Here is a 54,643-nt window from a genome sequence, read left to right as displayed (position 1 = left end):
CGGCACCTCCGTGACCGGCTCGGCCCTGCCCGTCGACGGCGGCTTCACGGTCGCCTGACAGCCCTCGGCACACCCGTCGGCCCTCCCCGGACGTTCCGCGGGAGGGCCGATGTCAGTCATGACGGAGGCTGGGTCCTGTCGTCACATTCCCGTCGTCGCCCGGACGGCGGCCTCGCGGCGTCAGGTGCGTGTTCTGGGGGTCCCCAGGCCGGAGGCCGGGGGAGTGCCGGGCCCTCGCCCTCGTACCGGACGGGCCCGGTGCGGCGGCATCCCGGGGCCGACCGGAATGTGACGACAGGGCCTAGGAGCCCGTGGCGCCCCGGTGTTCGGCCGTGATGCCGAAGCGGCCGCGCTCCGGGCGTACGGCGGCGGTCTCGCGGACCGTGGAGACCGCGCTGACCACCTGGTCCTCGGCGGCTTCCGGGAGCTCTTCGAGGCGTTCGAGGTCGGCGGCGGAGACGAGGGCGACCAGAGGCTTGCCGTGCCGCGTCACGACGACGCGCTCACCGCCGTACACCACCCGGTTGATCAGTTCGGCGAGCTCAGCCCTGGCTTGCGTCACCGGAATCTCGTAGGCCATGTCTCCAGCTTACGGGGCACCCCGGACATCACATCTTGTTCGGCGAGAGCGGAATCCCCACGCAATACCCTCGCGAGGCTCTGTACGTCCTGTACATTTTGTAGCGAGAGTCCGGCCGCTGAGACGCCTCAGCCGCGAGGAGGGGTACGCCATGACCCGACCGTCCGCCCGCTACGTCCTGCCCGAGTTCACCGAACGCACCAGCGCCGGGCAGCGCACCCTTGATCCGTACTCGAAGCTGCTGGAGGAGCGGATCGTCTTCCTCGGCACGCCCGTCGACGAGACCTCGGCCAACGATGTGATGGCGCAGTTCATGTACCTGGAGCACGCGGCGCCTGAGCGGGACATCTCGCTGTACATCAACTCTCCGGGCGGTTCGTTCAGCGCTATGGCCGCGATCTACGACACGGTCCAGTACGTCGGCTGTGACGTGGAGACGATCTGCCTGGGGCAGGCCGGCGCGTCGGCCGCGGTGCTGCTCGCGGCGGGCACACCCGGCAAGCGGTCCGTGCTGCCGGGTGCGCGCATCGTGCTCCAGCAGCCGTCGCTGCCGGAACCGGTACAGGGCCAGCCGAGCGATCTGGTCATCCAGGCGGCGGAGTTGGACCGGATCCGCGCGCTGCTCGAAGAGATGCTCGTCCGGCACACCGGCCGCACGCCGGACCAGGTCCACCAGGACCTGGAGCGGGATCTGGTCCTGGACGCGCAAGCGGCGCTGGCGTACGGGCTGGTGGACCGGGTCGTGCCCAGCCGCAGGACCTCCTTCGGTCTGCCGGACGCGGGGTGAGCGGCCGATGCTGCCACCGGAGCTTCCGCCGCTGCCCGCGCTGACCCGCGCCGAGGGCGAGTTGATCGACCGTTACCTGGACGTGGTCGATCTGCTGGGCCGTATCAACCCGGCGCAGAACGAGGACACCTATCGTGGGCTGCGCGCCGCGCAGGCGCTGGTGCGCGCGGCGTCCGAGCTGCGCGACGCACTGGCCCTGATGCACCGACGGGGTGAGACGGAGCTCCACGGGGACACGTTGGCAAGGGCATTGCGGGTACTCGACGGTGAGCGCCGGACCGCTCGCGTCGCACTCCCGCCCGACTGCGTACGGTGACGCCCGCGGAAGTCCGGTGCGACACGTCCACCGGCCGACCGGGCCGGAGTCGAAACGACCCAAAGGGGTTACCGCCGTTCGGCGGAGGTTGGCGTGGTTTTACCTGACCGCCGAGGCCGCTCGACGTGCGCGCCCGGAGGTGCCCGCGGAAGGCTTCGGCGCAGGTCCGGGGCTACGCAGGGCAGTTGACGGATAATCGAACACAACACTGTCCACCCGAACGGGTGGGTGGTGAGTAACCCCACAAATCGCCGATTCCGTTGGGATTTTCGGACAGGCGTGAGTGAAGATCCCTGTCGACGACAAGCCCCCGCCAAAACGGCGGGGCGGTCCGGGCGGACGCCGAGTCCTGCCGCCGCCCGGATGACCGGTCGACGGAAGTGGATCGGCAGGAGTGGAGGACCCAAGCACGACGGGTCGCCGGAACGGTCGCACCATGACCGGGCCGAGCAGCCCTTGGGGTGAAGCCGCGGCAACGCGGCCGGGCAACTTCGCCAGCCCGAATCCGACAGGTCATCTTTCACAGGCGGCTGACGAAGGGTTGCGCATGACTGCGCTCAATCGTGTTCCGTCACTGATGGCACGGGCCGGCACGGCCTCGGCGCTCACCATCGCCGCCGTGGGCGGCTCCATCGTGATCCCGGGTGTCGCCTCCGACGCCTCGGCCGCCACGATAGCGACGAAGGCACTTCAGATCGCTGCCTCGAAAAAGGGCTCGCCCTACAGTTGGGGCGCCACCGGGCCGAACCGGTTCGACTGCTCCGGGCTCACGCTGTACTCGTTCAAGAAGGCGGGCAAGAAGCTCCCGCGTACGGCGGCCCAGCAGTACAACAAGACCCGTCACATCTCGGCCGGCAACCGCAAGGCCGGGGACCTGGTCTTCTTCCACTCGGGTTCCAGCGTGTACCACGTCGGCATCTACGCCGGGAAGGGACGGATCTGGCACGCCCCGAAGTCCGGGGACGTGGTGAAGCTCCAGAAGATCTGGACGCGGAGCGTCTGGTACGGCCGGGTCAGCTGACCCCGCCGAGAGTCGGTCGGCAGGAGCTCAGGGCTACGGTTCCTGCTGGCCGGCCACGGTGACCGTGCCGGCCGGGACTGCCCAGGGCAGCTCGATGAAGACGGTCTTGCCGCCCTCCCGGGTGGGGCGCACCCGGAGCTTGCCGCCGCACTCCGCGGTGAGCCAGCGGATGATGACCATGCCGCGCCCGTTGTCCTGCTGCACCGCGGCGGGGAGTCTCTTGGGGAAGCGCGGGTGGCTGTCCGTGACGCCGATGCGCAGGTGTTCGTCGCGGTGGAGGACGAGGTCCACCGTGAAGGTGGGTGACTGCCCGAAGGTGTGCTGCACCGCGTTGGTGGCGAGCTCGGAGACAATGAGGCGGATGGTGTCCGCGGTCTCCGTCTCCGGTGGCAGCCCCCATTCCGCGAGGGTGCCCAGCACATAGGAGCGGGCCGCGGAGACCGAGGCGGGATCGCTCGGCAGAGTGACGGATGCTTCCAGGTGGTCTGCCATGGCGACGTCGTCCCTTTCCCACGGGACCGGAGCCCGACACGGTGCGGATGGTTCGAGTACGGTCCCGGACTGGTGCTTCTTCGTCAGACTGCCATTACCAGGGCGGTCAGGGGAGCGATCCACCAGGATATGCATATATCTGTCGCTCGATGCGGTGAACTCTGCGACCTCAGAGCGTATTTGGGCGGCTCGGAAGGAGTAAGGAGTAGCCCATGCAGAACGGTCCCGCGGTACGCCGCCGGAAACTGGGCGCCGAACTGCGCACGCTGCGCACCGGCGCCGGCCTCACGAGCGGCGAGGCCGCCCGTCTGGTGGGCTGGCATCAGTCGAAAGTGAGCCGGATCGAGACCGGCGCCAGCGGTGTGAAACCGGCCGATGTGCGGTTACTCCTCGACGCCTACGGCGTGTCCGAGGGGCAACTGCGGGAGTTGCTGCTGGTGTTGGCGGGGTCGGAGGACACCGCCGGGCGGCACCACTGGTGGCATGCCTATCGCGGGGTGCTGCCGCCCACCTACCGGGATTTCATCAGTCTGGAGTCGCAGGCCAGCGTGATGCGCACGCTGGAGACCTCGGTCGTACCGGGGCTGCTGCAGACCCCCGAGTACGCGCGTGCCGTGACCCGGGCAGCCGTGGACGGGCTCGACGACGAGGCGCTGGACGCCCTGGTGAAGGTGCGTCTGGCCAGGCAGGACGTGCTGCGAAACCGTCCGCCGCTGGAACTGAGCGCGGTCCTTGACGAGGCGGTGCTGCGCCGGGAGGTCGGCGGCCCGGGCGTGATGGCCAGACAGCTGGAGCGGCTGGTGGAGGCGGCCCGGTTGCCCCAGGTACGGCTCCAGGTGCTGCCGTTCTCGGCCGGAGCCCATGTCGGCATCACCGGTCCTTTCGTAATCTTCTCATTCCCGAGCACTTCTGATCTGGACGTGGTTGTTCTCGACCAGTTGACGAGTAGCCTCTACCTCGAACGGAAAGAAGACCTCCAGGCGTACTCGGAGGCCTTCAACACCCTTCAGATCCACGCCCTTTCGACCGAGGACTCGTTGGATTACATCGCCGGGATAGGTGACGGCGCGTAAGGAGGCACCATGACTGCATTGCCTCGGAACGTACCTTCAAGTGCTGATCTGCACGGACTGCGGTGGCTGCGCAGCAGCTACAGCACCGGAGCGAACAACTGTGTGGAGACGGCACGGCCGCTCTCCGGTCCGCTGACCGGACTGCTCGCCGTGCGCGACTCCAAGGATCCGGCCGGACCCGCGCTGCTCTTCTCCTCCGGGAGCTGGGCGGGTTTCGTGTCGGCGCTCACCGGCTGATCAGCCCGTAACCGACTCCGTATCCGCATATGGGCAAGGCCCGGCCGTGTCACGCCGACTCATGGTCGTGTCTCGCCGATCACCTGTACAGCGCGTTCGATCTCGGCCCCGGAGAGGTCCGCACGGGCGGTCAGCCTGAGCCGTGAGATGCCGTCCGGCACGGAAGGCGGACGGAAACAGCCCACGGCCAGGCCTGCCGTACGGCAGTCGGCCGCCCACCGCACGGCCCCCTCCGGGGACGGTGCCCGCACGGAGACCACCGCGGCGTCCGGACGTACCGCTTCCAGACCCGCGGCGGTCAGCCGTGCGTGCAGTTCCGCGGCGACCTCGCGGGCCCGCACCGCTCGTTCTGGCTCGCGGCGCAGCAGCCGTAGCGCCGCCAGGGCCGCGCCCGCGGCGGCCGGGGCCAGGCCGGTGTCGAAGATGAAGGTCCGGGCCGCGTTCACCAGATGGTCGATCACCCGGGCCGGGCCGAGCACGGCCCCGCCCTGGCTGCCCAGCGACTTGGACAGGGTCGCCGTGACGACCACGTCGTCGGCGCCGCAGAGCCCGGCCGCGTACGGCGCGCCCCGCCCGCCGTCCCCGAGGACCCCGAGCCCGTGGGCGTCGTCCACGAGCAGCCCGGCGCCGCGCTCCCGGCATGCCTCGGCCAGTGCGGCGAGCGGTGCCGCGTCGCCGTCCACCGAGAACACCGAGTCGGAGACCACGACCGCGGGTCCCTCATGGGTGCCGAGCGCCTTGCGTACGGCGTCCGGGTCGGCGTGTCCGACGACCTGGGTGGCGCCCCGGGCCAGCCGGCAGCCGTCGATCAGGGAGGCGTGGTTGAGGGCGTCGGAGACGATCAGGGAGCCGTGCGGGCCGAGGGTGGTGACGGCGGCGAGGTTGGCGGCATAGCCGGAGGAGAAGACCAGGGCCGCCTCGGACCCGCAGAATTCGGCCAGCTCGCGCTCCAGCTCGGTGTGGAGTTCCGTGGTGCCGGTCACCAGCCGGGAGCCGGTGGAGCCGCCGCCCCAGGTCCGGGCCGCCCCGGCCGCGCCCTCGGCGACCTCCGGGTGGTGCGCGAGGCCCAGGTAGTCGTTGCTCGCCAGGTCCAGCAGCGGGGAGTCGGCGGGGCGGGGGCGCAGGGTCCGTACCAGTCCGGCGCGGCGGCGCAGTTCCGCCTGTTCGTCGATCCAGCCGAACGCCATGGCTCCTCCGGTCATTTTGTAGGCAGTGGACAGACCCTAGCGGCACCGGCAGCCACCCACTGTGTGGCAATACCCACACGTCGAACTGACAGGGTTGTGCAAACTCTCCTTGGCCCGGAGCAGCCTCGTAGTACAGGATCGGCTCTCATGGACCTGCTGAACACGCTGGTGGACAAGGGGCTTCGGCGCGAGCTGCCGACCCGCGAGGAAGCGCTCGCCGTGCTGGCGACCTCCGACGACGACGTGCTCGATGTGGTGGCCGCGGCCGGCAAGGTGCGCCGGCACTGGTTCGGCCGGCGCGTGAAACTCAACTACCTGGTCAACCTCAAGTCGGGCCTGTGCCCGGAGGACTGCTCCTACTGCTCGCAGCGCCTCGGATCCTCGACCGGGATCCTCAAGTACACCTGGCTGAAACCCGACGAGGCCTCGAAGGCGGCCGCCGCCGGTCTGGCCGGGGGCGCCAAGCGGGTCTGCCTGGTGGCGAGCGGACGCGGCCCGACCGACCGGGACGTCGACCGGGTCGCCGGCACCATCAAGGCGATCAAGGAGCAGAACGAGGGCGTCGAGGTGTGCGCCTGCCTCGGCCTGCTCTCGGACGGCCAGGCCGAGCGGCTGCGCGAGGCGGGCGCGGACGCCTACAACCACAACCTCAACACGTCCGAGGGAACGTACGGGGACATCACGACCACGCACACGTACGCCGACCGGGTGGACACCGTCACCAAGGCGCACGCGGCCGGTCTGTCGGCCTGCTCCGGTCTGATCGCCGGTATGGGCGAGACCGACGAGGACCTGGTCGACGTGGTCTTCGCGCTGCGCGAGCTGGACCCGGACTCGGTGCCGGTCAACTTCCTGATCCCGGTCGAGGGCACCCCGCTGGCCAAGGAGTGGAACCTCACCCCGCAGCGCTGTCTGCGCATCCTGGCGATGGTGCGGTTCGTCTGCCCGGACGTCGAGGTCCGTATCGCCGGCGGCCGTGAGGTCCATCTGCGCACCATGCAGCCGTTCGCGCTGCACCTGGCCAACTCCATCTTCCTCGGCGACTACCTCACCACCGAGGGCCAGGCCGGCCAGGCCGACCTGGAGATGATCGCGGACGCCGGGTTCGTGGTCGAGGGCGCCGACGAGGTGACTCTGCCGCAGCACCGGGCGGAGGTCGGGGGCGCCGGCTGCGGGTCGCACGCCGAGGCCGGGTGCGGTGCTCATGAAGGGGGCTGTGGCACCGCCGCCGCCAACGAGCCGCGCACCGACCTGGTCGCCGTCCGCCGCCGGGGCGCCGGAACGGATCTCGCGCCCAATGCCTGATCTGAGCGTCCCCGAGTTGCTGGAGCTGGACCGGCGGCACGTCTGGCATCCGTACGGACCGATGCCGGGCCGGGCCGAGCCGCTCGTCGTGGAGTCGGCGAGCGGGGTCCGGTTGAGGTTGGCTGGTGGCGCGGGCGATCTTGTCGACGGGATGTCGTCCTGGTGGTCGGCGATCCACGGCTACAACCACCCGGTGCTCAACGAGGCCGCGCGCGACCAGCTCGGCCGGATGAGCCATGTGATGTTCGGCGGGCTCACCCACGAGCCCGCCGTACGTCTGGCGAAGCTCCTTGTCGACATGTCGCCGGACGGGCTTGAGCATGTATTCCTCGCCGACTCCGGCTCGGTGTCGGTCGAGGTCGCGGTCAAGATGTGTCTGCAGTACTGGCGTTCCCTGGGCCGCCCCGCGAAACAGCGCCTGCTGACCTGGCGGGGCGGCTACCACGGCGACACCTGGCAGCCGATGTCGGTGTGCGACCCCGAGGGCGGAATGCACGAGCTCTGGTCCGGGGTACTGCCCCGCCAGGTCTTCGCGGACGCGCCGCCGACGGAGTACGACGAGTCGTACGCCGACCGTCTGCGGTCGCTGATCGAGCACCACGCGCCCGAACTGGCCGCGGTGATCGTGGAGCCGGTGGTGCAGGGCGCGGGCGGGATGCGGTTCCACTCCCCCGCCTATCTGCGGGTGCTGCGCGAGGCCTGCGACGCGCATGACGTGCTGCTGGTGTTCGACGAGATCGCGACCGGTTTCGGCCGCACCGGCGCGCTGTTCGCGGCGGACCACGCGGCCGTCACCCCGGACGTGATGTGCGTGGGCAAGGCGCTGACCGGCGGTTATCTGACGATGGCGGCGACCCTGTGCACTCCCCGGGTGGCCGAGGGCATCTCGCGGGGTGAGGTGCCGGTGCTGGCCCACGGCCCGACGTTCATGGGCAACCCCCTCGCCGCTTCCCTGGCGTGCGCCTCGATCGGGCTGCTGCTGGGCCAGGACTGGCAGACGGAGGTCAAGCGGATCGAGACGGGCCTGCGGGACGGACTGGCGCCGGCCCGGGACGTCCCCGGCGTGCGGGACGTCCGCGTCCTCGGTGCCATCGGGGTCGTCCAGCTCGACCACGAGGTGGACATGAAGGCCGCCACGGCGGCCGCGGTGCGCGAGGGTGTGTGGCTGCGGCCGTTCCGCGATCTGGTCTACACGATGCCCCCGTACGTCACGGGCGACGCGGACGTGGCACGGATCGCGCGCGCGGTGTGCGCCGCCGCGCGGGAGGGATGAACATGCCGATCCTGATGATCACGGGGACGGGCACGGAGGTCGGCAAGACGGTCACCACTGCCGCCGTCGCCGCCGCGGCGCTCGCGGCGGGCCGCTCGGTGGCGGTCCTGAAGGCCGCACAGACCGGGGTACGACCGGACGAGCGCGGGGACGCCGACGAGGTCGCGCGGCTCGCGGGCGCGGTGACGGCCGCCGAACTCGCCCGTTTCCCCGAGCCGTTGGCGCCGGGCACGGCAGCTCGCCGGGCCGGGATGGCGCCCGTGCGTCCGTACGAGGTGGCGGAGGCCGCCGCCAAGCTGGCCACCGAGCACGAAGTGGTGCTGGTCGAGGGCGCGGGCGGGCTGCTCGTGCGGTTCGACTCGGAGGGCGGCACGCTGGCGGACGCGGCCCGGCTGTTGGCCGCGCCGGTGCTGGTGGTGGCGTCGGCCGGACTCGGCACCCTCAACACCACCGAGCTGACGGCCCGTGAACTGCGGCGTAGTGAGCTGGAGTTGCTGGGAGTGGTGATCGGAAGCTGGCCCGAGTTGCCTGATCTTGCGTCGCGTTGCAATGTCGCCGATCTTCCTGAGGTGGCCGGAGCCCCGCTGCTCGGTGCACTGCCGGCCGGGGCCGGAGCGCTCGCGCCCGCGGACTTCCGTGCGGCGGCACCGAGTTGGCTGTCCGCACGACTGGACGGCAGCTGGGACGCGGAGGCGTTCCGGGCGCGCGAGGCCGGCTGAGCGCGCTGCCGGGAACGCCGAGACAGGCCGTCGGCCGTCCGCGGCGCCGTTTCGGCTGGTCGCGCCCACGCGGCGGAGCCGCATATCGATACAGCCCCGCGCCCCTTCGGGGCGCTCCATCACCCGCTCAGGAAGCCGTGCCGTCGGCCAGCAGCCGGACCAGTTCGATCCGGGACCGGATGCCCAACCGGGCGAAGACACCGCGCAGATGGTGGTCGATGGTGCGCGGGCTGAGGTTGAGCCGGTCGGCTATCTCACGGTTGGTGGCACCCTCGGCGGCCATCCGGGCGACCATGAGCTGCTGGGCGGTGAGGACGGCGGCCGGGTCGGGCGCACCGGTGGCAGGTGTCAACGCCGTGCCCAGAGCACGGAGTTCGGCGCGGGCCTGGGTGGCGCAGTGCGGGGCGCCGAAGGACTCGAAGGCCGCCAGCGCGCTGTGCAGCCGGTCACGGGCCTCGGCGCGGTGCCGCAGTCGGCGCAGGGCTCCGGCGAACAGCAGCTCGGTACGGGCGCGTTCGAAGTCGCGGGTGCCCCGGGCGTGCAGGTCGAGTGCGGTGCGGTAGTGCTGGACGGCCTCGGCGCCGGGGGCGAGCAGGGCCCGGCAGCGGGCGCTGAGCGCGAGGTCGTCGGTGCTGCGGACGGCGGTGGCCCACCGGTGGTAGTCGGCGTGCGCGGCGCGGGCGACCCGGGTGTCTCCGGTGCGGACGGCGGCCTCGACGTAGTGCGGGGTGGCCAGGTGCCGGATGGCCCGGTGGCCGTGTCCGGGGCCGAACCCGGCGAGGGCGCGGAGCCGGGCGGCGGCAGCGGTGAAGCGGCCGTTGGTCAGGTCGAGGAAGGCGAGCGCCCACTGGGCGAGGGCGGCGGGCAGGCCGAGCCCGTGCGCCAGGGCGTGGGAGCGGACGGCGGCGGAGCGCTCACGGCAGGCCTCCTGGTCGCCTCGGACGGCGGCGAACATGGCGAGTGCGGCCTGGAGATGGCAGGCGCCGTTGTCCTGCCCGGTGGCGTGCGCCTGGCTCAGGGCTTCCTGGACGGCGGCCTCGGCGGCCCGGGTGCGGCCGGTCCAGAAGTCGGCGTAGGCCCGGAACTCCGTGGCCTGCGCGGCCGTCGCCGGGGTGCCGAGGGCGCGGGCCGAGGCGGCGGCCCGGAGGGTGGCGGTGGCGGCGCGGGTGTGGTCGCCGAGCATCAGGGCGGCCATGCCGGAGTGGATCAGCAAACCGGGGTCCCCGCCGGGCCCGCAGCGGCCGGCGGTGCCCTTGAGGAGGATCCGGGCGTCGTCGTAGCGGCCCTCGACGGCGGCGGCGAGTCCGGGGAGGACGCCGGGCGGGGAAAGGCCCAGCCACTGGGCGAGGTCATGGGCCTCGCGGCAGCGTCTCAGGTCGCCGGTGTAGACGGCGGCCTCCGTGGCGAGGGCGAGAAGTTCGGCGGAGTCAGCGGAACGTTCCTGCCGGACGGCGGCGGTGAGCAGGGCGTCGAAGGCCTCGGAGGCGTTGCCGGCTCTGAGGGCGAGGATCCCGTTGAGGGCGGAGTCGTCCGTACGGGCGGCGAGCCGTCTCGCCCGGTCTGGTTCCCCGGAGCGCCAGGCGTCGGCGGCGGCCAGGGCTAGGAGCCGGGCTTCTTCAACCGGGTGCGGGCAGAGGTCGGCGGCGCGTTCGGCGAGGGCGCGGGCGAGCGCGGGTCTGCCCTCGGTACGGGCCCGGTCGGCGGCGACCCGGAGTTCCGCCGCGAGCCGGGCGCTGGGGCCGAGCGCGGCGGCGCCCCGGTGCCAGGAGCGGCAACTCGTCTCGCCTTTGCCGCCCAGTACCCGGGCGAGCAGCTGGTGGGCCTCGCGCCGGTCGGCCGGTGAGGCGGTCCCGTACGCGGCGATCCGGGTCCAGGCATCCCGGAAGAACACCCCGCCGGCACTGGCGTGGGCGACCCCGGCGGTCTCGGCGGCCTCCAGCGGGCGCGTGTCGAGCCGGCCGGCCGTGACCGCGCGCAGGAAGGCGTGGGTGGCGACCGGGTACTGGTCGGCCGCGGCGAGGAGCAGCAGCCGGCGGGTGTCGTCGGGCAGGGCGCGGATCTCCCGGCGCAGGGCATGGAGCAGCCGCGGGGCCAGTTCGGCCGGTTCGACCGGGAGTGGGTCGAGGCCCGCCGTCTGCCGGTCGGTGAGGCGCGGCACGAGTTCGGCCTCGGCGCGCTGATCCTCGTATACGACGCGTCGCACCCGGGCGCGTACGCCCTCGGGGAGCGCCGAAGCCGGGCATGGCCCCGCGTCGGTCGTCTGCGGTGGCGAAGTGCGGTCAAGAGGTGGGGGATTCACCGGTATCACCACACGAAAGACGTTACTGGCGAGTTAGTTGACTCGTAAAGACTGGCGACTTCACCGATGCGGCGCGCGTAGACCCGTCCCGACACTCCTGAACAACCCCACCCGTTTCAGGAGGCATCATGCAACGCGCCAAGCGTCGCATCGCAACCGCTCTGACGGCGATAGCCGGTTCGCTCCTTCTGTCACTCCCCCTGGCCACCACTCCCGCGCAGGCGGCGAGCCACAACCCGGTCGTCTTCGTGCACGGCCTCAGCAGCGACTCCAGCAGCTGGGACGACTGGATCGCGGACTTCGAGGCGGACGGCTACTCGTCCTCCCAGCTGTTCGCGTGGTCGTACGACTGGACGAAGTCGAACGTCACCACGGCTTCGCAGCTGTCGAGCTACATCCAGACCGTCCTCTCGCAGACCGGTGCCTCGAAGGTGGACCTGGTGGTCCACTCCATGGGCGCGCTCAACAGCCGCTACTACCTCAAGAACCTCGGCGGGACCTCGTACGTGGACGACTTCGTGTCGGTCGCCGGGGTGAACCACGGGACGAGCGTCGCCTCGCTGTGCGGGTGGCTGTACACGTCCTGCAAGGAGATGCAGACCGGCAGCTCCTTCCTGACCTCGCTGAACTCCGGCGACGAGACGCCCGGCAGCGTCTCCTACGCGGCGTACTGGTCGAACTGCGACGCGGCGATCGACCCGGACTCCTCGGCCCTGCTGAGCGGGGCGACCAACGTCGGCGTCGGCTGCATCTCGCACACCGACATGAACAACGACTACGGCGTCTACCAGCAGGTGCGCGACTTCATCGCCTGATCGGGCGGCGGGGGGTGCGACGGCCCTTCGCGGGGGACAATCACCGTAGACCTGCTCCCCTCGGGAGGTATCGTCATGCGGCTGATGTCCACCGCTGCCGGGAATCCGGTGCGGGATCCCGTCCACCACCCGCTGTTCGCCCGCTTCTACGCCCGCTGCAGCGTGGCCGCCGAGACCAGGCTCGGTATGGCCGCCGTCCGGGAGCGGTTGCTCTCCGGGCTGTCCGGGCGAGTGATCGAGATCGGCGCGGGCAACGGTCTCAACTTCGCGCGGTATCCCGGGTCGGTGGCGGAGGTCGTCGCGATCGAACCGGAACGCACCCTGCGGCAGTTGGCGACGGAGGCCGCCGTCCGCGCCGATGTCCCGGTGGACGTGGTGCCGGGCGCGGCGGAGGCGCTGCCGGTGAAGAGCGAGGCATACGACGCGGCGGTGCTCTCCTTGGTGCTGTGCAGTGTGCGGGACGTACCACGGGCGCTCGCGGAGGTACGGCGGGTGCTGCGGCCGGGCGGCGAGCTGCGGTTCTTCGAGCACGGGCGGGGCGGCGGCCCGGCGATGCTGTTCACCCAGCGGGCGCTGGACCGGACGGTGTGGCCGCTGCTGAGCGGCGGCTGCCATCTGTCCCGGGAGCCGGTTGCCGAGTTGCGCGCGGCCGGGTTCGAACTCGGCCCGTACCGGCGGGTGTTCCTGCCGGAGAACGGCCTGCGGCTGCCGACCTCCTACTGTGTGCTGGGCGTCGCGCGCAAGGCCCCGGAGACCTGACCACAGCAACCGTGATCACAGGCTCCAGCGGCGCAGCTCCTCCGCGATGTCGGACACGCTCGCCTCGCCCGTCTTCACCAACCGGGCCAGATCTCGGACCTGTTCGGGCGAGGTGGCGATCTTGAGGCCGCTGGCGACCAGGTAGGCGTAGGCGACCGAGGACGCGAAGAGGGCGTTCGAGCGCTCAAGCGCCGGTACGTGGATGAGGAGTTGGAGCAGTGCGGCGGCGCGGGCGTGCGAGGTGTCGTAGACGGGGACGTCGAATATCTCGGCCCGGTGCCGGGCGACGGCGGCGATCAGCGCACCCCAGTCGGTGACCTGGGGGTCCCCCGGGGTCTTCTGTTCGGCGAGCATGAGGAGCCAGGCGAGATCGATGGTCAGGTCGTTCAAGGGATCAGTGACGGCCTTCGGTCTTGTCAGAGGTATCGGGACCCTGGGCTTCGCCGAACTCCTCCGCGAAGACGGACTCGTACTGCTTCATGAAGTCGGCGGCCGCCTCGACGAACGTACGGCCCGCCTCACCTGTGTCCTGCATGACCAGTTCCTCTATGTAGCGGTTGACGCTCATCCCGCGCGCGAGAGCACGCTCGCGGGCCGCCTTGACGGTCCCCTCGTCCACGCGCACGTTCAGCTGGGTCTTCGCCATACCTAGACGCTAGCGCGGTTGTGCTAGCAGCGGCAAGCGCGCATCGGAATCGAAAAGTGATACCGCCTGTGGGGCGCGTCACACTACGCTCGTCCCGGACAAAGCTCGGCCAAGGCTCCGACAAAGAGGATCACGGCTAGATCGCGCGAGCGAGGAGGCAGTGTTGTCCACACCAGCTGCGGAGGGACCGGCCGCGGACGGGACAGCGGCCCGCGCACGCGGGCTGACCAAGGCGTACGGCGCGGGCGAGACGGCCGTGCTCGCACTGGACTCGGTGGACGTGGACATCGCGCGCGGCCGCTTCACCGCGGTCATGGGCCCCTCGGGCTCCGGCAAGTCCACGTTGATGCACTGCCTGGCGGGACTGGACACGGTGTCGGCCGGCCAGGTCTGGCTCGGCGGCACCGAGATAACGGGTCTGCGGGAGCGCGAGCTGACGCGGCTGCGCCGGGACCGGATCGGGTTCATGTTCCAGTCGTTCAACCTGATCCCGACGCTGAACGCGGCCGAGAACATCACCCTGCCCATGGACATCGCGGGCAAGAAGCCCGACGGGAAGTGGCTGGACCAGGTCATCGACACGCTGGGGCTGCGGGACCGGCTCAAGCACCGGCCCGCGCAGCTGTCCGGCGGGCAGCAGCAGCGGGTGGCCTGCGCACGGGCGCTGGCCTCCCGACCGGAGCTGATCTTCGCCGACGAGCCGACCGGCAACCTGGACTCGCGGGCCGGTCTCGAGGTGCTGGGCTTTCTTCGGGACGCGGTCGACCAGCTCGGGCAGACGGTCGTCATGGTGACCCACGACCCGGGCGCCGCCGCCCACTCCGACCTGGTGCTCTTCCTCGCGGACGGCCGAATAGTGGATCGGATGGAAGGGCCGACGGCCGACGCCGTGCTCGAACGGATGAAGCGGTTCGACGTGGGACGCGGGTCCTCCGGGCCCGGGGAGGACTGACCCGGTGCTCAAGGCAACCCTGCGGAGCTTCCTGGCCCACAAGGGACGGCTGCTGCTGTCCGCGCTGGCCATCGTCCTGTCCGTGGCGTTCGTCGCGGGCAGCCTGATCTTCTCAGACACCGTCACCCGTACCTTCGACCGGCTGTTCGCCTCCACCTCCGCCGATGTGACGGTGGAGCCCAAGGAGGACCTCAAGTCGTCGGTGGCGACCGGCGCCGTACAGACCGTGCCGGCCGCGCTGAAGGAGCGGGTCGCCAAGGTCGACGGGGTCGCGGACGCCCACGCGGACGTCTCGGTGCAGAACATCGTGGTGGTCGACAGCCACAACAAGTCGGTCGGCCCGACCACCGGCGCCCCGACCATCGCCACCGACTGGTACCTCACCCACCGCAGCCCTGTGAAGCTCACCTCGGGGCACGTCCCGCGGGGTGCGGGCCAGGCGCTCCTCGACGCGGACACCGCCGGCAAGAAGCACGTGCGCATCGGCGACACACTGACCGTGCAGGCCCAGCCCGGCACCTTCAGGGTCGAGATCGTCGGCATCGCCACCTTCACCACCACCAACCCCGGTGCGGCCCTGGTCTTCCTCGACCCGTCGGTCGCCGCGAAGGAACTGCTGGGCTCCGCCGACCGGGCCACCAGCATCTCGGTGGACGCGGCGCAGGGTGTCACGGACGCCGAGCTGAAGCGCCGGGTCGGCGAGGCGATCGGGACCGGGACGTACGACCTGAAGACCGCCGACGAGCAGGCGAAGACCTCCGCCGCGGACCTGGGCGGATTCCTCGACGTCATCAAGTACGTGATGCTGGGATTCGCGGGCATCGCCACGCTCGTGGGTGTCTTCCTGATCGTCAACACCTTCTCCATGCTGATCGCCCAGCGCACCCGTGAGCTGGGCCTGTTGCGCGCGCTGGGCGCCGACCGGCGTCAGGTGCGGCGGTCCGTGCTCACCGAGGCCGTGCTGCTCGGGCTGGTCGGTTCGACGCTGGGTCTGGGCGCCGGTATCGGGCTGGCGCTCGGGCTGATCAAGCTGATGAGCGCGTTCGGGATGAACCTCAAGACCACCGAGATGGTCGTCGGCTGGGGCACACCCGTGGCGGCCTACGTCGTGGGCGTCGGCGTCACCTTCGTCGCCGCCTATCTGCCCGCACGGCGCGCGGCCACGGTGTCGCCGATGGCGGCGCTCGCGGACGCCGAGATCGCCGGCGTGGGCAAGCCCTTGACGGTGCGGGCGATCGTGGGCGCGGTCGTCGGGGTGCTCGGGGTGGCGGCCCTCGCGGGCTGTGCGGCGGCCACGAAGACCGCCTCGGCCGCCTCGCTGCTGGGCCTCGGGGTGGTGCTGACGCTGCTCGCCACGGTCATCGCGGGCCCGTTGCTGGTGCGCCCGGTGATCCGCGTCCTGGGTGCGGCCTTCCCCGCCCTGTTCGGGTCGGTCGGCCGGATGAGCCAGCGCAACGCCCTGCGCAACCCGCGCCGTACCGGCGCCACCGCCGCCGCGCTCATGGTGGGGCTGGCCCTGGTCGGCGGGATGTCGGTGGCGAGCGCCTCCATGTCCAAGTCATTCGACCAGCAGATCGACAAGACGCTGGGAGCCGACTTCATCGTCCAGAACGGCAACTTCCTTCCGTTCACCCGGGAGGTCACCGACAAGGTGCGCGGCACCGAGGGCGTGGGTCTTGTCGTGCGGCAGCGGTTCGCGCCGGTGGCCCTGCGGCTGCCGGACGGCAAGCGGGTCACCACGACCGCCGCCGGGTACGACGCGCAGGTCGACGACGTCGCCCATGTCGCCTACAAGGGCGGTGACACCGCGGCCGCGCTCGCCGACGGCAGTATCGGCATGGACGCCACCTTCGCCGCGGACCACAAGGTGCGCCTCGGCAGCGTGCTCCCGGTCGAGTTCCAGGGCGGGAAAAGCGCCGAGATGAAGGTGGGCGCCCTCACCGACCAGGACGGCGGCAGCGGCTTCGGCACCCAGGGCGGGCTGTTCCTCGGCATCGCCACCGTGGAGAAGTACGTCCCCGACGGCCAGGACTCGTCCTTGTACGTCAACCACGCCCCGGGTACGAGTGTCGACCGGCTCCGCGCGAACCTGGAGAAGACTCTCGCCCCGTATCCGCAGGTGCAGGTCCGCGACCAGGCCGACTACAAGAAGCTGGTCCACGATCAGATCGCCGTGCTGCTGTATCTCGTCTACGCGCTGCTCGGCCTTGCGATCGTGATCGCGGTGCTCGGGGTCGTCAACACCCTGGCCCTGTCGGTCGTGGAGCGCACCCGGGAAATCGGGCTGCTGCGCGCGATCGGGCTGGGCCGGCGGCAGCTGCGCCGGATGATCCGGCTGGAGTCGGTGGTGATCGCGGTGTTCGGCGCGGTGCTGGGGCTCGCGCTCGGCCTGGTGTGGGGCGTGTGCACCCAGCAGGTGCTGGCTCTCCAGGGCATGAAGGCGCTGGCGATCCCATGGGGCACGATCGTGGCCGTCGTGATCGGCTCGGCGGTCGTGGGCATCGTGGCGGCGCTGCTGCCGGCGTTGCGTGCGTCGCGCATGAATGTGCTGGCGGCCATCGCGCACGAGTGATGCAGGCGTGACGCTCACGTCCCGGACCGCTGAGGAGAAGGTCATGCCGCGTCAGTTCCGCTTCGGGGTCAACCTGCTCACGCGCGCGCCGGCCGACGAGTGGCCGGCGATCACCGACGCCCCGAAGTCCGCACTCGGCCCGCTCCTGGAGCGACGGCCCGAGCTGACGCTGACACAGGCCCTCGCCCTGCCCACCGTCCTCGTCGGCAACCTGGAGGAGGTCGTCGGGCGGGTCCGGGGACTTCGCTCCGGTGCTCGCGGAGGTCGCGTGGGCAAAGGCGGGCACCCAGTCACGGCCTTCGAGCCGGGTGTTCCAGCCGACGTGGTCGTCGTGCAGATGCGTGGTGACGACGCAGATGCGTGGTGACGACGAGGTCGACATCCTCCGGCTGGATACCGGCCGCCGCGAGATTGTCCAGGTAACGGGTGTTCAGATACGACCAGATCGGCTGGAGCGGGCGGTACTTGCCGTTGCCCGCGCCGGTGTCGATCAGGATGATCCGGCCTTCGCCGCGCAGCGCCCAGGACTGGGTGGCGACCCGGGTCAGGTCGGTTCCGGCGTCCCGGTGGTCGGGGTCCGGGAGCGAGGCGTGACGCTGCCAGTCGCGGAACGGCACTGTAGGACCACTGGCGGCGCTGGGTCAAACCGCTGTAGGCGATGTTCGTGAGCAAGCAGGACTTCGTGCGCAACGAGACCGCGCACCATGCCTTGGGGGCGGTGGGGTACGAGTCGTAGGAGAGGTGGCGACGGGGGGTTACGCCGCTGACGGAGACTCCCGAGTAGCCGGCTTTGCCGATCCTTTACCATTGGGGAGTCGTCCCGTTCCTCCATGAAAGGTGTGTGAGCGTCCGCCCATGGGCGAGCCTTCCAGTCCTCTGTCCCGGCAACACCGCGCGGTCCCGTCCACCCTGTCCGATCATGGGACGGAGGTGACCCGATGACCGAAGTGCTCCTCCTGCTGGTGGCGATCCTGCTCTCGCTCGCCTGCGGTGCCTTCGTCGCGGCCGAGTTCTCGCTGACCACGGTGGGACGCGGTGAACTGGAGCGGGCCGCGGAGCGCGGCGAGCGCGGTGCCGCGGGCGCCCTCAAGGCCGTACGGCAGCTGACCTTTCAGCTCTCGGGGGCCCAGCTCGGCATCACGGTCACCAATCTGGTGGTCGGCATGCTCGCCGAGCCGTCGATCGGCAAGCTGCTGGCCGGTCCGCTGGAGGCGGTGGGCATCGCGCGGTCGGCGGCGAGCTCGCTCGCGCTGGTGATCGGCACCGCGCTGTCCACGGTGTTCCTGATGGTCGTAGGCGAGCTGGTGCCCAAGAACTGGGCGATCTCCTCGCCGCTGGCCGTGGCCAAGCGGGTGGGCAACGCCCAGCGCTGGTTCAGCGCGGCCTTCCGGCCGTTCATCACGCATCTGAACAACACCGCGAACCGGGTGGTACGACGGTTCGGTGTGGAGCCCGCCGAGGAGCTGGCCTCCGCGCGCGGCCCCCAGGAGCTGGCCGCACTGGCCCGGCACTCCGCCAAGGAGGGCTCGCTGGAGGCGGACACCGCGGAGCTGTTCGTACGCACGCTGAACCTCGCCGACCTCACCGCGGAGAACGTGATGACCCCGCGCGTCCAGGTCGTCGCCCTGGAGGTCGACGCGACCTGCGAGGACGTGGCGAACGCGACCCGGGCGACCGGGCTGTCCCGCTTCCCGGTCTACCGGGACAGCCTCGACTCGGTCGTCGGCACCGCCCACATCAAGGACATCCTGGCCCTGCCCGTGGCGGAGCGGGCCCGCGTCCGGGTGGACGAGGTGATGCGTGAGCCCCTGCTGGTCCCCGAGTCCCTCACCGTCGACCGCCTCCTGGACCGCCTCGGCGGCCGGCGCACCATGGCCGTCGTCATCGACGAGTACGGCGGTACGGCCGGGGTCGCCACCCTGGAGGACATCGTCGAGGAGGTCGTCGGCGAGGTCCGCGACGAGCACGACCCGCACGAGACGCCCGACCTCGCCCCCGCGGGCGCCGACGAGCAGGGCCGCGCGCTCTACTCGGCGGACGGCGCGGCCCGCATGGACCAGCTCGCGCGCGTGGGCCTGAGGCCGCCCGAGGGGCCGTACGAGACGCTGGCCGGGCTGGTCGCGACCGAGCTGGGCCGGATACCCGAGACCGGGGACAGCGTCGAGGTCGCCGGGTGGCGGCTCGACGTGGTCGACGCGTCCGGGCGGCGCGCGGCCCGGGTACTGCTGCACGCGCCGCTCGCCGACGAACAGAGGCAGGAACAGGAGGGGCACCGATGACCGTCGTACAGCTGCTGATCGGGTTTGCCACGCTGGTCGTCAACGCCTTCTTCGTGGGCGCCGAGTTCGCGTTGATCTCCGTGCGCCGCTCCCAGATCGAGCCGCACGCCGAGGCGGGCGACCGGCGGGCCAGGAGCGTGCTGTGGGGCCTGGAGCACGTGTCCGCGCTCCTTGCCGCCGCCCAGCTCGGCATCACGCTGTGCACGCTGGTGCTGGGTGTGGTCGCCGAACCGGCGATCGGGCATCTGCTGGAGCCGGTGTTCCACGCGGTCGGCGTACCCAAGAGCGCCGGCCACGCCGTGTCCTTCGTGATCGCCCTGGCGCTGGCGACCTATCTGCACATGCTGCTCGGCGAGATGGTTCCGAAGAACGTGGCACTCGCCGAGCCCGTGCGCAGCGCGCTGCTGCTCGGACCGCCGCTGGTGGCCCTCTCCCGGGCGCTGCGGCCGGTGATCTTCACCGTCAACGCCTTCGCGAACGGCCTGCTCAAACTGCTTCGGGTGGAGACCAAGGACGAGGTCGCGGCGACCTTCACGGACACCGAGCTCGCCGAGATCGTCAAGGACGCCAGCGAGGCGGGCCTGATCGACGACCGGGCGCAGGAACGGCTGCACGACGCCCTGGAGCTGGGCCGCCGGCCGGTGCGGGACGTGGTGGTGCCACTGGAGCGTGTCGTCTACGCGCGCGTGGGCGTCACCCCGGAGGAACTGGAGCGGCTGTCCGCGGAGTCCGGCTTCTCCCGGTTCCCGGTGGTCGACGAGGGGCGGCGGATCGTCGGCTATCTGCACGTCAAGGACGCGTTGGACGCCTCGCCCCGGGACGAGGCGTTCCGGCTGCGGGACATGCGGCCCATCGCGCGGGTGCGGGAGAACACCCCGCTGGACGATGTACTCACCGCGATGCGCGGCAGCCGCACCCATCTGGCGGGCGTGCTGGGCGACGACGGACGGCTGGCGGGGCTGGTGACGATGGAGGACGTGCTGCGGGAGCTGTTCGGGCAACATGCGTAGCCCTCTCCGGGGGAGCGACCGACTGACGGGTATGCGCCTCGGGATACCATCTCTGTCGCCATGCAGAAGAACCCTGTGAACCCTGCGCTTCCCGCACACTCCAGCCTGGTCGCGGTCGGCGACTCCTTCACCGAGGGCATGTCGGACCTGCAGCCCGACGGCTCCTACCGGGGCTGGGCCGATGTCCTCGCCGCCAGGATGGCCGCCCGCACCCCCGGCTTCCGCTACGCCAACCTCGCGGTGCGCGGCAAACTGATCGGGCAGATCGTCGAGGAGCAGGTGGACGTGGCGGTCGCGATGCGGCCCGACGTGATCACGCTGGTCGGCGGCCTCAACGACACCCTGCGGCCCAAGTGCGACATGGGCCGGGTCCGGGACCTGCTGACCGAGGCGGTGGAGCGGCTGGCACCGGCCTGCGAGCGGCTGGTGCTGATGCGCAGCCCCGGCCGCCAGGGCCCGGTTCTCGAGCGGTTCCGGCCGCGCATGGAGGAGCTGTTCGCCTGCGTCGAGGACCTCGCCGGGCGGCACGGCGCCCTGGTGGTCGACCTGTACGGCGCCCCCTCGCTGGCCGACCCCCGGCTGTGGGACGTGGACCGGCTGCACCTGACGGCCGAGGGGCACCGCCGGGTCGCCGAGGCGGTCTGGCAGACCCTCGGCTACGAGGCCGAGGACAGCGAGTGGCACACACCGATGCCGGCCACGCCCCCGCCCGGCTGGGTCGCGCGCCGGGTCGCGGACGCCCGGTTCACCAGGCAGCACCTGCTGCCGTGGATAGGCCGCCGCCTGACCGGCCGCTCCTCGGGGGACGGGCGCACGCCGAAGCGGCCGGAGCTGCTGCCCTACGAGGCATAGCGCGGGCATAGCCTGAGGCCTGTGTCCACGCGGGTGATCAATGTCAGGGGCCGGATCCATGAGTTCGGCCCCCGGCTGGAACACGCCCCGGAGGAGGTCGTCCACGTGGGCCGCCGCTGGACCATGGGCGGCTGGGACCTGCCCCGCCACCCGCTTTACAACCCCTTCGCCTACGACACCCCGAAGAAGAAACGGGACGGCACCCGGGCCGAGGTGATGGCGATGTACCGGGCGTATCTGCTGGAGCGTCCCGAGCTGCTGGAGCTGGTGGCCGAGCTGCGGGGGAAGACCCTGGCGTGCTGGTGCGCGCCCGAGCTGTGCCACGCGGACGTGCTGGCGGAGCTGGCCGAGGTCTCCCACGCGCAGCCGGGTCCGGCCGATTCGTCCTGACCGCGGGCACGGCTTTCGTAGCTTCGCACGAGCGGACCCGCGACGCTGGACTGCAGAAACCGCCAGTAGAATCCGTACACGTGACTTCTGCCGCCCCCGCCAAGCCCCGCATCCCGAACGTCCTCGCCGGACGTTACGCCTCCGCCGAGCTCGCCACGCTCTGGTCGCCCGAGCAGAAGGTGAAGCTGGAGCGGCAGCTCTGGCTCGCCGTGCTGCGGGCGCAGAAGGACCTAGGGATCGAGGTGCCGGACGCGGCGATCGCCGACTACGAGCGGGTCCTCGACACCGTCGACCTGGCCTCCATCGCCGAGCGCGAGAAGGTCACGCGGCACGACGTGAAGGCGCGGATCGAGGAGTTCAACGACCTCGCCGGCCATGAGCACGTGCACAAGGGCATGACCTCCCGCGACCTGACGGAGAACGTCGAGCAACTGCAGATCCGGCTCTCGCTGGAGCTGGTGCGCGACCGTACGGTGGCCGTCCTGGCGCGGCTGGGCAAGCTGGCCGGGGAGTACGCGGAGCTGGTCATGGCCGGCCGCTCCCACAACGTGGCCGCGCAGGCCACCACCCTCGGCAAGCGCTTCGCGACCGCCGCCGACGAGCTGCTGGTGGCGTACGGCCGGGTCGAGGAACTGCTCGGCCGCTACCCGCTGCGTGGCATCAAGGGTCCTGTCGGCACGGCCCAGGACATGCTGGACCTGCTGGGCGGGGACGCGGTGAAGCTGGCCGACCTGGAGAACCGGATCGCGCGGCACCTGGGCTTCTCGCAGGCGTTCACGTCGGTCGGCCAGGTGTACCCGCGCTCGCTGGACTACGAGGTCGTGACCGCGCTGGTGCAGCTGGCGGCCGCGCCGTCCTCGCTGGCCAAGACGATCCGGCTGATGGCCGGGCACGAGCTGGTCACGGAGGGCTTCAAGCCGGGCCAGGTCGGCTCCTCGGCGATGCCGCACAAGATGAACACGCGGTCCTGCGAGCGCGTCAACGGCCTGATGGTGGTCCTGCGCGGCTACGCCTCGATGACCGGTGAGCTGGCGGGCGACCAGTGGAACGAGGGCGACGTGTCCTGTTCGGTGGTGCGCCGGGTGGCCCTGCCCGACGCGTTCTTCGCGCTGGACGGTCTGCTGGAGACCTTCCTGACGGTCCTCGACGAGTTCGGCGCGTTCCCCGCCGTCATCGCCCGTGAGCTGGACCGCTACCTGCCCTTCCTCGCCACCACCAAGGTGCTGATGGGCGCGGTGCGCGCGGGCGTCGGCCGTGAGGTCGCGCACGAGGCGATCAAGGAGAACGCCGTCGCCACCGCACTGGCGATGCGTGAGCAGGGCGCCGAGCGCAACGACCTGCTCGACAAGCTGGCCGCCGACGAGCGGCTGCCGCTCGACCGTGCGCAGCTGGCGGCCCTGATGGCCGACAAGCTGTCCTTCACGGGCGCGGCCGCCGACCAGGTCGCGGCCGTCGTCGGCCGGATCGAGGAGATCGTCAAGCAGCACCCCGAGGCCGCCGGTTACGCCCCCGGAGCGATCCTCTGACCCGGTTCACAGCGGCGGAACTGGAGGCCGCCCGCGACCGTCTCGTCCCGGACGTGATCGCGGACGGCCTGCACGTCCTGTTCTGCGGCATCAACCCCGGCCTGATGACGGCGGCCACGGGCCATCACTTCGCCCGTCCCGGCAACCGCTTCTGGCCGGTGCTGCACCTGTCCGGGTTCACCCCCAGGCTGGTGAAGCCCGCTGAACAGGGCGAGTTGCTGTCGTACGGGCTCGGCATCACGAACGTGGTGGCGCGGGCGACCGCACGCGCCGACGAGCTGACGGCCGCGGAGTACGCCGAGGGCGGCCGGCTGCTGACGGCGAAGGTGACACGGACACGGCCGAGGTGGCTGGCGGTGGTGGGCGTCACGGCCTACCGGGCCGCGTTCGGCGACCGCACGGCACAGGTGGGACCGCAGGAGCGGACGATCGGGGACACGCGGGTGTGGGTGCTGCCGAACCCCAGCGGGCTGAACGCGCACTGGACGGCTGCGACGATGGCGGAGGAGTTCGGGCGGCTGCGGGAGGCGGCGGAGGGCTAGCCGGTCACCGCTGAAAGGGCGGTTGCGGCCGTCAGGCGATCCGTCGGCGCGCACTGCGGGCTCCGGCGAGCACCGCGGCCGCCGCCCACAGCACGGTCACCGCCAGCCCCGTCCACGGGCCCAGGGCACCCCGTCCCGGTCGCTGTGAGGACGACTTGACCCGCTCGGTCGGGCAGCAGAGCGGCGTCAGGTGGTACTTGCCCAGGACGAGGGTGACGAGGCCGGTGAGCAGACCGACGGCGAGCACCGGCAAGGTGATCGCCGTGGCCTGCGCCGCGAACCAGCGCCACCGGTCGGGCAGTGGTCGCAGCGTACGAGTCGGGGTTCGTCGTGCCCCGGTGATCGCGGATCTTCGGCAGGTCGGGGGCTCCGGGCACTCGCCGGGGTCGTCGTTACCGAAGTACGATCCGGCCAACACGCGGAGCTAGCTGGGAGGACGGACGTTGGCGGGGCTGACCGGTGGTGATCCGTCTCTGCTGCGAAGGATCAATTCCGCGGTGGTGCTGCATGCGCTGCGTGCCACGGATTGCGCGACGCTCACGGAGATCACCCGGGTGACCGGACTGTCCCGGCCGACCGTCGAGGGGGTCGTCGAAGGGCTCATCGAGGCTGGTCTGGTCGTCGAGAAGGCGGCCGAGGAGGGTGCCACCCGGCGGCAGGGGCGGCCCGCGCGGCGGTTCCGGTTCCGGGCCGAGGCCGGGCATCTGCTGGGACTGGAGGTCGGTGCGCACCGCGTTTCCGCGCTCCTGGCCGATCTGGACGGCCGGGTCCTGGGGGCGCAGGCCAAGGACGTGGACGAGACGGCCGACGCGGACGAGCGGCTGGAGCGGCTGCGCACCGCGGTCGCCGAGCTGCTGCGCCGGGCCGGGGTGCCGCGTAGTTCGCTGCGGGCCGTCGGGGTCGGCACACCGGGCATCGTCGAGGCGGACGGCCGGGTGCGGCTGGGCACCGCGCTGCCCCAGTGGACGGGACTGCGGTTGGGCGAACGGCTGAGCCGCTCCTTCAAGTGCCCGGTGCTGGTGGAGAACGACGCCAACGCGGCGGCCGTCGCCGAGCACTGGAAGGGCGCCGCCACCGAGTCCGACGACGTGGTGATGGTGCTGGCCGGGCTGAGTCCGGGCGCCGGTTCGCTGATCGGCGGACGGCTGCACCGGGGCTACGGCGGGGCGGCCGGGGAGATCGGCGCGCTGCATCTGCTGGGCCGGGAGGTGACCCCCGAGACACTGCTGTCCACCACCGACGAACCACTGCACCCGCTGGACGAGCAGGCGGTCGCCGAGGTGTTCGCGCTGGCCCGCAAGGGGGACGTGCGGGCGCGGGCCGCGGTCGACAGGTTCATCCAGCGGCTGGTCCACGACGTGGCAGCGCTCGTGCTGGCCCTGGACCCGGAGCTGGTGGTGATCGGCGGCTGGGCGGCGGGACTCGACGGCGTCCTGGAGCCGCTGCGCCGCGAACTCGCCCGCTACTGTCTGCGCCCGCCCAGGGTGGCTCTCTCCCTCCTCGGCGAGGCGGCGGTGGCGACCGGCGCGTTGCGGCTCGCCCTCGACCATGTGGAGGAGCAGCTGTTCGCGGTGGACGGAACGGTCACCGCACGCCGCTGAGCAGCCGACCTGAGCTGCGCTGAGAGACGTGACGCGCCCCGGAGGAGTTTCGGGGCGCGTCCTGTTCCGGCTCGGTGGCTATGAAGCCTGGCGCTCCGGTCCGTGGTGGATCTCCACTCCGCCGGAGTCGCCGAAGGTCAGCCGGCAGGTGTCCGCGCGGTACGTGGCGGCAGAGAGCGCGGCCGTACGGCCGGCGGCCAGGAAGCGGGTGGTGACGACGAGGACCGGGGCGCCGGGGAGGCGGTCGAGTTCCTTGGCGTCGTCCGCGCGTGCCGAGCCAAGCTCCACGGCGCGGTCCTGGCCCTCCAGCTCCAGGCGCTGCAGCTCGCGCAGCACCGCACGCGCGCGTGCCGATCCGGACGGCGCGTCGATCGCCGTCAGGTCCGGGACGGAGGGCGCCGGGATGTAGAGCAGCTCGGCGGCGACGGGCTGGCCGTGGGAGACGCGGGAGCGGCGCACGATGTGCACCGGCTCCTCCGCGCCGGTCTCCAGAGCGGTCGCGACAGCGGCGGGCGGCACCGCGAGGGTGCAGTCGACCGGCTGCCAGGCGTCGCCGGGGGCGCCCGGCCAGGCGTCCTGGTCGGTACCCACGGCCACGCCCATGCGCGGGGGCGCCACCGTCGTACCGACACCGCGGCGGCGCTGGAGGCGGCCCTCCAGTTCGAGCTGTTCGAGGGCCTGCCGGAGGGTGGCGCGGGCCACGCCGAAGCGGGCGGCGAGGTCGCGCTCGTTGGGCAGGATCTCACCGACCGAGAACTCCGAGTCCAGTGCCTCACTGAGCACGGTCTTGAGATGCCAGTACTTCGGTTCCGGCACCGATTCCAGCTGCGTGGTCCCCACCCTGTCCTCCGCAATCGCCGTGGTCCGGCGGCGTTTTAGCGCCCTTGTTTATTAAAGGTTGTTGTACTTATCTGCGACCATAGGGCGGTGCACACCCTTGGTCAAGACCAATCCTCGATCCCATGGAAAGCGCATAGAAAGCGGTGCCATGCAGCGTTCACAAGGCGTTCGCACGGGGGCGTTTTCGTGACATGACGGCAAGGCTCCCGCCGTACGACGGGAGCCGTGGGGCGCCGGACATCAGAAGTCGGCTGTCGGAGGTCGGCGAGGGATCGCTGTTGGCCCGGTTTTCGGATGACCCGAACGGGGCCGGCCGTCTTGACGCGATCAGGTCCTCGTCCCGCCCGACACGTTCCTCCATGACCGGGCGGAATCACCACGTCCACCGTGCGCGCGGCCCAGAATGATCCGTGGAGACGTGGCTGCCGCATTGACTGACCCTCGCGCAGCGCTTCGGGCGCGCCGATTTCAACCTGCCGCCGCGCAGGGCGCGTTGAGCTACGCCATCTGCCACGGAGGCGCGACACGCCACCCCCGGGGACTACCCGCCAGTAGCAATTGCTGACAAGCTGTCTACGGCGTCAGCCGATGTCACAGACGAGGAGCCCCCATGTCCGCCACCGTCTCCCTCGAAGTCCCGGCCGCGCAGGGCCAGCAGGACGTGACCGTCTCCTACGCGCGCGTGGGCCGCGGCGAGCCGCTGGTCCTGATCCACGGAATAGGGCATCACCGGCAGGCCTGGGACCCGGTGGTGGACATCCTCGCGACCGAGCGGGACGTGATCGCCGTGGACCTGCCCGGCTTCGGAGCCTCCCCCGGGCTTCCCGCGGGCCTCGCCTACGACCTGCCGACGACCAACGCCGTGCTCGCCACCCTGTTCGAGGCGCTGGAGCTGGACCGGCCGCATGTGGCCGGCAACTCGCTCGGCGGGCTGCTGGCCCTGGAGCTGGGCCGCGAGAAGCTCGTACGGTCCGTCACCGCCCTCTCCCCCGCCGGATTCTGGTCGCAGGCCGAGCGGCGCTACGCCTTCGGTGTCCTCATCGCCATGCGGCGGATCGCGGAACGGCTGCCGCTCCCGCTGGTAGAGCGGCTGTCCCGGACGGCCGCCGGGCGGACGGCCCTGACGAGCACCATCTACGCCCGCCCGGCGCGCCGTACACCCGAGGCCGTGGTCGCCGAGACGCTCGCGCTCGCCCAGGCCACCGGGTTCGCCGAGACCCTGCGGGCGGGCTCCGCCGTCCAGTTCACGGATGACATCTCCGGCATCCCGGTCACCGTGGGCTGGGGCACCCGGGACATGCTGCTGGTGCGCCGTCAGGGGATCCGGGCCAAGCAGATCATCCCCAAGGCCCGCCTGGTCCGGCTGCCCGGCTGCGGGCACTGCCCGATGAACGACGACCCGGCGCTGGTCGCCCGGGTCATCCTGGACGGCAGCCGCTCAGCGTCACCCGAGGCCGGGTGCGGTGTCGGCGACCCCCGGCCGACGGCTCACTCCGAACCGGGCTCCGGCAGCCGCTGAACGGCGACTGAAACGGCGCAGGGCGCGGACACCCCCCGCCCGACGGCCCATACGACGCACGGCACCCACACCCACCGGCTCACGGCACCACACCCACCGCCCAGCGTCGCCAGACGTATGGCAGGGCCCCGAGGCCATGGCGACCCTCGCGCCGCCACGGGGCCGCCGACGCCGGACGGGCCGTAGGAGGCCGTTCCGGCGAACGGAGCGGTGGGCGACGGCGGTGAGTGGATGGCCAGACCCAGGTCGCGGTGTCTCCGCCGGTGGCGTGCGCGCACGCGTGGGGCGACGACGCCTGCGTACGGCTGGGGCTGGGGCCGACGAATCCGTCGTACGGCTGGTGCTGGGGTACGCGCAGCTGCCGCCGGCGCGGATCCGGGAGGGAGTGCGGGTGATGGCGGAGGCGGTCGACGGGTGACCTTGCGGGGCCGGTCAGTTGTTCACTTGTGGTTTCCGTGAGCGCTGCGGCGCACCAGTAGTTGTGGCTGTGCACAACTGGCCGGATCCCGTCCTGGAGGCCCTTCATGTCCCTTTCGCTCCCCGGCCGCCGCAGCGTGCTGCGCGGCTCCCTCGCCGCGTCGGCGGCCCTGACCCTGCCCACGGCGCTCGGTTCGGCTCCGGCGTTCGCGCTCTCCGGACGCCCCCGGGCGGACTGGGGTGTGCAGGCGGGTGACGTGACCGCCGACTCCGGCCTGGTGTGGGTCCGTTCGGACCGGCCGGCCCGGATGATCGTGGAGACCTCGGCCACCGAGTCGTTCCGCAACCCCCACAGATGGCGCGGCCCGCTGCTCGGCGCGGACAGCGACTTCACCGGCACCACGCGGCTGCACGGGCTGCCGTCGGGCGAGCAGATCCACTACCGCGTGCTGCTCGCCGACCCCGACGACCCGCGCCGCACCGGCGAGCCGGTCACCGGTACCTTCCGCACCGCGTCCACGCGCCGGCGACACGACGTGAAGTTCCTGTGGTCCGGTGACCTGGCCGGGCAGGGCTGGGGCATCAACGAGTCCATCGGCGGCTACCGCATCTTCGACGCGATGGCGAAGCTGGACCCGGACTTCTTCCTGTGCAGTGGTGACAACATCTACGCCGACGGTGTGATCACGGCGACCCAGGCGCTGCCCGACGGCAGCCTGTACCGCAACGTCACCAGCGAGGCGAAGTCGCACGTCGCGTTCACCCTGGACGACTTCCGCGGCAACTTCCGCTACAACCTGCTGGACGAGGCGCTGCGCCGGTTCAACGCCCAGGTGCCGAACGTCATCCAGTGGGACGACCACGAGGTCCGCAACAACTGGTACCCGGGCGAGGTCATCGGCACCGGCACCCCCTACCCGGCCGGCACCAAGCTGGACGACATGGCGGTGCGCTCCCGACGGGCGTTCTCCGAGTACTTCCCCATCTCCACGATCAGCGGCCGCCCCGACGGCCGGATCTACCGCGTCCACCACCACGGCCCGCTCCTCGACGTCTTCGTCCTTGACATGCGGACCTACCGCAACGCCAACTCGCCCGACAACCAGACCACCGACCCGCAGGGCATCCTCGGCGCCGAGCAGCTGGAGTGGCTCAAGCGCGAGCTGTCCCGGTCGCGTGCGGTGTGGAAGGTCATCGCCGCGGACATGCCGCTCGGTCTGGTCGTGCCCGACCCGGTCGAGGGTCTGGCGAACTTCGAGGCCGTCGCCCAGGGGGACCCGGGCGCGCCGCTCGGCCGCGAGCTGCAGATCGCGGAGCTGCTGCGGTACATCAAGCACCGGAGGATCACCGGCACGGTGTGGCTGACGGCCGACGTCCACCACACCTCGGCCCAGCACTACGACCCGTCGCGGGCCGCGTTCAAGGACTTCGCGCCGTTCTGGGAGTTCGTCTCCGGCCCGCTCAACGCCGGCGCCTTCCCGGCCAGCGCCCTGGACGGCACGTTCGGCCCCGACCGGGTGTTCGTCAAGGCGCCGACCGCCGCGAACGTGTCTCCCGCCGAGGGCTACCAGTTCTTCGGCGAGGTCGACATCGACGGCGACAGCGGGGAGCTGACGGTTCGTCTGCGCGAGTACGACGGCACCGTGCTGTTCACCCAGACCCTGCAGCCGGGCCGGGTCGGCCAGTAACTCCCGTAGGCTTTTCCCAGGGCCGTGCACCGGCGTCATCCCCCGGTGTGCGGCCCTGTCGCATTCCCCGGTCCGGGTCTCTCGGCGTCCCGGTGCGGGTATCGCCGCTTCCCGAACTCCCTTACCTGTAGGGCGCTTTCGCAGGTCAGCGCCTATTGTCAGTGGCCGCCGCTACGGTTTTTCCCATGACGCGATCTTCACCGGCCGTGGCCCATCGCCAACCCTCCGTGCTGCGCTCCGCCGCCGACGGACGCCATCTCGGGCTGGAGACGTCCCGGGGTGCGACGCCCACCGGGGTCGAGGACCGTCCGCGGTTCTTCGCGGGCTTCCTGACCTCGCCTCAGGTGGCCGCCGCCGTGCCGCTGCTCGCCGGGTCGGGCGGCACCGCGGGCGCAGGCACCCATCTGTGTGTCGCCTACGGGCTGGGTGCCCGGCAGCCGGAGGACCGGCTCGCCGCGGTGGACGCCCTTCTGGTGCTCGCCGCACGCCGGCAGCTCGACGCCGAGCGGCTGGGCGCCGACCTGGGCCAGCCGGTCCGGCGCGGTGCGGTGAAGCCGCTGCGGCTGGCCGAGTCGGCAGGGACGGCGGCGGCCACCGGGGCCAACACGACGATATGGGAGATGCTCCGGCTCACCGCCGAGTGCGCCGAGCGGTCCGGGGTTCGCGGTGCGCTGCCCCATCTGTCCCGGGCGGCCGCCCGGCGCGGCTCGTCACGTCCGGTGGTCCGGGCCCGCCGACTGCGGGACGCCCTGGGTGAGGTGGTGGCCGCTTGACAGGGCCAAAACCAGTCATTTCAGGGATCTGGGTAACGGTAAAAATAGTTGCAAAAAGAACATAAGCATGCTTTACCCATCGGTCACAGAGCGTTCGTGATCACGCAACACCCTTCGTTCACAGTGGTTGCATGAATCGAGACATGTCTGATGTGAGGCGCACGAGGGACGGACGCCCCGTGCACCACTGGCGACGGGACATCGTCGAACTCGCCGCCCTGTTCACGGCGGTGGCGGTGGCCGACGCGGTGGCGAACCTGATCGGGCACGGGCCAGACGGTCCGGCGCTGCTGGTGATCTCGGCACTGGTACTGGCGGCGACAGCCGGCTTCCACGCCTGGTGGGCGAGGCGCCCAGGTCACGCACCACCGGTGACCGATACCGGCACCCGGCCGGCCGTCAGCGAGACACGGCAGACCGGGCCCGGTGTGAAGGGCCCGTCGGCCGAAGGCGCGGACAGCACGCTGTGGCGGTTGCGGACGACCGTGCGGGACGCGCCCGGTTCGCTGGCGGCGCTGTGCAGCGCGCTCGCCGGGCACGCGGTCGACATCCTGAACCTGCAGACGCATCCGCTGGCCGACGGCACGGTGGACGAGTTCCTGCTGCGGGCCCCGGGCCGCCTCACGGCCGGCGAGATCACCCGGGCGGTCGCACTGGCCGGGGGTACGGACACCTGGATCGAGCGGGCCGACGCGCACGATCTGGTGGACGCCCCGACCAGGGTCCTGGGCCTGGCGACCCGAACCGCCCTGGACGCGGCGGAACTTCCGCTGGCCCTCCGGCAGTTGTTGGGAAGGTGCACGATCCGCTCACTCCCCGCCCATCCGGTCGGCGGGGCCCGGAGCCCCGAGACGGTTCCTGTCGAAGGGGTGCTGGAGGACACCGTGATGCGGCTGCGGGCACCGGAGGGTGGGGTGATCACCGTGGAGCGGCCGTATCTGCCGTTCACCCCGACCGAGTTCGCGCGGGCGCGGGCGCTGGTGGAGCTGGACGCCCGGCTCGGGCCGCGCATCCCGCGCAGCCAGGACGTGCTCACCCTGCCCGAGGGCAGGGAGATCACCGTGCGCCGGGCCGACACGGGTGACGTGGAGGCGGCGAAGGCGATGCACGAGCGCTGCTCGGCGCGGACCCTCGGGCTGCGCTACCACGGTCCGGTCGGGGACGCGGACCGCTACCTGAACCACCTGCTCAGTCCGCGCTTCGGCCGGACGCTGGCCGTGCAGACCGCTTCGGGCCGGATCGTCGGCCTCGGGCATCTGCTGTGGGACGGGGACGAGACGGAGGTCGCGCTGCTCGTCGAGGACGACTGGCAGCGGCGCGGTATCGGCAGCGAGCTGCTGGGCCGGCTGGTGGGCATGGCCGTTGAGGCGGGCTGCGAGAGCGTGTACGCCGTCACGCAGGCGTCCAACACGGGCATGGTCGCGGCTATGCGGGGACTGGGGTTGCCGCTGGACTATCAGATCGAGGAGGGGACGCTGGTGATCACGGCGCGACTGGACGCCACCCCGGTCGTGTCCCGGCTGCCGTATGACAGCGGTGCGCGGGGGCGGTCCGGTCAGGCCTGAGAAGGAGGCGGACAGCGGCCCGGCGTTCGACGGACGCCGGGCCGTTCGTCCGTGCGGGTCGGTTTCACACCCCGTGGCCCAGGGCCGCGTCCAGGTCTGCCCACAGATCGTCCACGTCCTCCAGCCCCACCGAAAGCCGCAGCAGTCGGTCGCTCACCCCGGCTCCCCGGCGGTCCTCGGCGTCGACGACGCGGTGGCTGATGGAGGCCGGGTGCTGGATGAGGGTGTCGACGCTGCCGAGGCTGACGGCCGGGGTGATCAGCCGTACCGGGAGACGACCTCGTGCGGGTCGCCGTACACCTCGAAGGCGATCATCGCGCCGCCCAGGCGCGGGTAGCGGGTGCGGGCGACGCGCGGGTCGGCGGTGAGACGGCGGGCGAGTTCGGCGGCGGTGGCGCAGGCGGCCCGGACCCGTACCGGGAGGGTGGACAGGCCGCGCAGCAGCAGATAGCCGGCCAGCGGATGCAGGACGCCCCCGGTCGCGAAACGTATCTTCCTGAGCTGCCCGGCGAGTTCCTCGTCGCAGGCGACCACCCCCGCCAGCACGTCGCCGTGACCGCCGAGATACTTGGTGGCACTGTGCAGCACCAGCCGGGCGCCGAGTTCCGCGGGGCGCTGGAGCACGGGGGTGGCGAAGGTGTTGTCGGCGAGCAGCGGGACCGTGCCGCAGGCGTGGGCGACGGCCCGCAGGTCGAGTTCGGCGAGGGTCGGGTTGGCCGGGGACTCGACCAGCACCAGGCCGGTGTCCGCGCGCAGCGCGTCGTTGATGCCCGCCGGGTCGGTCCAGGTGACCTCGGTGCCGAGGAGACCGGCGGTGAGAAGGTGGTCGCTGCACCCGTACAGGGGCCGTACGGCGACGACATGGCCCAGGCCGGTCGCCGCGCGGGCGAGCAGGACGGCGCTCAGGGCGGCCATGCCGCTGGCGAAGGCAACCGCGGACTCGGTGCCCTCCAGACGGGCCAGGGCGGTCTCGAAGCGGGCGACCGTCGGATTGCCGAGGCGCCCGTAGACCGGCGGTCCGGCCGGGTCCGCGCCGTCGGTGGCGAAGGCGTCGATGCGGGCGGCCTCGGCGCGGCTGTCGTAGGACGGATAGGTGGTGGACAGATCGATCGGCGGGGCGTGCAGGCCCTGGCGGGCGAGGTCGTCGCGGCCGGCGTGCACGGCCTCGGTGTCCAGGGCGCGCGGGGCGCCGGACACCCGCGTCCGGCCGTGGCGGAGGCTCACCGAGTCGTCGTGGGTGCTCATCGAGTCCATGGGCGAAGGGTGAACATCGAGCGGGGTACGGGAGACCAACACCGTGTTACGTTCGCGATATGGCCGAATCTGTCGTACTGGATCCGGTCGATCTGCATCTGCTGCGGCTGCTGCAGAACGACGCCCGGACCACCTACCGCGATCTCGCCGCCCGGGTGGGCGTGGCACCGTCGACCTGTCTGGACCGGGTGACCCGGCTGCGCCGCTCGGGAGTGATCCTCGGGCATCGGCTGGAGCTCGATCCGGCCAAGCTCGGGCGCGGCCTCGAGGCGCTGCTGTCGGTGCAGGTGAGGCCGCACCGGCGGGAGTTGGTGGGGCCGTTCGTGGAGCGGATCCGGGCGCTGCCGGAGTCGCGGACGGTGTTCCACCTGACCGGTCCCGACGACTATCTGGTGCATGTGGCGGTGGCCGACATGGCGGACCTGCAGCGGCTGGTCCTGGACGAGTTCACGTCCCGGCGCGAAGTGGCCCGGGTGGAGACACGGTTGATCTTCCAGCAGTGGGAGTGCGGACCGCTGCTCCCGCCTACGCCGTCAGCTCAATCCCAGTGACGTGCGGCGGCCCGTCGTACGAGGATGGAGCGCATGTCACAGACCAACAGCCCGCTGCCCCGCCAGGTCGCCGACACCTTCGTCGACGAGCTCATCGCCCTCGATCCGATCACCGGTACGTTCCTCGGCGTCAAAGAGAGTTCGAGCCGTCTGCCCGACACCTCGCCGGCCGGCGGTGAGGCACTCGCCCGGCTCCAGCGTGACACGCTCGCCAAGCTCGACGAGGCCGAGCGGCAGCCCGGCGCGGACAGTGACATCGAGCGTCGCTGCGCACGTCTGCTGCGCGAGCGGCTCACCGCCTCCCTCGCCGTGCACGAGGCGGACGAGAGCCTGCGTTCGGTCAGCAACCTGAGCTCGGCCGCGCACGCGGTGCGCCAGGTGTTCACCGTGACCCCCACGGCCACCGAGGAGGACTGGGCGGCGGTCGCCGAGCGGCTGCGCGCCGTGCCGGCCGCGCTGGAAGGCTACCGGCAGTCCCTGGAACTCGGCCTGGAGCGGAAACTGCACGCCGGTCCGCGCGCCACCGCCACCTTCGTCCGTCAGCTCGGCGAATGGGCCGACACGGGCGACGGCCGGGGCTGGTTCGAGCAGTTCGCGGCGTCCGGGCCCGAGGCGCTGCGCGCCGAGCTGGACGAGGCGGCACGCTCCGCCACGCAGGGCGTCGTGGCGCTGCGCGACTGGATGAAGGACGTGTACGCGCCGACGATCGAGGGTGCCCCGGACGTGGTGGGCCGCGAGCGGTACGCCCGCTGGGTCCGCTACTTCAACGGCACCGACCTCGATCTGGACGAGGCGTACGCGTACGGCTGGTCCGAGTACCACCGGCTGCTCGGCGAGATGAAGGCCGAGGCCGAGAGGATCCTGCCCGGCGCGGCCACGCCGTGGGTGGCGCTGGCGCACCTCGACGAGCACGGCACCCACGTCGAGGGCGTCGACGAGGTGCAGCGCTGGCTGCAGTCCGTGATGGACGAGGCCATCGAGAAGCTGGACGGCACCCACTTCGACCTGGCCGAGCGGGTCCGCCGCGTCGAGTCCAGGATCGCCCCTCCCGGCAGCGCGGCGGCGCCGTACTACACGCCTCCGTCGGACGACTTCTCGCGCCCGGGCTGCACCTGGCTGCCGACCATGGGACAGACCCGGTTCCCGGTCTACGACCTGGTCTCGACCTGGTACCACGAGGGCGTGCCCGGCCACCACCTCCAGCTGGCGCAGTGGAAGCACATCGCCGAGAACCTCTCCCGCTACCAGGCCAGCGTGGGCATGGTCAGCGCCAACGCCGAGGGCTGGGCGCTGTACGCGGAGCGGCTCATGGACGAGCTGGGCTTCCTCACGGACCCCGAGCGCCGGCTCGGCTACCTGGACGCGCAGATGATGCGGGCCGCGCGGGTCATCATCGACATCGGCATGCACCTGGAGCTGACGATCTCGGACGACTCCCCCTTCCACCCCGGGGAGCGCTGGACGCCCGCGCTGGCGCAGGAGTTCTTCGGCGCGCACAGCAGCCGCCCGGCGGACTTCGTGGAGAGCGAGCTGACCCGCTATCTGTCCATGCCGGGCCAGGCCATCGGCTACAAGCTGGGCGAGCGGGCCTGGCTGCTGGGCCGGGAGCAGGCCCGCGAGCGGCGCGGCGACGGCTTCGACCTCAAGGCCTGGCACATGGCGGCCCTGTCACAGGGTTCGCTGGGCCTGGACGACCTGGTGGACGAGCTGTCACAGCTCTGACGGTACGTCAGCGGCGGAAGCCGCCCTCGGAGTTGACGACCTGCCCGGTGACCCAGCGTGCCTCGTCCGTGGCCAGCCATGCGATGAGCCGCGCCGGGTCGTCGGGCCGGCCCCGGCGTCCGGCCGGGAACCGCGCGGCCACGGCCGCGTGGACCTCGCCGGTCGCATAACCCGTGTCCACGGGGCCGGGGTGACGGCGTTCACCGTGATCCCCCGCTCGGCGAGGGTGGTGGCCAGGGAGCGGGTGACGGAGGCCAGGGCGCCCTTCTGGAGGGCGTAGGCGACTCGCCGGGCATCCCGCCGCCCTGGTCCTGGCCGGAGGTCATCCGCGGCCATGCTGGACGCCCACTGGGCGGTGGACACCCGCTCGGTGCTGCTGCTCGTGCAGGCGTACGCCCGGCAGGCGAAGCCCGGTCGCCGGATCGTGCTGCCGAATAAGCGACCGAACAAAGGCGCGGTGCTTGAGGGCGCTGTGCCGTTCGGGTGTGCTCCGGTGGCGGTGGCCGGGCGCAGGCGGCTTGCTGGTGCGGGGGCCATCGGACAGGAAGCGAGCCGCGCATGCAGACCTCCACGCCCCCAGGGCAGTCGCTGCAGACTCCCCGTGCCGCCGGTGTGGCCGGCATCGTCTTCGCCCTGCTGCTGGCCGCCGCGATCATACTGATCCGGCTGGGCATCCCGCAGGGCGCCGACGCGGTCACCACCCAGGCACCGGACCCCGCCCAGCGCAGCGCCGTCCACTGGGCCCTCACGCTGGTGCCGTTCGCCGGCATCTTCTTCCTCTGGTTCGTCGGCGCGGTGCGCAGCCATGTCGGTGACAGCGAGGACCGGTTCCTCGCCACCGTGTTCCTCGGCAGCGGGCTGGTCTTCACGGCCACGATGTTCGGTGCCGCCGCGGCGGCCACAGCCGTGCTGGACACCGCGCATCCGGCGGGTACCTCGCCCTCCCGGCCCACCTGGGACTTCGGCCAGCACTTCGCGTACACGCTGATGACCGGGTACGCGATGCGGATGGCGGCCGTCTTCGTCTGCTCCACATCGCTGATCGGGCACCGACTGGGCATCCTGCCGCGCTGGCTCACGGTGCTGGGTTTCCTCAGCACCCTGGTCCTCCTGTTCGTCTCGTCCGAGGTGCCCTGGGCAGAGCTGGTGTTCCCGGGCTGGTCGCTGCTGCTCAGCCTGTACATCGTGGCGGTGGGCTTCCGCCGGGCCACCGCGGCACCGGCGTCCTGAGGGCTCACCCGTTCGGAAGGCCTCGGCGGGCGGCGCCGGGCACGGGCTCCCATGCTGGCGTGCGGGGAGTTCTCCGCCGTCCGAGACCGGACGGACGCACTGGCGGTACGCACGACACCTGGCCACCGGAAGGGCGAAGCCATGACGCGCCTTGTCGTCGATCTCAACAGATGTCAGGGATACGCGCAGTGCGCGTTCCTCGCTCCGGACGTCTTTGCCATGCACGGTGAGGAATCGCTCGTCTACAACCCGCACGCCGGGTCGGAGCAGCGGGAGCGGCTGGCCCGCGCCGTCGCCGCCTGCCCCGTGCAGGCGATCACGGCCGACGGCCTGAACGGCGCCGCGGGGAGGACCTCGGATGCCACCCACTGACTATCTCGACTGGCTCCGGCGCGAGGGCCGGATCGTCGTCGTGGGTGCCTCGCTGGCCGGGCTGCGCGGCGCCGAGACGCTGCGCGACGAGGGCTTCACCGGCGAACTCACCATGATCGGCGACGAGCCGCACGAGCCGTACGACCGGCCGCCCCTGTCCAAGGCGGTGCTGCTCGGCAAGGCGTCCCCGCACCACACCGAGCTGCCCCACCGCCGGGAGATCGACGCGAAGTGGCGGCTGGGGGTCGCGGCGACCGGTCTGGACATCGAAACCAAACGGGTACGGCTGGCCGACGGCGACGAGGTCGAGTACGACCGGCTGCTGATCGCCACTGGAGTGCGCGCCCGGCCGTGGCCCAAGGATGACGAGGCCCGGCTGGACGGCGTGTTCACCCTGCGCACCCGGGACGACGCGGCCGCCCTGCTGCGGCGGATGAAGGCCGGGCCCCGCCGGGTGTTCGTCATCGGCGCCGGCTTCACCGGTTCGGAGATCGCCTCGGCCTGCCGGGACCAGGACATCTCGGTCACCGTGGCGGAGCGCGCGGGCGCGCCGCTGGTGGGCGCACTGGGCGGGGTGATCGGCGCGGTCGCGGCCGACATGCAGCGCGAGAACGGGGTCGACCTGCGCACCGGGATCATGGTCACCGCGTTGGAGGGCGATCCGGCGGGCCGGGTGCGCGCCGTCCACCTGTCCGACGGGAGCATCGTCGCGGCGGACGTGGTGGTGGTGTCGCTCGGCGCGACCCGCAACACCGACTGGCTGGCCGGTTCCGGTCTCGGTGCGGGCCCCCGGGGCATCGCCTGTGACGCGGGCTGCCGTGCCTTCGACTTCCGGGGCATCGTCACCGACGACGTCTTCGTCGCCGGCGATGTCGCCCGGTCCCCGCACGCGTTGTTCGGCTACCAGTTCCTGTCCCTGGAGCACTGGGGCAACGCGGTCGCCCAGGCCGAGATCGCCGCGCACAACATGATCAGCCCGAGTGCCGAGCGCAGGCCGCATCTGTGGGTGCCGGCGTTCTGGTCGTCGCAGTTCGGCGTGAGCATCAAGTCCGTCGGCGTGCCGACGATGGGCGAGCAGCTCATGATCACCCAGGGTTCGCTGGCCGAACGCCGCTTCGTCGGGGTGTACGGCCACCAGGGCCGCATGATCGCCGCGGTGAGCTTCGACAACACGCGGTGGCTGGAGTTCTACCAGCGGGAGATCGAGAGGGGCGCCCCGTTCCCGGTGGAGTACCCGACGATGGACCGCCGTCCCGAGGGCCGGGTCCCCGTGGACTCCGACTTCCCGGACCCCGCCCTGCCGACGCACGGCGCGACGGTGACCCTCACGGGTTACTCGCCGGCCGACCGGCAGCTGCTCTTCACCCCCGCCCGCCACTGAGCCGTACGTCACCGCCAAGGACCTCTCATGACGCAAGCCTCGTTGGTGCGCCAGATCACCGACTTCGCCAACCGCGCCAACCCGTACCCGCTGTACGAGGAGCTCCGCAAGACTCCGGTGCTGCACGAGGAGGAGGGCGGCCCGTACGTCTTCAGCTCGTACTACGACATCGAGGCGCTGCTCCACGACCCGCGGATCAGCTCCGACGCCGCCAATCTCGCGGCGGCGAGTACCGACGAACGCTCCCAGGCGGAGCAGACCGGCCTGCCGCCCTCCTTCCTGCGGCTCGATCCGCCGGAGCACGACCGGCTGCGGCGGATCACCAACAGCGGCTTCGGCCCGCCCCACCGGCCACACCGGATCAACGAACTGCTCCCGGAGATGGAGCGGGTCGTCACCGAACTGATCGACGGCTTCGGGGACGCCCGGCAGATCGACCTCGTCGACCGGTTCGCCTACCCCTTCCCCGTAACAGTCATCTGCCGGCTGCTCGGGGTGCCGCGCGACGACGAACCGCGCTTCCGCGCCTGGGTGGACCCGCTCGTCGCGAACCTCGACCCGGACACCACCAAGAACGCGGACACCTCGTTCTCGAAGGCCGCGCAGGAGGCCCGGATGCAGCTCGGCATGTATCTGGCCGGGCTGGTGGAGGAGCGCCAGAAGGAACCCCGCGAAGACCTGCTGTCCGACCTGGTCAACAGCCATGGACCGGACGGGCCGATGACGATGATGGAGGTGCTCAGCACCTCGGTCCTGCTGCTGATCGCCGGTCACGAGACGACCGTGAACCTGATCACCAACGGCATGCTCACCCTGCTGCGCAACCCGGACGTCCTCCAGCGGCTGCGCGAGGAACCGGGTCTGGCCCCGAACCTCGTGGAGGAGCTGCTGCGCTTCGAGCCGCCGGTGCAGATGGTGCCGCAGCGCACCTGCATCACGGACATCGAGGTGCGCGGGGTCACCATTCCCAAGGGCTCGCGCATCTGGCTGATGCTGGCGGCCGGCAACCGGGACCCCGAGCGGTTCCACGACCCCGAGCGCTTCGACCCGGACCGCCCGGACGTCCGGCACCTGGGCTTCGGCAGTGGCATCCACAGCTGTTTCGGCGCCCCGATGGCCCGCCTGGAAACCCAGCTCGCGCTGACCCAGCTGGCCCGCCGGCTCGACAATCCTCGGCTGGTCGAGGACCCGCCGCCCTACCGTCCCAACGCGGTACTGCGCGGCCCTCGCCACCTCAACATCGCCGTCGACGGCGTGAAGTGACGCCCAGTCAGGATTCGACCCGACGCAACTGCACCAGTCCCAGCCAGGTTTCCGGGCCGGGCCTGGTGTAGGCGGCGCGCACCTCGTAGGTGCCGGGCTCCAGCGGGACCCGCAGATGGTCCCCGCCCTCGGCCTCGTCGCCCGGCCATGCCGAGTCGAACAGGACGACGGGGCCGGGGACCTGCCAGTGGATCTCGTTCTCCCACACGGCGCTGTCGAGCGCGGCGGGGACCTGGGCCAGGAGTTCGTCCTCGGAGTTGGCGGCGGACCAGCGTACGAAGGTGCCGTGGTCCGGCAGGAAGGACGTCGAGGCGGGTTCGTCGCCGAGGACCAGGGCCGCGCTGTCCCCGACCGGGAGCAGTCCGACATAGCCGTCGACCTCGCAGGCCCGGTCGTAGTCGGTGGCCAGCTCCTCGCTGTCGGCTCCGGCCCAGAACGGCAGGACCGTCTCCGGGACCGCCACCAGCGGGCCGCCGCCCGACTCCACCCACTCCACCGCGCCTGAATCCGCATAACGAGTCATGGGGGTGAACCTACACGTACAGCGACGGCACAAGTTCGCCCCCGGGAATCAGCAACCGCAGTCGCCCTCGACGGGTGCGGTCAGCGGGTCCGGAGCCCGGTGCGCCCGGCCCTGCCAGGTCTCGAACTCGAAGCCCTCACGCACCCAGTACTCGAACCCGCCGAGCATCTCCTTGACCCGGTAGCCGAGTTCGGCCAGCGCGAGGGCGGCACGGGTCGCGCCGTTGCAGCCGGGACCCCAGCAGTACGTCACCACGGGCACGTCGCGGTCGAGGAGCCGGGCCGCATGCTCGGGGATGAGCGCGGTCGGCAGGTGGACGGCGCCGGGGATGTGGCCCTGGTCCCAGGACTCGGTGGAGCGGGAGTCCAGGACGACGAACCCGGGGTCGCCGTCCGCGGCGAGGGCGGCGGCCACGTCGGAGACGTCGGCGTGGAAGACGAGGCTCGCCCGGAAGTGGGCGGCGGCCTCGGCGGGTGCGGCGGGAGCGACGCGCAGGACGGGGTTGTCGGTGGTGGTGACGGTCATGTCGGGCCTTTCGCCGGCCGCCGGTGTCGGCGGTTCTCCATGACCGGAAATCTACGGCCGGTGACCGACCGCCCTGAAGGTACGATCCCCGGCCGCGACCTTGTCCGGCCGGGGATTCCCTGTTATCCATCCCCCATGACCGTGTTTTCCCCGGACGCCACCGACTGGCGCATCCTCGATGTCCTCCAGCGCGAGGGCCGGGCCAGCTTCGCCGAGCTGGCGCGTGCCGTCGCGATGTCCCCGAGCGCGGTGACCGAGCGGGTGCGCCGGCTCGAGGAGGCGGGCGTGATCCAGGGGTACGCGGCGGTGGTCGACCCGGAGCGGCTGGGGCTGCCGGTCCTCGCCTTCGTCCGGCTGCGCTACCCGAACGGCAACTACAAGCCGTTCCACGACCTGGTCGCCGCCACGCCCGAGATCCTGGAGGCGCATCACGTCACGGGCGACGACTGCTTCGTCATCAAGGTCACCGCCCGCTCGATGCGCCACCTGGAGGAGATCTCCGGCAAGATCGGCACCCTGGGCTCGGTGACGACGAGCGTCGTCTACTCCTCGCCCCTCCCCCGCCGGGCAATCGGCACCTAGAGCACCTGGAGCACCTAGACCCCGCGCTGCCGCAGCGCCGAGCCGGATCTGCCCTTCGCCACCTCCAGCTGGGCGTGGATGCGGCGGCGCAGGTCGGCGACATGGCTGACGATGCCCACGCTGCGGTCGCGTTCGCGCAGGGAGTCGAGGACGTCGAGGACCTCGTCCAGGGTCTGGTCGTCGAGGCTGCCGAAGCCCTCGTCGATGAAGAGGGTGTCGAGCCGGATTCCGCCGGCCTCGTCGGTGACCACGTCCGCGAGGCCGAGGGCGAGCGCGAGGGAGGCGAAGAAGGTCTCGCCGCCGGACAGGGTGGCGGTGTCCCGCTCCCGTCCGGTCCAGGCGTCGACGACATGCAGCCCGAGGCCGCTGCGGCCGCGGCCGGTGCGGTCGTCGGAGTGGACCAGGGTGTAGCGGCCGGAGGACATGCGGTGCAGGCGTACGGTCGCGGCGGCGGCGACCTGTTCCAGGCGCGCGGCCAGGACGTACGACTCCAGCCGCATCCGGCGCTCGTTGTCGGCGGAGGTGCCCGCGGTGAGGGCGGCGAGCCGGGCGACCCGCTCGTACTCCTCGCGCAGCGGCCCGAGCCGGCGTACGCCTTCGGTCGCGCGGGCGGACAGCCGGTCGAGTTCGGCGCAGCAGCGGGCGGCCCGGTCGCGGGCGGAGGCGGCGTCGCGCAGGCGCTGGGCCGCCGTGGCGGCGTCGCGTTCGGCCGTGTCGAGGTCGGCGGGCGGCTGCTGGGCGGCGGCCGCGGTGTCGGTCTCCGCCAGCACCGCGCGCACCGCCGCCTCCTCTGACTGCCACTCGTCCAGGCGCCGTTGGAGTTGGCGGTGGGCGTTGTCGTCGAGGAGGGCGGCGGCCGCGTCCTGAGGGGTGTCGAAGCCGGCCCGGTAGGCGGCGTCGGCGAGCCGTGCGTCGGCGTCCTTCAGATGCCGGGCGGCGTCGTCGGCGGCGCGTGCGGTGTCGGCGGCGTCGGTGAGCAGTGCCACCTGCCGCTCCAGCTGTGTGGCGCGGGCGGCGACACTGACCGCGCCGTCCCTGGCCTTGACCAGCTCCTCCTCCAGGGAGGCCTGTTCGGCGTCGAGGCCCTCACGCCGGGTCAGCCTGGTGGCGGCCCGGACCTCGGCCTGCTGCCGGCCTGCCAGCCGGCGCTCGCGCTCCTGCTCGGCGAGCCGCAGCTCCTCGTGCGCCGCGTGCAGGGCGGAGGCACTTCGCCGGAGCCGCGCGTACTCCTGCTCCAACTCGTCCACCTGGGCGGCGAGTTGACTGGTGGGCGTGTCGGCCGCCTCGGCGGTGGCGGCGGCCAGTGCCTCGCGGACGGTGCCGAGGTGCCGCTCGTCCTGGGCGCGCTGTTCGTCGGCGCGCTGGTAGTCGGCGAGCGCGCGCTCCTCCGCCTCCCGGTCGACGTGTCCCGCGAACTTCCGCGCGGGCGCCGGGTGTTCGGTGGAGCCGCAGACCGCGCAGGGCTCGCCGTCGGTGAGATCGGCGGCCAGCTCGGCGGCGATGCCGTTCAGCCGCTGTTCCTTGAGGTCGAGCCAGTGGGCCCGCGCGTCGACGGCCTGTCGCGCGGAGGCCAGGGCCCTGCGCTGTGCCTCGTCGGTGTCCCGGCCCAGCTCGTCCCGCAGCCGCGCCGCCTCCAGCCGCCGGCGGGCGGGCTCCCGCTGTACGGCGAGCTGCTCGGCGCGGGTCGCGGCCTCCTGGGCGGAGTCGATACGGGTCTGCAGCCCCGCGCGCACGGCGTCCCAGTCGGCGAGCCAGCCCTCGGCCTCGCGCAGGGCGTCCTGGTCGTCCCGCTCCTGCCGGTCCAGCCGCCCGCACTCGTCGACGACCTCGGCGAGCCGTCGCGCGGCCCGGCGCGCGGACTCCAGCCCGCCCAGCTCCTCGGCGGCCCGGCGGGCAGCGGTGGCGAGCCCTGCCGCACCGGCTCCCGCGAAGGTCTCCGGCAGCGGCCCGCGTGCCCGTGCCTCGGCGGCGGCCGCCCTGCGGTGCCCGGCCTCGGCGGCCTCCCGCAGCTCCAGCGCCGGCGCCACCGCCGCCGCCTGCCGCCCCCGCTCCATCCGCGCCTGCGCCTCGTCCCGGTCCCCGGCCCGCTCCTCCAGCCGTACGGCCCGCTCCCTGGCCTCGGCGAAACGGCCCTGCAACCGCGCCAGTTCGCGTACGTCGGCCAGCGCACGGTCGGCGGCGAACTGGGCGGACTCGGCCGCGGTGAGGCGGCACTGGGCGACGGTGAGGCGCTCGCGCGCGGTGCTGCGGGCGACGGCGGCGGCGGTGAGGACGGCCTCGGCGAGACCGGGCTCGCCCGGGGCCAGCTCCGGCAGCTCCATCGCCTCGCCGGCTTCCTGCTGCATGCGGTGTGCGTCGGCCAGCAGCGCGGAGTCGCCGTCACGCACCCGGGCTTCGGTCGCCTTCCGGCGCTCGGCGAGGCGTTTCTCGACGTCGGCGAAGCGCTGGGTGTCGAAGAGGCGGCCGAGCAGCTGACCGCGGGCGCCTGCGTCGGCGCGCAGGAAGCGGGCGAAGTCGCCCTGGGGCAGCAGGACGACCTGGCAGAACTGCTCGCGGCTCATGCCGAGCAGCCGGCTGATCTCCTCGCCGATCTCCTGGTGCGAGCGGCTGAGGTCCTTCCAGGCGCCGCCTGTCGTGTCGTACTCGCGCAGCCAGGTCTGGGGCTTGTCCAGGGTCGTCCCGGAGCCGCGTCTCTTGGGGCGCTCCCAGGGCGGCTGCCGGGTGACCTCCAACCTGCGTCCGCCGGCGGTGAGTTCGAGGCGGACCTCGGTGCGGGTTGCCGGGTCGGCGTGGTCGCTGCGCAGGGTGAGGCCCTGGCCGCTCTGGCGGGCACCGGGGACGGTGCCGTAGAGCGCGTAGCAGACCGCGTCCAGGACGGAGGTCTTTCCGGCGCCGGTCGGGCCGTGCAGGAGGAAGAGTCCGGCGGCGGAGAGTGCGTCGAAGTCGACGCTCTGGGTGCCGCCGAAGGGGCCGAAGGCGGTGATGTCGAGCCGGTGGAGCCTCACTGGGCGGCCTCCGTGTTCCGTCGCGCGTACGTCCTCACCGCGCCACCTCCCGCACCGCGGCGTCCGCGCGCACGGCGTCGAACGCCTCGCCCAGCACGGTCAGTTCCCGCTGGTCGGGGCCCGCGCCGCGGACATGGGCGACGAAGTCCTCGGCGATCTGGCGGTCGGTGCGGCCGGCCAGGCGGCGGGCGTAGGTCACGTCGGGGTCGTCCGGGGCGCGGTCGGGGGCGAAGACCAGGCTGAGGGTGTGCGGGAAGCGGTCGGTGAGGCGGGCCATCGGGTCGGCGGGGCGGGCCGGGTCGGTGAGGGTCGCCTCGATCCAGGCCTCCTCGTGCCGTGTCAGGGCGGGGTCGGCGAGCAGGTCTTGAAGCGTGCCGCGGATGCGGGCCAGCGGCCGCGGGACCGGGCAGTCGAGGCGCTCGGCGGTGACGGTGCCGTCGGCGGCCAGGTCGACGAGCCACATGCTCTTGCGGTGGTCGGCCTCGGAGAAGGAGTACGCCAGCGGGGATCCGGCGTAGCGCACGCGCTCGGTGATGGTCTGGCAGCCGTGCAGATGGCCCAGCGCGACATAGTCGACGCCGTCGAAGACCCCGGCCGGGACGGCGGCCACCCCGCCGACGGTGATGTCCCGCTCGCTGTCGCTGGCCTCGCCGCCGGTGACGAACGCGTGCGCGAGGACGACGGAACGCGTGCCGGGCGCCCGTGCTGCGAGGTCGGCACGGACCCGGTCCATGGCGGCGGCCAGCACCGGCTCGTGCCCGGCCTTCTCCACGGCGAACTCGTCCCTCACCAGGGCGGGTTCGAGATACGGCAGGCCGTAGAAGGCGACGTCGCCGAAGGCGTCGGGGAGGACGACGGGTGTGCCGCAGGCCGACGGTTCGGTGCGCAGATGGATGCCCGCGCGGTCGATGAGGCCGGCCCCCACGCCGAGCCGGCGGGCCGAGTCGTGGTTGCCGGAGATCATCACCGTGGGCACGCCGAGGTCGGCGAGCCGGTGCAGGGCGTCGTCGAACAGCTCGACCGCGGCCAGCGGCGGGACCGCGCGGTCGTACACGTCTCCCGACACGACCACGGCGTCGACGGCGTGCTCACGCACGGTCGCCACGAGGTGGCCGATGAACTCGGCCTGGGCGCCGAGCATGTTCACCCGGTGGAACGCCCGGCCGAGGTGCCAGTCGGAAGTGTGCAGGAGTCTCATGATCCCCGAGGTTAACGGCCGGGTCTGACATCACGGACGGTTACTCCCGTATCAGCCCGTCATGAGCCGAATGAAATACGGGGGTTATTTCCGTTTGGTTCGGATCGTCACGCGTCTCCGTAGGCCTCGCCGCCCAGTTCGAGGCTCGCGGTGCCCGCGGTGGCGTCGGCGAGCCAGGCGCGGAACGTGTCGACGTCGGCGTCCGGCAATCCGATCTCGAGGGTGACCGCCTCGCCGTAGCGGACGTCCCGGACCTCGCGGCCGCTGGCGCGCAGGTCGTTCTGGACCTTGCCGGCGCGCTGGTGGTCGACGGTCACCGTGGCCAGCCGGAAACGGCGGCGGGTGATCGCGCCGAGAGTGTCGAGGGCCTCGCCGACCGCGCCGCCGTACGCGCGGATGAGGCCGCCGGCGCCGAGCTTGACCCCGCCGTAGTAGCGGGTGACGACGGCGACGACGTAGCGCATGTCCCGGCGCAGCAGCATCTGGAGCATGGGGACGCCTGCGGTGCCGCCCGGTTCACCGTCGTCGCTCGCCTTCTGCGTGGAGGCGTCGGCGCCGATGACGTAGGCCCAGCAGTTGTGCGAGGCGTCGGCGTGCTCCTTGCGGACGCGCGCGACGAAGTCCTGGGCCTCCTGCTCGGTGGCCGCCGGGGCGAGGGCGCACAGGAAACGGGAGCGGTTGACCTCGGTCTCATGGGTGCCCGCGCGGGCGACTGTGCGGTACTCGTCCTGCATCCGCCCAGCCTATGCGGACCCGCGAGGCCGTCCGGCCCGAGGCGGGACTACTCCTTCCCGCCCCGCGGCACCCTCACCTCCGTCAGCAGTGCCGTCCCCGGGCCCAGCGCCGCCCACCCCGCCCCGTGCCAGGCCAGGACGGCGATCGCCGACGTCGGGAACTTCTTCCGCACCTGCTCCAGGGTGTCGTCCAGGCCGTCCCCCGCCAGTTCCAGGACCAGTTCCTCCAGTCCCGGGTTGTGCCCGACCAGCAGCAGCGTCTCCACCTCGGCCGGGACCTCGCGCACGACCTCCAGGAGATCGGGTACGTCGGCCGCGTACACCCGCCGGTCGTGGCGGACCGGCGGTGGTGTCCCCCACTGGCCGGAGGCCAGGTCCCAGGTCTGCCGGGCGCGTACCGCGGTGGAGCAGATCGCGAGGTCGGGCAGGCAGTCGGACTCGGCGAGGGCGCGGCCGGCGGCGGGGGCGTCGCGGCGGCCGCGGGCCGCGAGCGGGCGCAGGTGGTCGGGTACGCCCTCGGGCCAGGCCGACTTCGCGTGCCGCAGGACGACCAGGCGGCGCAGCGGCCCCGCGCCCACCCGGGCCATCACGCGGCGCTCCCGATGTCGCGGGTGAGGTCGAGGGCGAGCAGCCGGTCGGCGTAGGCGCAGGTCTCGAAGCGGGCACCGTCGGGGATCTCGGGCTGGTTCTCCATCCAGCGCAGGACGCCGAGCACCCCGGGCACGTCGAGGTCGTCCTCCCAGGCGTCCCGCAGCCGCCCTCGCACCTTCTCGGGCACCGGCCGGGAGGGGCTGCGCGACCACTGGGCCACGGCCTGCCTCAGTCGCCCGAGCCGCCGCCCTGCCGCGTCGAGGGCACCGGCGCCGAGGTGTACGGCCGTGCCGCGCGGGGCGTCGAGAAGGGCGAGCCGGAGTGCGGCGGGGTCGGCCAGCGCGTTGAGGACACCGGCGTCGGGGCCGCCGGCGGGGGCCACGGTGACGGTCACCCCGGCGCCGGGCACGGTCACGCCGTCCGCCGCCACGTGGACGACCTGCGCCTCACCCAGTCCCGACGCGAGGTCGCGGCCGTCCTCGAAGGGGCGGATGCCGAGGATGGTGGCGGCGGCGTGCAGCTCGGCCTGGTGGTGGTCGGCGGTGAGCAGGGGCAGGACCGGGGTGCCGCCGATCTCCAGGGCGCGAAGGAGCAGGTCGGTGGTGAGCAGGACCCGCAGCGCCGTCAGGTCGTACCCGGAGGCATGGGCCTCGACCCGGGTCAGGGCGCGGCGGGCGGGGGCGGCGGGGACGGTGTCACCGGTCTTGGCGTCGAGGATGCGCAGCACGGGCTGAGCGTAGGCGGGTGGAAGGCCGTATGCAGGCACCTTGCACCGATTCCGGTCACCGTGGCGGGACATGCGGGACATGGGACACCTTCTGCCGCGAAGACTGTTCCGACGGTACTGCGCGGCTCCGGCCCAGGCCAGGGAATCAGGGTCCGGGCGGACGCTGTTGGTCACGACGGATGTTCCCCCGAGCCGAGGAGGCCGACGGTGTACGGCGACGAAGCGACGATCCGCAGAATCCTGACCGAGAAGGGTGACACCTGGGCGGTGGTCGGCCTGTCATCCAACCGGGGGCGCGCGGCGTACGGAGTGGCACAGGTGCTGCAGCGGTTCGGCAAGCGGGTCGTGCCGGTCCACCCCAAGGCGGAGACGGTGCACGGGGAGCAGGGCTACGCCTCGCTCGCGGACATCCCCTTCGACGTCGACGTGGTGGACGTCTTCGTCAACAGCGAACTGGCCGGTGCCGTCGCGGACGAGGCGGTGGCCAAGGGCGCGAAGGCGGTGTGGTTCCAGCTTGGGGTGGTCGACGAGGCGGCGTACGAGCGGGTGCGGGCCGCGGGTGCGGACATGGTCATGGACCGCTGCCCGGCCATCGAAATTCCCCGCCTGGCCCGGGACTGAGCGCTGGATTTGAGGAAGATCTGAGCTTGCCTGCCTCACCCTCTTCTCACTTGTCGCAGCTGAATACGGACATTCCGTTACCCTCACTGACCTGTGCAAAAGCTCTGGCCAAGACAGGAAAGATCGAGGGTCAAATCTTTGGCAACACTCTTCTCCGATTGCGGCACGCACCCTTAGCTTGTGCCCTCTTGCTCGTTAAATCTGCGTTCAGAAACTGAGAGGCCACTTGACATGGTGAGCGTCGAGAAAACCGCGACGGAGGACAACACACCTTCGGGCGGTCTGAGGCGGGACGTCGGGCTGATCGGCCTGATGTGGGCCTCTGTGGGCTCGATCATCGGCTCCGGATGGCTGTACGGCGCGCACGACGCGGTGATGCAGGCCGGCCCCTCGGCGATCATCTCGTGGGTGATCGGCGCGGTCGCGATCGTGCTGCTGGCACTGGTGCACGCCGAGCTCGGCGGCATGTTCCCGGTGGCGGGCGGTACGGCCCGCTACCCGCACTACGCGTTCGGCGGCCTGGCCGGCATGTCCTTCGGCTGGTTCTCCTGGCTCCAGGCGGCGACGGTGGCGCCGATCGAGGTCGAGGCCATGATCGGCTATGCCGGTCACTGGTCATGGGCACAGCACTTCCAGCACGCCGACAAGACCCTGACGGCCAGCGGCCTGCTGGTGGCGATCGTGCTGATGGCGGTCTTCGTCGGCGTGAACTTCTTCGGCGTGCGGGTGCTGGCGCACACCAACAGCGCCGCGACCTGGTGGAAGATCGCCGTGCCGCTGGCCGCGATCTTCATCATCGCGATCGGCAACTTCCACCCCGCCAACTTCCACTCGGAGGGCTTCGCGCCGTTCGGCGCCAAGGGCGTGCTCGCCGCAATCAGCACCAGCGGCATCATCTTCGCCCTGCTCGGCTTCGAGCAGGCCATCCAGCTGGCGGGCGAGAGCCGCAACCCGAAGAAGGACCTGCCGCGTGCCACGCTCGGCTCGGTCGCGATCGGTGCTGTCATCTACGTCCTGCTCCAGGTCGTGTTCATCGGCGCGCTGTCGCACAGCTCCTTCGCGCACGGCTGGGCCCACCTGGCATACGAGGGCGACAGCGGTCCGTGGGCCGGCGTCGCCACCATGGTGGGCCTCGGCTGGCTGGCCTGGGTCCTCTACCTGGACGCGATCATCTCCCCCGGCGGCACCGGCCTGATCTACACCACCGCCACCTCCCGCGTCTCGTACGGCCTGGCAAAGAACGGCTACGCGCCGAAGATCTTCACCAGGACCGACGCGCGCGGTGTGCCGTGGTTCGGGCTCGTCATGTCCTTCGTGACCGGCGTGATCTGCTTCCTGCCGTTCCCGAGCTGGCACCAGCTGGTCGGCTTCATCACCTCCGCGAGCGTGCTGATGTACGCGGGCGCGCCGCTGGCGTACGGCGTCTTCGCCGACAAGCTGCCGGGCCATGAGCGCCCGTACCGGCTGCCCGGCGGCAAGCTGGTCTCGCCGGTGGCGTTCGTGGTGGCCAACCTGATCATCTACTGGGCCGGCTGGGGCACCCTTTGGCGGCTCGGCCTGGCGATCGTCCTCGGCTATCTGCTGCTCGGCAGCTACGCCTGGTACGCCCACAGCAAGAACCTGCCCGACGCGCCCCGGCTGGACTTCAAGGCCGCGCAATGGCTGCCCGTCTACCTTGTGGGCATGGGCCTGATCTCCTGGCAGGGCGGCTTCGGCGGTCAGGGGAACCTCCCGCTGTGGTGGGACATCGTCGTCATCGCCGCCTTCTCGATGGTCATCTACTACTGGGCCAAGGCAACTTCGTCCCCGGCCGAGGACATCGAGCGCAGCATCGACGAGGTCGTGGTCACCGACGCCCCGGCGCACTGACCCCACCCGACGCCCATGTCGCGCGTCCCGTCAGCCACGGCGGCCCTGCCGTGGCTGACGGGACACCGTCATAATGCGGGGGGTGATCCCCAACTCCCCCTCTGAAGAACGCCGTACGGTCGTCGTCATCGGTGCCGGACCCGCCGGACTGACCGTCGGAAACATCCTGCGGGCCGCCGCCGTCGACTGTGTGGTCCTGGAGACCGAGAGCAGACAGTTCATCGAGACCCGGCCCAGGGCCGGGGTCATCGAGGAAGGGGCGGTGCGCGGCCTCGAGCAGCGCGGTCTGGCCGACACCCTGCTGGCCCGGGCGCAGGTGCACGGCGAGTGCGAGTTCCGCTTCGCCGGTGAGCGCTTCAGGTTCGACTACAGCGAGCTGACGGGCCATCATCACTACGTTTATCCGCAGCCGTTGCTGGTGACGGACCTGGTGCGGGAGTACGCCGACGTCCGCGGCGGGGACATCAGGTTCGGGGTGCGGGACGTCACGCTGCACGACCTGGGGACGGACCGGCCCGCTGTGTCCTATCTCGACCCCGCGACCGGCGAACGGCACGTCCTGCACTGCGAGTTCGTCGCGGGCTGCGACGGGGCGCGCGGGGTGACCCGGGACGCGATACCGGACGGACGGGTGCGGGTCTCGCGGCAGGACTACGGCATCGGCTGGCTGGCGCTGCTCGCCGAGGCGCCGCCGTCCTCGGACTGTGTCCTGTTCGGCGTCCATCCCAACGGTTTCGCCGGGCACATGGCGCGCAGCCCCGAGGTCACCCGCTACTACCTGCAGTGCCCGCCGGGCCACGACCCGGAGACCTGGTCGCACGACCGGATCTGGGCCGAACTGCGCGAACGGCTCGGCGCGGCCGGGGCGCCGCCGCTCAACGAGGGGCGGCTGATCGAGAAGCGCGTGCTGGACATGCACAACTACGTGGTCGAACCCCTGGTGTTCGGCCGCCTCTTCCTGGCCGGCGACGCCGGGCACCTGACCGCGCCGATCGCCGCGAAGGGCATGAACCTCGCCCTGCACGACGCCTTCCTGCTGGGCGACGCGATCGCCGCGCACGTCACCAAGGGCGACGCCTCAGGCCTGGACGGCTACTCCCACGCCTGTCTGCGCCGGGTCTGGGACTACCAGGAGTTCTCCGAGTTCCTGTCCGGCATCTACCACGGCACCTCGTCCGGCGATCCGTTCCTCGCGGGCACCACGCTGGCCCGGCTGCGCAGACTGTTCACCTCACGTGCGGCGGCGACGGCCTTCGCCGAGCAGTACCTCGGTTCGGCCGCCGCCTTCTGAACGCTACGCCGGACCGTGTTGTCGACGTTGTCGACCCCCCTCTTCGGCAGGAGCTTCGACGGCGGTTTCGGTGAGCCGGTGGTCCGCCACCTTCAGCGCCTCGTCGACCAGCCGGCGCAGATGGCCGTGGCGCAGCGAGTACACCACCCGGCGTCCCTCCTTGCGTGTGCCCACCAGACCCGCGAGCCGCAGCCGGGCCAGATGCTGGCTGACGGCCGGGCGCGCGGCACCGCACACCTCCGTGAGCGTGGTGACGTCGGCCTCCCCCGCCGTCAGGGCGTGCAGCAGGGTCAGCCGGGTGCGGTCACCGAGCAGGGCGAGGAGTTCGGCGGCGAGCGCGAACTGTTCCTCGCCCGGGCTGCGCGGATGCGCATGCTGCGCAGGTGATAGGTGCATGCGTGCGCTCATACGCACATAATGGCCCTGTGGGCGTCGCATGTCCACGTCCCGAGTCCCGCACCGGAGAGGGGAGCCGCATGAGCGACCGGCACCACCACGAGCACGCGCACGTCCACGACGGTCATGGCGAGCGCGGCCACGGTCACTCCCACGCGCCGCGAGGGGGTCTCCGCCACCGCATCGGCCACCTCCTCACACCGCACTCCCACGAGACGGCCGACAAGCTCGACTCCGCTCTGGAGGCCTCGGCGCGGGGCATGCGGGCGCTCTGGGTCTCGCTGGCCGTCCTCGGGGTGACGGCGCTGGTGCAGGCGGTCGTCGTGGTCCTGTCCGGGTCCGTCGCCCTGCTCGGGGACACCGTGCACAACGCGGCCGACGCGCTGACCGCCGTACCGCTCGGCATCGCCTTCGTGCTCGGGCGCCGTGCGGCCAACCGCCGCTTCACCTACGGCTACGGGCGGGCCGAGGATCTCGCAGGGATCGCCATCGTGCTGACGATCACCGCGTCGGCCGCCTTCGCCGCGTGGACCGCGGTCGAACGACTGCTGGATCCGCGGCCTGTCGCGCACCTGCCGGCGGTCGCGGTGGCCGCGCTGGCCGGCTTCGCCGGCAACGAGTGGGTGGCCCGGTACCGGATCCGGGTGGGCCGGGAGATCGGCTCGGCGGCGCTGGTGGCCGACGGGCTGCACGCCCGTACCGACGGATTCACCTCGCTGGCCGTGCTGGTGGGGGCGGCCGGCGCGGCGCTGGGCTGGCGACTCGCCGACCCGCTGGTGGGGTTGGCGATCACCGCGGCGATCGCACTGGTGCTGCGGGACGCGGCCCGTGAGGTGTTCCGGCGGGTGATGGACGCCGTGGACCCGGGGTTGGTGGACCGGGCCGAGCGGGCGCTGCGCGAGGTGCCGGGGGTGCGGTCGGTGGGTGAGCTGCGGCTGCGGTGGATCGGGCACCGGCTGCGGGCCGAGGTCGCGGTCGTGGTCGACGGCGAGGCGACCGTACGGCAGGCGCACGCGGTCGCGGTCGCGGCGGAACACGCGCTGCTGCACGCCGTAGCCAGGCTGACGGCGGCCACGGTGCACGCCGATCCGGCACCGGCACCGGGCGAGGCGGACCCGCACCTGGCACTGGCCCACCACGCAACGCCTTAGACGCCCAGTCCCTCCAGCACGACCGCGCCCGGAAGCTGGGTGAACGCCTTGCCCGGGACAAGGAGTTTGCCGCGGCGGCGGCCGCTGCCGACCAGGACGTAGGGCAGGTCGACGACGGCCGGGTCCACCAACAGGGGCCAGTCGCGTGGGAGGCCGATCGGGGTGATGCCGCCGTACTCCATGCCGGTCTCCCCGGTCGCGGTGTCCATGGAGGCGAAGGAGGCCTTGCGGGCGCCGAGTTGACGGCGTACGACACCGTTGACGTCGACCTTGGTGGTGGACGGCGCCAGACAGGCGGCCAGCGTCGTCTCGCCGCCGCGCTTGCCCGCCACCACCACGCAGTTGGCCGACCGCTCCAGCAGCTCGTGCCCGTAGTGCTCGACGAAGACCGCGGTGTCCGCCCACCGGGGGTCGGTGTCGACGTAGATGATCTGCTCGGCGGGGACGGCGCCGCTCCAGTGGCGTACGGCGTCGGCGACCGGCGCGGTCAGCTCGTCGAGGCAGTCGGGGACGGGGACGGCGGTGGCGAAGTCTCCGATGGGTGCGCGCATGTCCGCACGCTAACAGCCGGTCGACGGAAGGCTCAGACCACCGGCGGTACGGACACCGTCATCACCATCTCCATCGGCACGTCTCCGGTGTTGCCGTACACATGGGCCGTATCGGCCTCGAAGGAGGCGCTGGCGCCCGTCGGCACGCGGTACTCGGTCCCGTCGACGGTGAGGGTCAGTTCACCGGCGGTGACATGGACGATCTCCACCGTGCCGGCCGGGTGGGGTTCCGAGGGGCTGCTCTCGCCCGGCATCAGACGCCAGTCCCACATCTCCAGCGGGCCGGGTGCCTCGGTGCCGGCGAGGAGGCGGTTGTAGCTGCCGACCTCGGTGTGCCACAGCCGTACGGCCTTGTCGCCGGGGACGATCTGGACCTTGGGGCCCTGCTCGTAGTCGAGCAGTGTGGTGATGCTGATGCCGAGCGCGTCGCCGATCTTGACGACCGTGCCGATGCTCGGGTTGGTGCGGGCCTGCTCGATCTGGATGAGCATGCCACGGCTGACCCCGGCCCGGGCCGCGAGCACGTCGAGGGTGAAGCCGCGCACCGAGCGCCAGTGCTTGACGTTGCGGGCCAGGGACTGGGTCAGCAGGTCGAGGTCCGACACGTTCCGTCCATCGTCGAGAGCATCACGGTCTAATATTATGAATGACAGAGTTCAACTAAGTGAACTACGGTGGGGTGTACCTGATCGTCCACCGAACTGTACTGCGAGGCGGGCCGTGACAGCATTCTTCGCCCTGACCACCAGTCTCCTGTGGGGACTGGCCGACTTCGGCGGCGGGCTGCTCACGCGACGCGCCCCGGCGCTCACCGTGGTCGTCGTCTCGCAGGGCATCGCGGCGGCGGTACTCGGCGTGATCGTGGTGGCCACCGGCGGCTGGAGCGAGGCCGGGCCCCGGCTCTGGTTCGCGTTCGCGGCGGGCCTGGTCGGGCCGGTCGCGCTGTTCTCCTTCTACAAGGCCCTCGCCCTGGGCCCGATGGGTGTGGTCTCCCCGCTGGCCACGCTGAGCGTCGCCGTCCCGGTCGGTGTCGGGCTGATACTCGGCGAGCGTCCGGGGCTGCTCCAGGTC

General features: G+C 71.8%; 53 protein-coding genes and 6 pseudogenes (2 of these 59 running past the window's edge). 37 read left to right on the top strand and 22 right to left on the bottom strand.

The genetic code is table 11. The features are described 5' to 3' along the window. Window positions 1–58: the end of an SDR family oxidoreductase gene (locus ACZ7OO_RS29490; RefSeq protein WP_471509383.1), read on the top strand. Its footprint begins 269 nt before the window's first position; the window shows 58 of its 327 coding nt (coding positions 270–327); its start codon lies beyond the left edge, outside the window; the stop codon is at window positions 56–58. A 243-nt stretch (window positions 59–301) separates the two neighbouring features. Here ACZ7OO_RS29490 and ACZ7OO_RS29485 read toward each other — a convergent pair whose 3' ends face one another. Beyond that, the gene (locus ACZ7OO_RS29485; RefSeq protein WP_471509274.1) at window positions 302–580 is read right to left on the bottom strand and encodes a type II toxin-antitoxin system Phd/YefM family antitoxin; all 279 of its coding nucleotides are present in this window, start codon (window positions 578–580) and stop codon (window positions 302–304) included. 151 nt (window positions 581–731) lie between these two features. Here ACZ7OO_RS29485 and ACZ7OO_RS29480 point away from each other — a divergent pair, with 151 nt between their 5' ends. The 3 genes from ACZ7OO_RS29480 (at window position 732) to ACZ7OO_RS29470 (ending at window position 2,704) form a co-directional block, all read left to right on the top strand. Continuing rightward, window positions 732–1,367, top strand: a complete 636-nt coding sequence (locus tag ACZ7OO_RS29480; protein WP_471509272.1) for an ATP-dependent Clp protease proteolytic subunit — start codon at window positions 732–734, stop codon at window positions 1,365–1,367. A 7-nt stretch (window positions 1,368–1,374) separates the two neighbouring features. Then, window positions 1,375–1,683 (top strand): hypothetical protein, encoded by a 309-nt coding sequence (locus tag ACZ7OO_RS29475; protein ID WP_046730013.1) that lies wholly within the window; start codon window positions 1,375–1,377, stop codon window positions 1,681–1,683. 547 nt (window positions 1,684–2,230) lie between these two features. Continuing rightward, window positions 2,231–2,704, top strand: a complete 474-nt coding sequence (locus ACZ7OO_RS29470; protein WP_471509270.1) for a C40 family peptidase — start codon at window positions 2,231–2,233, stop codon at window positions 2,702–2,704. Between the two features lie 33 nt (window positions 2,705–2,737). Here the strand turns inward: ACZ7OO_RS29470 and ACZ7OO_RS29465 are convergent, their stop codons facing one another. Further along, on the bottom strand, window positions 2,738–3,196 hold the full coding sequence (locus tag ACZ7OO_RS29465; protein ID WP_352222191.1) for an ATP-binding protein: 459 nt from the start codon (window positions 3,194–3,196) through the stop codon (window positions 2,738–2,740). A gap of 212 nt (window positions 3,197–3,408) precedes the next feature. Here ACZ7OO_RS29465 and ACZ7OO_RS29460 point away from each other — a divergent pair, with 212 nt between their 5' ends. Then, on the top strand, window positions 3,409–4,269 hold the full coding sequence (locus ACZ7OO_RS29460) for a helix-turn-helix domain-containing protein (protein WP_471509268.1): 861 nt from the start codon (window positions 3,409–3,411) through the stop codon (window positions 4,267–4,269). Window positions 4,270–4,278: 9 nt separating this feature from the next. Continuing rightward, window positions 4,279–4,506: a DUF397 domain-containing protein gene (locus tag ACZ7OO_RS29455; protein ID WP_471509267.1), complete on the top strand. Its 228-nt coding sequence runs from the start codon at window positions 4,279–4,281 to the stop codon at window positions 4,504–4,506. Between the two features lie 59 nt (window positions 4,507–4,565). On the opposite strand, the gene ACZ7OO_RS29450 is transcribed toward ACZ7OO_RS29455, so the two are convergent. Further along, window positions 4,566–5,693 (bottom strand): 8-amino-7-oxononanoate synthase, encoded by a 1,128-nt coding sequence (locus tag ACZ7OO_RS29450; protein ID WP_471509265.1) that lies wholly within the window; start codon window positions 5,691–5,693, stop codon window positions 4,566–4,568. Window positions 5,694–5,840: 147 nt separating this feature from the next. Between ACZ7OO_RS29450 and bioB the strand changes: the two genes are divergently transcribed. Genes bioB through bioD form a run of 3 tightly spaced genes read left to right on the top strand, consistent with a single transcriptional unit; the run spans window position 5,841 to window position 8,990 of the window. Next, window positions 5,841–6,998, top strand: coding sequence for a biotin synthase BioB (gene bioB / locus ACZ7OO_RS29445; RefSeq protein ID WP_471509263.1), 1,158 nt, complete (start codon window positions 5,841–5,843; stop codon window positions 6,996–6,998). Beyond that, window positions 6,991–8,271, top strand: a complete 1,281-nt coding sequence (locus ACZ7OO_RS29440) for an adenosylmethionine--8-amino-7-oxononanoate transaminase (protein WP_471509261.1) — start codon at window positions 6,991–6,993, stop codon at window positions 8,269–8,271. Before bioB ends, ACZ7OO_RS29440 begins: the two co-directional genes overlap by 8 nt. 2 nt (window positions 8,272–8,273) lie before the next feature. Then, window positions 8,274–8,990 (top strand): dethiobiotin synthase, encoded by a 717-nt coding sequence (bioD, locus tag ACZ7OO_RS29435; RefSeq protein WP_471509259.1) that lies wholly within the window; start codon window positions 8,274–8,276, stop codon window positions 8,988–8,990. Window positions 8,991–9,117: 127 nt separating this feature from the next. On the opposite strand, the gene ACZ7OO_RS29430 is transcribed toward bioD, so the two are convergent. Then, on the bottom strand, window positions 9,118–11,301 hold the full coding sequence (locus tag ACZ7OO_RS29430) for a helix-turn-helix transcriptional regulator (protein ID WP_471509257.1): 2,184 nt from the start codon (window positions 11,299–11,301) through the stop codon (window positions 9,118–9,120). A 116-nt stretch (window positions 11,302–11,417) separates the two neighbouring features. On the opposite strand from ACZ7OO_RS29430, the gene ACZ7OO_RS29425 reads away from it, so the two are divergent. Both ACZ7OO_RS29425 and ACZ7OO_RS29420 read left to right on the top strand, forming a co-directional pair. Continuing rightward, window positions 11,418–12,104 carry an esterase/lipase family protein gene (locus tag ACZ7OO_RS29425; protein ID WP_471509255.1) on the top strand — a complete coding sequence of 229 codons (687 nt, stop codon included), beginning with the start codon at window positions 11,418–11,420 and terminating at the stop codon, window positions 12,102–12,104. A 75-nt stretch (window positions 12,105–12,179) separates the two neighbouring features. Continuing rightward, entirely contained in the window at window positions 12,180–12,863 is a 684-nt protein-coding gene (locus tag ACZ7OO_RS29420) for a class I SAM-dependent methyltransferase (protein ID WP_471509253.1), read from the top strand. 15 nt (window positions 12,864–12,878) lie between these two features. On the opposite strand, the gene ACZ7OO_RS29415 is transcribed toward ACZ7OO_RS29420, so the two are convergent. After that, window positions 12,879–13,253 carry a fic family toxin-antitoxin system, toxin component gene (locus ACZ7OO_RS29415; RefSeq protein WP_471509251.1) on the bottom strand — a complete coding sequence of 125 codons (375 nt, stop codon included), beginning with the start codon at window positions 13,251–13,253 and terminating at the stop codon, window positions 12,879–12,881. 4 nt (window positions 13,254–13,257) lie between these two features. Continuing rightward, a complete protein-coding gene (locus ACZ7OO_RS29410) occupies window positions 13,258–13,509 on the bottom strand; it encodes a toxin-antitoxin system HicB family antitoxin (protein ID WP_352222183.1) in 252 nt (83 codons plus the stop codon). Window positions 13,510–13,672: 163 nt separating this feature from the next. Between ACZ7OO_RS29410 and ACZ7OO_RS29405 the strand changes: the two genes are divergently transcribed. Continuing rightward, the gene (locus tag ACZ7OO_RS29405; RefSeq protein WP_471509249.1) at window positions 13,673–14,461 is read left to right on the top strand and encodes an ABC transporter ATP-binding protein; all 789 of its coding nucleotides are present in this window, start codon (window positions 13,673–13,675) and stop codon (window positions 14,459–14,461) included. 4 nt (window positions 14,462–14,465) lie between these two features. After that, window positions 14,466–17,033 (top strand): ABC transporter permease, encoded by a 2,568-nt coding sequence (locus ACZ7OO_RS29400; protein WP_471509248.1) that lies wholly within the window; start codon window positions 14,466–14,468, stop codon window positions 17,031–17,033. Window positions 17,034–17,322: 289 nt separating this feature from the next. On the opposite strand, the pseudogene ACZ7OO_RS29395 reads toward ACZ7OO_RS29400, so the two are convergent. Both ACZ7OO_RS29395 and ACZ7OO_RS29390 read right to left on the bottom strand, forming a co-directional pair. Further along, window positions 17,323–17,415 (bottom strand): annotated as a pseudogene (locus ACZ7OO_RS29395) (hypothetical protein); the annotation flags it as partial. An 88-nt stretch (window positions 17,416–17,503) separates the two neighbouring features. Continuing rightward, a pseudogene (locus ACZ7OO_RS29390) lies at window positions 17,504–17,650 on the bottom strand (MBL fold metallo-hydrolase); the annotation flags it as partial. Window positions 17,651–17,971: 321 nt separating this feature from the next. Between ACZ7OO_RS29390 and ACZ7OO_RS29385 the strand changes: the two are divergent. From ACZ7OO_RS29385 to mug, 6 genes are all read left to right on the top strand, one after another. Continuing rightward, the gene (locus ACZ7OO_RS29385) at window positions 17,972–19,312 is read left to right on the top strand and encodes a hemolysin family protein (protein WP_471509246.1); all 1,341 of its coding nucleotides are present in this window, start codon (window positions 17,972–17,974) and stop codon (window positions 19,310–19,312) included. Further along, on the top strand, window positions 19,309–20,322 hold the full coding sequence (locus tag ACZ7OO_RS29380; protein ID WP_471509244.1) for a hemolysin family protein: 1,014 nt from the start codon (window positions 19,309–19,311) through the stop codon (window positions 20,320–20,322). Before ACZ7OO_RS29385 ends, ACZ7OO_RS29380 begins: the two co-directional genes overlap by 4 nt. 60 nt (window positions 20,323–20,382) lie before the next feature. Further along, entirely contained in the window at window positions 20,383–21,174 is a 792-nt protein-coding gene (locus ACZ7OO_RS29375; protein ID WP_471509243.1) for an SGNH/GDSL hydrolase family protein, read from the top strand. A 21-nt stretch (window positions 21,175–21,195) separates the two neighbouring features. Beyond that, window positions 21,196–21,564 (top strand): DUF4326 domain-containing protein, encoded by a 369-nt coding sequence (locus ACZ7OO_RS29370; RefSeq protein ID WP_471509241.1) that lies wholly within the window; start codon window positions 21,196–21,198, stop codon window positions 21,562–21,564. Window positions 21,565–21,644: 80 nt separating this feature from the next. Beyond that, window positions 21,645–23,090, top strand: a complete 1,446-nt coding sequence (purB, locus tag ACZ7OO_RS29365; RefSeq protein WP_471509239.1) for an adenylosuccinate lyase — start codon at window positions 21,645–21,647, stop codon at window positions 23,088–23,090. Beyond that, window positions 23,087–23,632, top strand: coding sequence for a G/U mismatch-specific DNA glycosylase (gene mug / locus ACZ7OO_RS29360; protein WP_471509382.1), 546 nt, complete (start codon window positions 23,087–23,089; stop codon window positions 23,630–23,632). Before purB ends, mug begins: the two co-directional genes overlap by 4 nt. A gap of 31 nt (window positions 23,633–23,663) precedes the next feature. Here the strand turns inward: mug and ACZ7OO_RS29355 are convergent. Next, a pseudogene (locus ACZ7OO_RS29355) lies at window positions 23,664–23,817 on the bottom strand (ABC transporter permease); the annotation flags it as partial. A 258-nt stretch (window positions 23,818–24,075) separates the two neighbouring features. Between ACZ7OO_RS29355 and ACZ7OO_RS29350 the strand changes: the two are divergent. Further along, on the top strand, window positions 24,076–25,233 hold the full coding sequence (locus ACZ7OO_RS29350; protein ID WP_471509237.1) for an ROK family transcriptional regulator: 1,158 nt from the start codon (window positions 24,076–24,078) through the stop codon (window positions 25,231–25,233). 78 nt (window positions 25,234–25,311) lie between these two features. On the opposite strand, the gene ACZ7OO_RS29345 is transcribed toward ACZ7OO_RS29350, so the two are convergent. Then, window positions 25,312–26,073: a GntR family transcriptional regulator gene (locus ACZ7OO_RS29345; protein ID WP_471509235.1), complete on the bottom strand. Its 762-nt coding sequence runs from the start codon at window positions 26,071–26,073 to the stop codon at window positions 25,312–25,314. Between the two features lie 610 nt (window positions 26,074–26,683). Here ACZ7OO_RS29345 and ACZ7OO_RS29340 point away from each other — a divergent pair. From ACZ7OO_RS29340 to ACZ7OO_RS29320, 5 genes and pseudogenes are all read left to right on the top strand, one after another. Beyond that, entirely contained in the window at window positions 26,684–27,592 is a 909-nt protein-coding gene (locus tag ACZ7OO_RS29340; RefSeq protein ID WP_471509233.1) for an alpha/beta fold hydrolase, read from the top strand. A 280-nt stretch (window positions 27,593–27,872) separates the two neighbouring features. Then, entirely contained in the window at window positions 27,873–28,010 is a 138-nt protein-coding gene (locus ACZ7OO_RS29335; protein WP_471509232.1) for a hypothetical protein, read from the top strand. A gap of 106 nt (window positions 28,011–28,116) precedes the next feature. Beyond that, the gene (locus tag ACZ7OO_RS29330) at window positions 28,117–29,697 is read left to right on the top strand and encodes an alkaline phosphatase D family protein (protein ID WP_471509230.1); all 1,581 of its coding nucleotides are present in this window, start codon (window positions 28,117–28,119) and stop codon (window positions 29,695–29,697) included. A 347-nt stretch (window positions 29,698–30,044) separates the two neighbouring features. Then, a pseudogene (locus ACZ7OO_RS29325) lies at window positions 30,045–30,470 on the top strand (DUF6493 family protein); the annotation flags it as partial. Between the two features lie 143 nt (window positions 30,471–30,613). After that, a complete protein-coding gene (locus ACZ7OO_RS29320) occupies window positions 30,614–32,035 on the top strand; it encodes a GNAT family N-acetyltransferase (protein WP_471509229.1) in 1,422 nt (473 codons plus the stop codon). A 64-nt stretch (window positions 32,036–32,099) separates the two neighbouring features. On the opposite strand, the pseudogene ACZ7OO_RS29315 reads toward ACZ7OO_RS29320, so the two are convergent. Next, a pseudogene (locus tag ACZ7OO_RS29315) lies at window positions 32,100–33,289 on the bottom strand (trans-sulfuration enzyme family protein). A 59-nt stretch (window positions 33,290–33,348) separates the two neighbouring features. On the opposite strand from ACZ7OO_RS29315, the gene ACZ7OO_RS29310 reads away from it, so the two are divergent. Together ACZ7OO_RS29310 and ACZ7OO_RS29305 are read left to right on the top strand one after the other, a co-directional pair. Continuing rightward, window positions 33,349–33,840: an Lrp/AsnC family transcriptional regulator gene (locus ACZ7OO_RS29310; protein ID WP_471509227.1), complete on the top strand. Its 492-nt coding sequence runs from the start codon at window positions 33,349–33,351 to the stop codon at window positions 33,838–33,840. Window positions 33,841–33,873: 33 nt separating this feature from the next. Further along, window positions 33,874–35,562: a DUF885 domain-containing protein gene (locus ACZ7OO_RS29305; protein ID WP_471509225.1), complete on the top strand. Its 1,689-nt coding sequence runs from the start codon at window positions 33,874–33,876 to the stop codon at window positions 35,560–35,562. A gap of 7 nt (window positions 35,563–35,569) precedes the next feature. Here ACZ7OO_RS29305 and ACZ7OO_RS29300 read toward each other — a convergent pair. After that, a pseudogene (locus ACZ7OO_RS29300) lies at window positions 35,570–35,921 on the bottom strand (SDR family oxidoreductase); the annotation flags it as partial. Window positions 35,922–36,120: 199 nt separating this feature from the next. Between ACZ7OO_RS29300 and ACZ7OO_RS29295 the strand changes: the two are divergent. From ACZ7OO_RS29295 to ACZ7OO_RS29280, 4 genes are all read left to right on the top strand, one after another. Continuing rightward, entirely contained in the window at window positions 36,121–36,792 is a 672-nt protein-coding gene (locus tag ACZ7OO_RS29295) for a hypothetical protein (protein WP_471509224.1), read from the top strand. 141 nt (window positions 36,793–36,933) lie between these two features. Continuing rightward, on the top strand, window positions 36,934–37,164 hold the full coding sequence (locus ACZ7OO_RS29290) for a ferredoxin (protein WP_471509222.1): 231 nt from the start codon (window positions 36,934–36,936) through the stop codon (window positions 37,162–37,164). Continuing rightward, window positions 37,151–38,545 carry an NAD(P)/FAD-dependent oxidoreductase gene (locus ACZ7OO_RS29285; protein WP_471509220.1) on the top strand — a complete coding sequence of 465 codons (1,395 nt, stop codon included), beginning with the start codon at window positions 37,151–37,153 and terminating at the stop codon, window positions 38,543–38,545. Before ACZ7OO_RS29290 ends, ACZ7OO_RS29285 begins: the two co-directional genes overlap by 14 nt. A gap of 27 nt (window positions 38,546–38,572) precedes the next feature. Next, complete coding sequence (locus ACZ7OO_RS29280; protein WP_471509218.1) at window positions 38,573–39,808, top strand: cytochrome P450; 1,236 nt, start codon at window positions 38,573–38,575, stop codon at window positions 39,806–39,808. 7 nt (window positions 39,809–39,815) lie between these two features. On the opposite strand, the gene ACZ7OO_RS29275 is transcribed toward ACZ7OO_RS29280, so the two are convergent. Both ACZ7OO_RS29275 and ACZ7OO_RS29270 read right to left on the bottom strand, forming a co-directional pair. Continuing rightward, window positions 39,816–40,331 (bottom strand): immunity 21 family protein, encoded by a 516-nt coding sequence (locus tag ACZ7OO_RS29275; RefSeq protein ID WP_471509216.1) that lies wholly within the window; start codon window positions 40,329–40,331, stop codon window positions 39,816–39,818. Window positions 40,332–40,379: 48 nt separating this feature from the next. Then, window positions 40,380–40,856, bottom strand: coding sequence for a rhodanese-like domain-containing protein (locus ACZ7OO_RS29270; protein WP_471509214.1), 477 nt, complete (start codon window positions 40,854–40,856; stop codon window positions 40,380–40,382). Between the two features lie 135 nt (window positions 40,857–40,991). On the opposite strand from ACZ7OO_RS29270, the gene ACZ7OO_RS29265 reads away from it, so the two are divergent. Further along, window positions 40,992–41,438: an Lrp/AsnC family transcriptional regulator gene (locus tag ACZ7OO_RS29265; RefSeq protein WP_352222160.1), complete on the top strand. Its 447-nt coding sequence runs from the start codon at window positions 40,992–40,994 to the stop codon at window positions 41,436–41,438. 14 nt (window positions 41,439–41,452) lie between these two features. Here the strand turns inward: ACZ7OO_RS29265 and ACZ7OO_RS29260 are convergent, their stop codons facing one another. The 5 genes from ACZ7OO_RS29260 to ACZ7OO_RS29240 all read right to left on the bottom strand — a co-directional run bounded on the left by ACZ7OO_RS29260 (window position 41,453) and on the right by ACZ7OO_RS29240 (window position 47,693). Next, complete coding sequence (locus ACZ7OO_RS29260) at window positions 41,453–44,443, bottom strand: AAA family ATPase (RefSeq protein WP_471509212.1); 2,991 nt, start codon at window positions 44,441–44,443, stop codon at window positions 41,453–41,455. Between the two features lie 34 nt (window positions 44,444–44,477). Then, on the bottom strand, window positions 44,478–45,641 hold the full coding sequence (locus ACZ7OO_RS29255; RefSeq protein ID WP_471509210.1) for an exonuclease SbcCD subunit D: 1,164 nt from the start codon (window positions 45,639–45,641) through the stop codon (window positions 44,478–44,480). 107 nt (window positions 45,642–45,748) lie between these two features. Next, window positions 45,749–46,375: a YigZ family protein gene (locus tag ACZ7OO_RS29250; RefSeq protein WP_471509209.1), complete on the bottom strand. Its 627-nt coding sequence runs from the start codon at window positions 46,373–46,375 to the stop codon at window positions 45,749–45,751. Window positions 46,376–46,422: 47 nt separating this feature from the next. Then, the gene (locus ACZ7OO_RS29245; RefSeq protein WP_471509207.1) at window positions 46,423–46,965 is read right to left on the bottom strand and encodes a SixA phosphatase family protein; all 543 of its coding nucleotides are present in this window, start codon (window positions 46,963–46,965) and stop codon (window positions 46,423–46,425) included. Continuing rightward, window positions 46,962–47,693: a hypothetical protein gene (locus ACZ7OO_RS29240; RefSeq protein WP_471509205.1), complete on the bottom strand. Its 732-nt coding sequence runs from the start codon at window positions 47,691–47,693 to the stop codon at window positions 46,962–46,964. Before ACZ7OO_RS29240 ends, ACZ7OO_RS29245 begins: the two co-directional genes overlap by 4 nt. Window positions 47,694–47,900: 207 nt before the next feature. Between ACZ7OO_RS29240 and ACZ7OO_RS29235 the strand changes: the two genes are divergently transcribed. The 3 genes from ACZ7OO_RS29235 (at window position 47,901) to ACZ7OO_RS29225 (ending at window position 51,474) form a co-directional block, all read left to right on the top strand. After that, a complete protein-coding gene (locus tag ACZ7OO_RS29235) occupies window positions 47,901–48,314 on the top strand; it encodes a CoA-binding protein (RefSeq protein WP_471509204.1) in 414 nt (137 codons plus the stop codon). Window positions 48,315–48,545: 231 nt separating this feature from the next. Beyond that, on the top strand, window positions 48,546–50,183 hold the full coding sequence (locus tag ACZ7OO_RS29230) for an APC family permease (protein WP_471509202.1): 1,638 nt from the start codon (window positions 48,546–48,548) through the stop codon (window positions 50,181–50,183). Between the two features lie 82 nt (window positions 50,184–50,265). Next, complete coding sequence (locus ACZ7OO_RS29225; RefSeq protein ID WP_471509200.1) at window positions 50,266–51,474, top strand: 4-hydroxybenzoate 3-monooxygenase; 1,209 nt, start codon at window positions 50,266–50,268, stop codon at window positions 51,472–51,474. 3 nt (window positions 51,475–51,477) lie between these two features. Here the strand turns inward: ACZ7OO_RS29225 and ACZ7OO_RS29220 are convergent, their stop codons facing one another. Next, complete coding sequence (locus ACZ7OO_RS29220; RefSeq protein ID WP_471509198.1) at window positions 51,478–51,882, bottom strand: ArsR/SmtB family transcription factor; 405 nt, start codon at window positions 51,880–51,882, stop codon at window positions 51,478–51,480. Between the two features lie 68 nt (window positions 51,883–51,950). Between ACZ7OO_RS29220 and ACZ7OO_RS29215 the strand changes: the two genes are divergently transcribed. Further along, window positions 51,951–53,021, top strand: a complete 1,071-nt coding sequence (locus ACZ7OO_RS29215; protein ID WP_471509197.1) for a cation diffusion facilitator family transporter — start codon at window positions 51,951–51,953, stop codon at window positions 53,019–53,021. Here ACZ7OO_RS29215 and ACZ7OO_RS29210 read toward each other — a convergent pair. Continuing rightward, entirely contained in the window at window positions 53,018–53,572 is a 555-nt protein-coding gene (locus ACZ7OO_RS29210; RefSeq protein WP_471509195.1) for a YbaK/EbsC family protein, read from the bottom strand. The two genes, ACZ7OO_RS29215 and ACZ7OO_RS29210, sit on opposite strands and share 4 nt — an antisense overlap. Before the next feature lie 32 nt (window positions 53,573–53,604). Next, window positions 53,605–54,177, bottom strand: a complete 573-nt coding sequence (locus ACZ7OO_RS29205; RefSeq protein WP_471509194.1) for a helix-turn-helix domain-containing protein — start codon at window positions 54,175–54,177, stop codon at window positions 53,605–53,607. Between the two features lie 115 nt (window positions 54,178–54,292). Here ACZ7OO_RS29205 and ACZ7OO_RS29200 point away from each other — a divergent pair, with 115 nt between their 5' ends. Further along, window positions 54,293–54,643: the beginning of an EamA family transporter gene (locus ACZ7OO_RS29200; protein WP_471509192.1), read on the top strand. It continues 507 nt past the right edge of the window; only the first 351 of its 858 coding nucleotides appear in the window; it begins with the start codon at window positions 54,293–54,295; its stop codon lies beyond the right edge, outside the window.

This window comes from Streptomyces sp. NPDC111744 (assembly GCF_055634995.1).
This window is presented reverse-complemented; position numbering and strand designations above follow the sequence as displayed.

Excerpts from the sequence above, each read along its gene's own strand:
- ACZ7OO_RS29230 (WP_471509202.1), top strand. The coding sequence starts at position 48,546 with ATGGTGAGCGTCGAGAAAACCGCGACGGAGGACAACACACCTTCGGGC.
- ACZ7OO_RS29465 (WP_352222191.1), bottom strand. The coding sequence starts at position 3,196 with ATGGCAGACCACCTGGAAGCATCCGTCACTCTGCCGAGCGATCCCGCC.
- ACZ7OO_RS29215 (WP_471509197.1), top strand. The coding sequence starts at position 51,951 with ATGAGCGACCGGCACCACCACGAGCACGCGCACGTCCACGACGGTCAT.
- ACZ7OO_RS29460 (WP_471509268.1), top strand. The coding sequence starts at position 3,409 with ATGCAGAACGGTCCCGCGGTACGCCGCCGGAAACTGGGCGCCGAACTG.
- ACZ7OO_RS29290 (WP_471509222.1), top strand. The coding sequence starts at position 36,934 with ATGACGCGCCTTGTCGTCGATCTCAACAGATGTCAGGGATACGCGCAG.
- ACZ7OO_RS29455 (WP_471509267.1), top strand. The coding sequence starts at position 4,279 with ATGACTGCATTGCCTCGGAACGTACCTTCAAGTGCTGATCTGCACGGA.
- ACZ7OO_RS29450 (WP_471509265.1), bottom strand. The coding sequence starts at position 5,693 with ATGGCGTTCGGCTGGATCGACGAACAGGCGGAACTGCGCCGCCGCGCC.
- ACZ7OO_RS29425 (WP_471509255.1), top strand. The coding sequence starts at position 11,418 with ATGCAACGCGCCAAGCGTCGCATCGCAACCGCTCTGACGGCGATAGCC.
- ACZ7OO_RS29295 (WP_471509224.1), top strand. The coding sequence starts at position 36,121 with ATGCAGACCTCCACGCCCCCAGGGCAGTCGCTGCAGACTCCCCGTGCC.
- ACZ7OO_RS29255 (WP_471509210.1), bottom strand. The coding sequence starts at position 45,641 with ATGAGACTCCTGCACACTTCCGACTGGCACCTCGGCCGGGCGTTCCAC.
- bioB (WP_471509263.1), top strand. The coding sequence starts at position 5,841 with ATGGACCTGCTGAACACGCTGGTGGACAAGGGGCTTCGGCGCGAGCTG.
- ACZ7OO_RS29285 (WP_471509220.1), top strand. The coding sequence starts at position 37,151 with ATGCCACCCACTGACTATCTCGACTGGCTCCGGCGCGAGGGCCGGATC.
- ACZ7OO_RS29410 (WP_352222183.1), bottom strand. The coding sequence starts at position 13,509 with ATGGCGAAGACCCAGCTGAACGTGCGCGTGGACGAGGGGACCGTCAAG.
- ACZ7OO_RS29280 (WP_471509218.1), top strand. The coding sequence starts at position 38,573 with ATGACGCAAGCCTCGTTGGTGCGCCAGATCACCGACTTCGCCAACCGC.
- ACZ7OO_RS29375 (WP_471509243.1), top strand. The coding sequence starts at position 20,383 with ATGCAGAAGAACCCTGTGAACCCTGCGCTTCCCGCACACTCCAGCCTG.
- bioD (WP_471509259.1), top strand. The coding sequence starts at position 8,274 with ATGCCGATCCTGATGATCACGGGGACGGGCACGGAGGTCGGCAAGACG.
- ACZ7OO_RS29340 (WP_471509233.1), top strand. The coding sequence starts at position 26,684 with ATGTCCGCCACCGTCTCCCTCGAAGTCCCGGCCGCGCAGGGCCAGCAG.
- ACZ7OO_RS29210 (WP_471509195.1), bottom strand. The coding sequence starts at position 53,572 with ATGCGCGCACCCATCGGAGACTTCGCCACCGCCGTCCCCGTCCCCGAC.
- ACZ7OO_RS29475 (WP_046730013.1), top strand. The coding sequence starts at position 1,375 with ATGCTGCCACCGGAGCTTCCGCCGCTGCCCGCGCTGACCCGCGCCGAG.
- ACZ7OO_RS29320 (WP_471509229.1), top strand. The coding sequence starts at position 30,614 with ATGTCTGATGTGAGGCGCACGAGGGACGGACGCCCCGTGCACCACTGG.
- ACZ7OO_RS29485 (WP_471509274.1), bottom strand. The coding sequence starts at position 580 with ATGGCCTACGAGATTCCGGTGACGCAAGCCAGGGCTGAGCTCGCCGAA.
- ACZ7OO_RS29480 (WP_471509272.1), top strand. The coding sequence starts at position 732 with ATGACCCGACCGTCCGCCCGCTACGTCCTGCCCGAGTTCACCGAACGC.
- ACZ7OO_RS29470 (WP_471509270.1), top strand. The coding sequence starts at position 2,231 with ATGACTGCGCTCAATCGTGTTCCGTCACTGATGGCACGGGCCGGCACG.
- ACZ7OO_RS29275 (WP_471509216.1), bottom strand. The coding sequence starts at position 40,331 with ATGACTCGTTATGCGGATTCAGGCGCGGTGGAGTGGGTGGAGTCGGGC.
- ACZ7OO_RS29385 (WP_471509246.1), top strand. The coding sequence starts at position 17,972 with ATGACCGAAGTGCTCCTCCTGCTGGTGGCGATCCTGCTCTCGCTCGCC.
- ACZ7OO_RS29305 (WP_471509225.1), top strand. The coding sequence starts at position 33,874 with ATGTCACAGACCAACAGCCCGCTGCCCCGCCAGGTCGCCGACACCTTC.
- ACZ7OO_RS29310 (WP_471509227.1), top strand. The coding sequence starts at position 33,349 with ATGGCCGAATCTGTCGTACTGGATCCGGTCGATCTGCATCTGCTGCGG.
- ACZ7OO_RS29265 (WP_352222160.1), top strand. The coding sequence starts at position 40,992 with ATGACCGTGTTTTCCCCGGACGCCACCGACTGGCGCATCCTCGATGTC.
- ACZ7OO_RS29420 (WP_471509253.1), top strand. The coding sequence starts at position 12,180 with ATGCGGCTGATGTCCACCGCTGCCGGGAATCCGGTGCGGGATCCCGTC.
- ACZ7OO_RS29380 (WP_471509244.1), top strand. The coding sequence starts at position 19,309 with ATGACCGTCGTACAGCTGCTGATCGGGTTTGCCACGCTGGTCGTCAAC.
- ACZ7OO_RS29250 (WP_471509209.1), bottom strand. The coding sequence starts at position 46,375 with ATGCAGGACGAGTACCGCACAGTCGCCCGCGCGGGCACCCATGAGACC.
- ACZ7OO_RS29440 (WP_471509261.1), top strand. The coding sequence starts at position 6,991 with ATGCCTGATCTGAGCGTCCCCGAGTTGCTGGAGCTGGACCGGCGGCAC.
- ACZ7OO_RS29270 (WP_471509214.1), bottom strand. The coding sequence starts at position 40,856 with ATGACCGTCACCACCACCGACAACCCCGTCCTGCGCGTCGCTCCCGCC.
- ACZ7OO_RS29220 (WP_471509198.1), bottom strand. The coding sequence starts at position 51,882 with ATGAGCGCACGCATGCACCTATCACCTGCGCAGCATGCGCATCCGCGC.
- ACZ7OO_RS29330 (WP_471509230.1), top strand. The coding sequence starts at position 28,117 with ATGTCCCTTTCGCTCCCCGGCCGCCGCAGCGTGCTGCGCGGCTCCCTC.